Here is a 57,671-nt window from a genome sequence, read left to right as displayed (position 1 = left end):
TCATCTTTTTGATGGTTTCAAAGGTTTTGGTAATTTCACGTGCAAAACCGACGGGACGATCTTCACCAAAAACTTGCGCCATATTTTTGATACTGTCCAAAATACGATGAGGAGCTTCGTAGAAAATCAAGGTCTGAGTTTCATCCTTGAGCTTTTCAAGCTGGCTAATTCGCTGTGATGATTTTGAAGGTAAAAATCCCTCAAAACTAAAACGATCACTTGGCAAGCCAACCGCACTTAATGCTGCAATTGCTGCACAAGCACCAGGTACTGGAATTACACGAATACCATGTTCTTGCGCGGCACGAACCAGCTTAAAACCCGGGTCACTAATCAAGGGGGTACCAGCATCACTGATTAATGCAACATTTTCTCCTTTTAACATTCTTTGGAGAAGTTGATCAATTTTGTTACTTTCATTGTGATCATGACACGCTGTGAGTGGAGTTGAGATATTATAATGTTTGAATAATTGAGCAGATTGACGAGTGTCTTCTGCGGCAACTACCGATACAGATTTTAAAATATCAATTGCACGAAAGGTCATGTCATCTAAGTGCCCAATCGGGGTTGCTACAACAAATAATTGAGCACTCATAAAAGGTAACTCCCTAATGTATTACAAAAAATATTGGCTGCTACTATGTTTGGCGGCATGTGTGAGTCCAGTTTATGCGGACGTACTGGTGATTCTACCTGAATCTGGTACGATGGCGCGAGCCGGTCAGAGCATCAAACGTGGTTTCTTGAGCGCTTATACAGCATCTGGCAGTAAAGAAAAAATCATTTTTGTAGATTCAGCAAAAAACAACATCGATACGATTTTTAAGAAACGGGTCAATAATAAGACGCGATTGATTGTTGGACCATTGGCTCGACCTGATATTGAAAATGTAATGCAACGTAATCCTGCAATCCCTGTGCTGGCACTCAATGATGTAAATACTCAAACTACCAATGTATGGCAATTTAGTTTAGCGAAGCAACATGATGCAATTGCACTTAATCAATTGCTCAAAAAAGACAAAATTAAAAATTTATTGGTGTTGCGTCAGGCAGGGACTGAATCTGCTACAGAGTTGCTTATGATGGCACTCATGTCCGAATTTGGTTCAGATGTCCATGTGGTGAGTGAGCGACCGAAGAAACTTGCGCGTAAAGAAGGATTACTGTTACTGGGCGATCAGCAGTGGTTGGAACAGCTGGGACCACTACCTGAAAAAAACATTTATGCCACGGCGCTGAGTATTGAGCAGGAAAAACCGATTCCTATGGGGTTGAGTTTCTGTGATACACCTGCTTTATATAATGGGCAATGGGCCGATGTAATCAGTGCATATAAAGAACAACCTGAAAATATGGCATTCCAGCGTTTATTGGCTTTTGGTGGCGATGCATGGAGTATTAGCCAACAATTTTTAACCAGCTCAGATCGACACTTTTCATTTGAAGGTCGAACTGGGACGATTGATGTGAAAGATGGCAAGGTGTACAGACAGCCTTATTGCTATCAACAACAAAAAAAGGGCATCCAAGTATTAAAGTAAGATAGATTAAATATGTCACAGCAACAGCATGACTTAGGGCAATGGGCTGAACAAACAGCTCTTGCGCTATTGCAGTCTCAGCACTATTTATATGTAGATCGAAACTATCACTCACGTTATGGTGAAATTGATTTAATTGTTCAAAAGGACAATGAACTGGTGTTTGTAGAAGTCAAAGCCAGATCAGCAGGGAGTTATGCTGAAGCTTGTGAAGTTATTTCCTTGACTCAGCAACGTAAAATAATTAAGACAGCTCAATTGTTTTTACAAAAATATCCACATTATTATGACTTTGATTGTCGTTTTGATGTGATTTGTTTTGATTTTCCACAGAAAATTGCAAAAACAGTACAACCAGATTTTTCAAAATTGCAGTATGATCAGCAATGGATTAAGCATGCATTTACTTTAGATTGATTGATGAGTCTAGAGGGAAGCTAAATATTGAAAATTGAACAAATTTGTTTGTGGATAGGGAGTCTTGCCAAGTGTTAAAACGGTTATCGATTACGTTGCTTTGCGCTGCAAGTTTATCAGGGTGTGCGAGTTTTATTTCTGGCGGCACAGGAAGTTCACCTGTTGGTACGAATAGTGGTGAGCGTAGTCTCGGGCAGATTTTTATTGATTCTTCAATCAAGCGTACTGCAAATATCAATTTGTATAAATTAGATCATCGTTTTAAACAGTCGCGTATTAACATTGAAAGCTTCCACAGCAATATTTTATTGACAGGGCAAGTACCTGATCCTTATTTAAAACAACTGGCTGAAGATAACTTGCGTTCAATGTCTGATGTTAAAGCCGTACATAACTACATTACGGTTGGCGATAAGGTGGGTTATAACACCATTATGCAAGATGCAACGGTAACTGCGAATACTCGTGGTTTGCTGATGAAAGCACCCGTTGTTTCGGATAGTAAAGTTCTGGTACATACTGAAAATGGTGTGTTGTATGTGATGGGGCGTTTAAATACCGCTGAATCAAGAGATTTAGATGACGTCTTACAAAAAGTTGGAAATGTGACTAAAATTGTGACACTCATTGACAATACGGATCAAGCTTCAGGCACTGTCGCTAGTTCAACAGCAGCAACACCAATGGTGGGTACTGCGACGACACAGCCTTTAGTTGAGACACCTGTTGCAATTGATCCTGATCAGGCGGAACCTGCGACCATTACTCCAACTAATCCTTAATTTATGAAGCAACTTATTCAACAAGTACAAGAAAATGTAATAAAGGCGAAAACTCTTTATCAGGAGTTTCGCCTTTATGATTTTGCCAGTTATTCGATCAATTACCTTACGCCAAAAGATACCTTTGAAAAAGAAGAGCATCTTGCCTATGGATTGAAAGCAAGACAGCGTTTGGATCTTTATCGAACTAAAAGCCCTAAAAAGCAAAGACCGCTTATCATATTTGTACATGGCGGTTCTTGGCAGCATGGCAACAAACGTGAGTATCTGTTTATCGGGGAAACCTTTGCCCGTGAAGGTTATGATGTTGCAGTGATTAACTACCATCTTGCGCCTGAGCATATTTTTCCAACTTTTATTGATGACATTGCTCAAGCCATTCATTATTTAAACCAGAATCAAGCCAAGCTCAATATTTCGACCGACAATATCATTTTAATGGGTCACTCTGCGGGGGCATTTAATGTGATGTCTGTGGTGTATTCTGCTTATTCACAAAATTTTAAATACAAAGAAAATATCAGAGCAATTGTGGGTATGGCCGGGCCTTATCACTTTAATTACAAAGGTGATCCACTAGCTGAACATGCTTTTGATCAGAAAGTGTCGTACCAACAAGTGATGCCGTACTATTTTATTGAGCCGAATCAGATTAAGCATTATTTATTGATGGCTGAACAAGATCAGTTGGTTGGCAAAGAGAATAGTTTTGATCTGGATAAGGCGCTTAGAGAAAAAGGCAATCACAGTCATATCGCTGTAATTCCAAAGACAGGGCATATTACCATTGTCGCAACACTAGCGAGCTTGATGAGTCATTATTTCAAAACTAAGCGGACCATCTTACATTTCTTGGATGAAGCCTTAGATCCTTAGACGATCAGTCATAGATGATGAATAAAAAAACCGACTTCTAACAAATAGACGTCGGTTTTTTTCTTTTAGTTTTGTATTAGTAAAGTTCTACTGTTCCTTTTCCTAAGATTCTTTTTTAACAGCAGATTGTATATTTTCAAGAATAAGATGGATTCCAGTTTGTGGATCAACGTTTAACGCATTGCAATACCAAATATATTCGATCACATCTAATCGTCGTTCACCTTGCTCTACCTTTTGTACATATGAATGGGGTTTGTCCATGCGTGTCGCTAATTCACGCATGGTTAATTTCTGTATTTTGCGCTGACTTTTAAGCCAATGGCACAAAATGTTCATTTCTTTGGTATGAATGCTACTTGTCATTGTACCTATTTATGGTAAATTGACTGAATTACCCAAAATAGGTACAAAAATATGTGGAGTAATACATGAAGCTTGTGCGATCTGAGTTAAAGGTCAATAAAAAATCCAATGGTTTAAACGTGTTCCAGAATCAGAAAATGGAAATGAAGAATCATGACCGCAAACATTTTTATCTTCCAAATAGAGGTTGAGGGGACATGGTGGGGAACACGGATAACAATAACGATGTAAAAAATTGGGCAGAGGGTTTAATGCACGAGAAGGAGAGCATTCACTTTTTATCATTACAGCCGCAACCACTCGAATCTGGGACATTTCCTCAGGAAGTGGTACCTGCAACATTGGCAAATCTATTTCATTTTTTAGCTCGTAATGAAGAAGGGCAATGTGAAGAAGTACTTTATCCTGTCATACAACAATTGTTTAGCGCTTATCCACTTGCACAGCAAAAATTAGCTGAACAGACCCTCAAAATGGTTTCTATCAGAGGGCTGGATTCAATTTCTTCACAACTATTGAATATTTCAGATTTTCTAGATAAACAAGCACGTGATTGGGTTATTCAGCAAGCATTAAGGATTATGTTTTACCGACAATGGTCTGATGAAAAAGTTAGATGTACCTTAAAATATTTATCAGACGCTTTGTCAGTTGATTCACAGCAAATGAAAACGATTATTGAAGATATACATGCAGATTGATGGGACGCATTTTAAAGGTAAAACAGTTCGACTGATTAAGATGCTTTGGACCAAGCTTAGTTTATGCATTGTCAATAATTTGCATGATCATGCTATGGGCAATACTGCCTTTAAACGGAATTTCGGGGAGTTGATCAAACTTAAAAAATGCCGCTTCGCTGATTTCTTCGAGCTGTAACTGAATATCACCTGAATCATATTCAGCATGGAAGGCAATCATTAAATTACTTGGAAAAGGCCATGGTTGGCTCGACATATAACGAATATTTTTAAGTTTGAGCCCGACTTCTTCAAACGCTTCTCGTTGCACGGCTTCTTCCAATGTTTCACCCACTTCGACAAAACCAGCAATCAAGCCATGCATATTACTTTTGTTATGTGCTGATTTGGCAAGCAGAATCTCATCATTACCTTTGGTGATAATGGTAATGATACAAGGCTGCACACGTGGGTATTGATGGTAAGCACAACTTGGGCAAACCATTGCATATTCTTTCGGGTGAATTTCAGTTGCATGACCACAGTGGCTACAGAATTTGTGGTTACGTCGCCATTCGAGCAACTGCACTGCACGACTGGCTTGTAAAAAGTCACTGCTTGACCAAGTTTGAATGAGTTCCCGAATTGGAATGAGTTGATAACCTTCGGGAATCACTTCATCTTCAAGTAAATCACGTGCGATGACCTGATCATTGTGATGAATGGGCAGGTCACTTGCTAATTTTTCAACCTGTGGCAGTTGTAAGTTTTGGTCGACTAACAGTTTTTGGTGCTGAAAAATATAAGCAAGTGATAGTTGGGTCATTATGCGGCTAGAGTTTGTAATTGCTGACTGTTCGATAATGCCACATCAAACATAGATTGCAATACTGGTTGCTTGTTCTTCAAGTTTTCAACCAGTAAATCTAAACCTGCAACTACATTCAAGATACAGTTGACCTGCTCTGCATCAAACGCTTGGTTTTGTGCCAAGCGCGATTCAGCAAAGTGAGCTGCGCCGAGTAAAGCGGTTTGTTGTGCCGAACTCCCCAAGAACAGGGCAGCACCAGCCAGCTCTTTCAGATACACTGGCAATGCTTCTAAGCTATGTGCTGTAGGATCTTGCACATAGAGACTCAAAGTTTGCGTTAAAGTATCAATCAGGGTTTTCGTTTCAGTCAATAGGGCTTTATGCGCTTCATCTAAACGATCAAGCGAGATTTGCATGTTATTGACACGTAGCTGTAAACGACTAGATGTGTAATTGCGTTCCAAAATCCCGATCGAATTCATTGAAGCCAAAATACTGTTCATTAACTGTTGTACCGAAGTCGCATCCGTTAAAGTATTTGGTTGGCTTAATTTTTCCGCTTGTTGGGTGAGTTCTCGCGCTGCTTCATTTAAATTCAGTACTTTGAAGACATTAGAGAGTTGATGTAATTTTTGTTGCAGTTCCTGCGTCTTTTCTGCTGACATGTTTTGATGGTTGTACTCAATTTCATTACGGATTTGAGCCATCTCATCTGTCATTAACTGGCTAATGGTATGCACAGTTTCATAGTCTGGGCCATATAAATGACGACTCAAGACTTGCAGTTGCGTATCACTGAGTAACTCATCACCAATATTGAGTTGATCACGTATATGTTGTGACACATCATCTTCTTGGCTAATACAGATACACAATATGTCTGCAAGATCGGCAATGGTGTTTTTAAAGCTGGTGGATTGAGCCAAAAATTTACCGATATTGGTTTCAATTTGAATCAGCGTACGTAGGCGTGCTTCAGTAATTGAGAGCTCATCAATATGGCTTAAACCGACATTGACCAACTGCCAATATTGCTGGCTTGGTTGACCCGTTGCTAAGCCTGCAAGATAAACTCCCACCAATTTGATCCCTTGTAGATCAAGTGGGGTTTCTGATTGCTTAATGAGCTTGTTTAAACACAATTTGTAAAGCTGATGAATATATTGTGATTGTTCCAAGCTTGGTGCTTGCGGCAAATTAAAACTCGGTGTGATGAACTCAAGCAAAGGCTGGACCGTTTGACCTTCTTTGGTCAGGGGTTTGCCGAGCGCTTTTTCTAAACGGTTCAGTGTATCGAGCAGGAATTGAGGAACTTTCACTTCACGTAAACAGATGAATTCGATATAACGCTTCAGCATGGTGGTGCCTTCACTGAGCGCAATCACATCATTGGTTTGAATTTGCTGCGGTTGCGCCATGATTTTGCGCATCAGCTCAGCAGAGTATTGCGTAATTTGTGATAAATGCGGCATATCAATTAACGCGAGAACTTGCGTACATTGTTCAAACTGGTTGAGTGCATCATCAATCCCGAAAGGTAATGCTTGTTCTTCGGCAAGGGTATTGACTGCTGTTTCTACCAATTTAATCGAATTGTCGATTTCATTTTTTATTATTAATAATGCCGTTGGGTCGAAATGAATCGAGGTTTGGTAAGACATATGACCTACACCTTTCCTAAGTTGTTATATCCATGGACCTCCTTTTTTAGGAGGCCTAAATCTTTAAAGGTTAATATAACTTAACTTTAGAGGCTTGAAATACAAAAAATTACATTGACTGGAAAATTTATTTTGCGAAAAGGCAAGGCTCTCCATGTTTTTGTTCGAATTGTTTGACCCACGTCTCATGTTCATTTAATTCATGTTCGGAAGGCTGAATCACAGCTAAGTCAACTTGGACACGAGATCGGGTCGATTTATTCTGATTTTGTTCTGCTTGCGAAAGGGCATCCATATCAAAGGAGACTTGCCCACCCGTCATCGCAAGGTAAACATCGGCTAAGATTTCAGCATCGAGTAAGGCGCCATGGAAGGTACGATCTCGCGCTGGAATTTCATAACGGCGTACCAGAGCATCCAATGAGTTCTTTTGCCCAGGGTGTTTATTTTTAGCCAGTGCCAAGGTATCAGTGACTTCGCAGACCTCTGAAAGCGGAAGCAATCCAGTGCGTTTGAACTCCATATCCAAGAAGTTCATATCGAAGGTCGCGTTATGCGCGATAATTTCAGCACCCTTTAAGTAGTCAAACAGAACATCAGAAATTTCTGCGTATTTCGGTTTGTCCTTTAAAAAGTCATCGCTAATACCATGCACATTTTCAGAATCCCCGACGGGTTTTTCTGGATTGATATAGATATGAATTGAACTGCCCGTGAGCTTGCGGTTGATCATTTCGATCGCACCGACTTCAATAATACGGTCGCCGTCTTGGTAATAAAAACCTGTAGTTTCCGTATCGAGAATGAGCTGGCGAGGGCCTTGAAGATGTACTTTGGCTTCAGTAATGACAATGTTCGGGTGCTGATTTGTTGGCGAAGCTGCTGTTACTACTTCAGCCGATACTGCATTTTCGTCCATATTATCCATGATTTCTTCAGGTTCTGATTCTTCAATCATTTCGTCTGTATCAACATCAAGATCTAATCCGAAAGGGTCATTTAAGAGCCAATCGGATTCAGGCTTTTTTGTATCAGCGTTAGCCTGTGTCGAAGATTTGAGTTGTTGAGCCGTTTGTTCTGCACCCAAATTCGCCAATTGGTCTGCCATTTCGTTACCTGCATGTCCAGCGTGGCCTTTAATCCAGTGCCATTCAATCTCACGGTTGGCACAGACAGCATCGAGTTTTTGCCATAAATCAGGGTTTTTAACATCTTTCCAGTTTTTCTTTTTCCAACCGTGAATCCACTCAGTAATGCCTTGTTTTACATAATTGGAGTCTGTCCAAATAATTAAACGGGCATCGATAGGGCAAAAAGAGACACCTTCGATTGCGGCTTGGAGTTCCATGCGGTTATTGGTTGTTTCAGGTTCACCACCAAACAGCTTATGTTCACCTTGTTCGGTAATGACATACGCACCCCAACCCCCAAGACCTGGGTTACCTTTGCATGCGCCATCAATGTAAAGTGTGATTGTTTGTGACATATTTGAACCTGAACAATAAGCAGAATAAGAAATTGAATATTTTTAATCGCAGCAAAGGATGGTCAATATTCAAGTGTTACTTAAGCATATAACAAAAGAACAAGACTTTTACTTGAGCTAAAGTGAGTTAGGAATTTTAGCATCCCCATGGCAATAACAGCTATTGTAAAGCTAAATTTGGCTTCTGAACGTTACAAAACTCATCTTTTTTAATTTCTTGTAACATTTCCATGCAAATCACGTTAAATTATTGCCTTGTCTAAGTGACATGCTTTACTACAATGGCTAAGGTCTGTTGACGTTGCGCAAATGACAGAAGAATTTTGTGTCGCGCTCAAAGCAGTGCTTTGCTGTTCGCTCTGATTGTGGCTAAAACTTCCCCAAACTTGGTTGTGAAATTTGACAAGGGGAGGCCATTGTCTTTGCCCTATGCCTTGTTTGAGTCGTATGCGTCTATAACGCAATGCATGTTTAAATATCAATAGACCCTACTTAAGAAATAAACTAGCGTGAGTTGACTGGAAGTTTTTATGTATAAATCGAGCACATTGGTGTCGCAAACATCTGCAACATCATTATTCAAAATTACTGTACTCACTTCTGCTCTCGTTGCGTTGGGAATCACCACAGGTTGTTCTTCAACACCTCAATCAAGTAAAACTTCATCTTCAAAGCAAGTTGGTTCAGGTTATCTGGATGCAAGTAGTTTAGACTCACTTGAAGACTTACTCTCCGCAACAGATATGCGTGCGGTGGAAGGTGATCGTTTATTGGTTCTGAAACACGGTGATGTGTGGAAACGAATGACGGTTGGATTCAAGATGGATTTGAACCATTGGGATTCTCGTATTGAAGCACAACGTAGCTGGTTTATTTCTCGCCAACCTTATTTAGATCGTTTAAGTGCACGTGCCAGCCGTTATTTATACCACACTGTAAAAGAAGCTGAACGCCGTGGTATGCCGACAGAATTGGCATTACTGCCGATTATCGAAAGCTCTTATGACCCAGCAGCGACCAGTAGTGCAGCAGCAGCAGGTTTATGGCAGTTCATTCCAAGTACAGGACGTATTTATGGTTTGCAGCAGACCAGTCTCTATGATGGTCGTCGTGATGTCGTCGAGTCGACTCGTGCTGCGTATGAGTTTTTTGGTAGCTTATATAACCAGTTTGGTTCATGGGAACTTGCCTTAGCTGCGTATAATGCGGGACCGGGTCGTATTCAACAGGCGATTAACCGTAACCGTGCAGCAGGGTTACCCACAGATTACTGGTCATTGAAACTTCCACAAGAAACCATGAACTATGTTCCACGTTTCTTGGCCGTCGCGCAAATTATTAAAAACCCAGGCAATTATGGCGTGAGTTTACCGCCAATTGCCAACCGACCTCACTTTCGTGAAGTCAGTTTATCTGGACCTATGGAACTCAACCAGATTTCATCTATTACAGGTTTAAGTCGCGCTGAACTGTATGCATTGAACCCTGCATACCGTGGTGAAAGTGTTGATCCAATGAGTCCAATGCGGATTTTGATTCCAGCAGATTTAAGTCCTTCGATTGATGCAAAATTACGTTCTGGTAAAGCCAGTTCTGGTGGATTCTGGGCGAGCAATAAAACCCCACCTGCGATGAATAATAATCCCTTGAGTAGTTCAACGACGATTCGTACTACCACCAACAGTGGGCAAAGTATTACAACATCGACTGCAACACCACCCAATTTAACGGCAAGTAATACAACACGCCCAACCTCATCAATCAGTACCAGCAAAGTCAATACGCCTAGAGGTTCAGATGCATTGGCTTCATTTGCTGCGGGAGCAGATGTACCAAGTGCACCACGTATCCCTGTTGCGATTACGCCTGCTGCAAATGTTAAACCAGTAAAAATTGAGCCACCGATTTCATCTAAAGAACGTGAGCAAATTACCGCTGCAATCAAAGTAGAAGGTAAAAAAGAAACGGTTGCACAAGTTTTAGAGCCACAAGCGACTCAAGCTGAGAAAGATCAGGTTGTTGCAGAAATTAAGGCGATTGCACCAAAAGGCACAGAAATTGTTGATCCATTCGATGGCAAAATTAAATTGACGGCAATTCAAACCAGTCAATCGGTTGCTGATGAAAAAGGTCAAGAGGTCAGCCGCGGTTTCTCTTATCCAAAAAACTTGGTTGAAGATACTGCTACTGCAAACAGTGAAGATGCCAAACGCAACCAAGGTAAGCCATATATTAAAACGGATACCGATGTTGTGGTTGTTGCACCAAAAGGAAAGCGCAGTACCTATGTGGTACAGCCTGGCGATACTTTAGCGGTGATTGCGCAAAAAAATGGCGTGAACTGGCGTGATGTTGCCAAGTGGAACCAGATTGATCCAAATGGCACATTGTTCGTGGGCGCTAGCTTATATCTATATGATGCTAAACCAGAAGCACCGAAAGCTGCTGAAAAGCCAGAGAGCTATGTGGTACAGTCTGGCGATAGTTTGACTAACTTGGCTTCACGCTTTGATTTAAGTCTAAAACAGCTAGCGGATTATAATAATTTGTCTGTTACTGACGGTTTATTTGTTGGGCAAAAACTGACATTGATTGAACCGAAGAATAATAGCCGTACCACTCAGCAGACAGCACGTGTGACTGACAGTAAGGCAACTTCAACTCAAAAGGTTGCCACTAAATCTTATACGGTAAAGCGTGGCGAATATTTAAAGCTGATTGCTGATCGTTATGCATTGTCCAATCAGGAATTGGCGGATTTAACTTCTGGTTTAACGGCTAGCAGTAGCTTATTCGTAGGACAAAAAATCAATGTGCCATTACATGAGGTTTCTCAGACTCAGGAAACACCCGAGCCGACTAAAAGCAGTACAAAATACGAAAATGTAAGTGCATCGACCAGCTATAAAACTGAAAGTTATAGCGTACAGCGTGGTGATACCTTATCGAGTATTGCAACCAAGTCAAAGATTAGCTTGAGTGAATTGGCTGAACTGAATAACTTGAAGTCAAACAGCGGTGTGCGTTTAGGTCAGAGCTTAAAGATTCCAGCAGGTTCGACTGTACCTGACAGTTATGTAGTGCAGTCGGGGGATAGCTTGAATGCGATTGCAGCCAAGTACAATCTTCAACTCAGCTATATTGCCGATCTAAATGGTTTGGAACGTACATCGGGAGTCCGTGTTGGGCAGCGTTTGAAATTGACGGGTGATGCACCTGCAAAAACCACTGCAAGCAATACGAGTAAATCGAGAGAAGAAACTACGCCAGATATTTATACCGTTAAGTCTGGAGATACCTTAGGCAATATCGCCAGCCGTCATAATTTACAGCTCGATTATGTTGCAGGTTTAAATGGTTTAACACGTGGCAGTAGTGTCCGTATTGGTCAAAAGCTCAAATTGACAGGTGACTTACCTAAGGCTGAAACAGCAAAAGTAGAGAACAGTAGATCAACACCAAAAGCATCAGCTCCGAGTCGCAATACCGAGAAGTATGCGGTCAAAGCGGGCGAGTCTTTGAACAGTATTGCCAATCGTTTTGGAATGTCTGGACGTGAATTGGCTGAGTTAAATGATCTAAAAGCCAATGCAAGTCTGCAACGCGGTCAAAGCATTTCTGTTCCTAAAACAGTGAGTGAATACAAAGTAAAACGTGGTGATACGCTGATTGGTTTGGCAAGTCGCTATGGCTTAGATACTGGTGCGCTCGCGGAAATGAATGATTTAACGCCAAGCACCCAGTTACGTATCGGTGATGTGATTAAAGTACCTAACCTGTAATTGTAAATGATTCATTTAAATTCAATCCAAAGGCTTAGTCTATATGCTGGACTAAGCCTTTTTGCTCAGCTTTCATTTGCTGCCATGCAAACCACGCCGTATTTGGCGATGCATGTGCAGCCGAAATATACTCAGCTCAAAGCAATGCCTTATGCCAATGCAAATGCACCGAAGGGCGGTACACTGAGCCAATCCAGTTTGGGTACATTTGATAATTTAAACAGCATGAATGGCAAGGGCAGTTCAACGGAAGGTGTGAACTATCTGTTTGATAGTTTGATGGATCGTTCACTGGATGAACCGCGTGTCATGTATCCTCTGCTTGCTGAAAAAGTCAGTTATGATCCAGATCATCTGCAATCCGTTATTTTTCATTTAAACCCACAGGCGAAATTTAATAACGGTCAGCCTTTGACGGCAGAAGATGTCAAGTTTACCTTCGACACTTATCAGACCAAAGCCAATTTAGGCTTTCAAATGTATTTGTCAGATCTGGCTAAAACCGAAGTGTTATCGAAGCATCAAATTAAATTTATTTTTAAATCCAACAATAATGTGGAAATGCCATTGATTGTGGCAAGCCTGCCGATCTATTCGAAATTGGATTGGAAAAATAAAGATTTCAGCCGTGTGACCCTTCAACCGATAGTAGGTTCAGGCCCTTATGTGGTCGATCGCATCGATGCAGGGCGTAGTATTACTTATAAACGTAGTCCAAGCTATTGGGCCAAAGATTTGCCTGTGAATAAAGGTCGCTATAATTTTGATCGACTGAAGTATGTGTATTATCGAAATTTGGATGTGAGTTTTGAAGGGTTTAAATCGCGGCAATTCAATTTATATGAAGAAAAAAATATTCGTAATTGGGTCACAGCTTATAACTTTCCAGCAGCACAAGCTGGTTTAGTCAAAAAGTATAAAGCGCGGTTGGGAACTCCGCTTGATATTCAAAGTCTGGTGTTTAATATTCGCCGTTCGCCACTCAATGATATTCATCTACGTCAGGCATTGACCTATGCTTATGATTTTGAATGGCAGAATAAAGCCTTATTTTTTAATAAAAATCGACGTTTACAAAGTTATTTTGATAATACTGATTTAGCTGCAACTGGTCGACCCAGTGCCGCAGAACTCAAGGTGTTAAAGCCATATTTGCGGCAACTGCATCCGATTATGCAACAAGGCATTTTAGCCGATTGGCATTACCCCGTTTCTGATGCCAGTGGTTTTAATCGACAGAATTTATTGACGGCACAAAAAATCTTGAAAGATGCTGGCTATGTGGTTCGTAACGGTAAATTGTATAATCATGCAGGCAAAGTTATTCAAATTGAACTGTTGATGCAACAAGAGAATCCACAACGTGAACTGATGCCGTTTGTTCGCAATTTGAATCGTTTGGGGATTCAAGTTCAGCTCAGACAGGTCGATGTACCACAGTATATGGAACGGATTCGCCATCAAGATTTTGATATGATGGTACTGAAATTGCCGCAGACCTTAACACCTGGCAAGGAACAAGCTCAGTTTTGGGGCAGCGCAGCAGCAGATGAGGCGGGGAATTATAACTATTCGGGGATCAAGAGTCCTGCAATTGATCAGATGATAGAGAAAATTGTGGCGGCCAAAAGCCGTGAAGAGGTGGTGTTATATACCCGTGCACTCGATCGGTTATTGCGTGCGGGTTATTATCAAATCTTGACTTATGGCAAGCCAGAGCGCTGGTTTGCCTATTGGGATATTTATCAACAGCCTCAAATCAAGCCCAAGCTTTCTGTGGGCTGGGAATATTGGTGGGTGGATGCAGATAAGTCTAAGAAACAGGAGCAGTCTATACAAAAGCATTAATTAGAATGGTTTTGACTAGCGTTTGATGAAGTCGTTAGATTAATATAACGGGGTCTTACCGAGTTCTCATCTTAATTTCAAGATAAGCTTTCAGCTGGAGTTACTTTGGTTTTGCCCAAAGTAACCAAAGGCATTGTCATCCACAAAACCTGTTTACTTATTGGACCTCTTTTATTATTTCGCAAAAACATTATCTTGTTTAAAACACGCAGGTTGTGGATGACGTTTCCGCGTATTTTATCTCATGTTAGATTTTATAAAAACTTAGTAAATAAATTAATAAGGGTTCGACTTCAATGGTTCACTATATTCTAAAAAGAATGTTATTGATGATCCCGACATTATTTTTCATTTTATTGATTAATTTTTGCATTGTGCAAATTGCACCAGGTGGGCCTGTGGAACAGGCCATGCAACAGATCCAAAATGCCCAAGGTTTGGGGGCAGGAAATAGTACACAGTCTAGTCTGAGTACATTGGCGCAGTATGAAGGCGCACGTGGTATAAGTCCTGAGATGATTGAAAAGATCAAAGTACAGTATGGTTTTGATCGCCCTGCACACCAACGTTTTTGGTTGATGTTGAAAGGCTATTTGAGCCTTGATTTTGGCACCAGTTTTTTCAAAGATAAACCTGTTACTCAACTCTTGTACGAAAAGCTCCCTGTGACCTTGTCTTTGGGGCTGTGGAGTACTTTTCTCATTTATTTGATTGCAATACCGCTTGGGATTAAAAAAGCCAAAAATAAAGGCTTGCTGTTTGATCAGTCCACATCCTTATTGCTGGCGGTGAGCTATGCCATTCCATCTTTTGTTTTTGCAATTGTATTGATTGTTTTCTTTGCTGGTGGCAGTTATTTACAATGGTTTCCTTTACAGGGGCTGGTGTCTGAGAACTTTGCACAGCTCAGTTTGCTTGGCAAAGTCAAAGATTATCTTTGGCACATGTGTTTGCCAATCATAAGCATGGTGCTCGGTAGCTTTGCAGCGTTGACTTATCTGACGAAGTATTCATTTGTTGAAGAACTACAAAAGCCCTATGTGCTGACTGCTCGCAGTAAAGGATTAAATGACAATCAGATACTCTATGGACATGTTTTTCGTAATGCGATTTTAGTGGTTGTTGCGGCTTTACCAGAAGCACTGGTTGGCATTTTCTTTGTTGGCAATTTATTTATCGAGATCATTTTTAATTTAGATGGCATTGGCTTATTAGGTTTTGAGGCCATTAGCCAGCGTGATTATCCTGTTATTTTTGGCACCTTATTTTTATTTACCTTATTTGGCATGATGCTACGCTTAATCGGTGATCTGCTGTATCAAGTGATTGACCCTCGTATTGATTTTGAATCCAGAGGTGGAAAATGATGTCACCTTTGATGCGCGCACGCTTTGAACGTTTTAAGCAAAATAAACTGGGTTTCAGTTGCCTGATTGTTTTTTTTGCTATTTTTGTTTTGTCGTTGTTTGCAGAATTGATTGCCAATGATAAGCCGTTGCTGGTTCGTTATCAGCATGCATTGTATTTCCCCGTTTTAAAAGATTATCCAGAAACGACTTTTGGTGGCCAGTTTGAAACAGCGACAGATTATCAAGATCCAGCAGTAAAACAATTGATTCAGCATCACGGGTGGATGATTTCACCCCCCGTGGCTTTTTCTTATCAAACCCCAAATCTCACATTGGCTGTACCTGTTCCTTCAGCACCAAGCCCACAAAATTGGTTAGGCACTGATGATCAAGGTCGCGATGTCTTTGCCCGAATCCTGTATGGTCTGCGGATTTCCCTGTTATTTGGTTTTGCCTTAACACTGTGTTCTGCTGTGCTAGGCATCATTGTTGGGGCAATACAGGGCTATTATGGTGGCTGGGTTGATTTGATCGGACAACGTATTTTAGAGGTATGGGGCGGTTTACCGATGTTGCTCATCGTGATGATTTTAGTCAGCATGTTCAGTCCGAGTGTGTATTGGCTATTTTTAATCATGTTGCTGTTTGGTTGGACTGAGCTCGTGGGTTTGGTACGTGCCGAATTTTTACGTGCCCGAAACTTTGATTATGTTAGAGCTGCCCAAGCTTTGGGCGTGAGTGATCATAAAATTATCTTCAAGCATATTTTGCCAAATGCAACCAGCTCAAGCCTGTCGCAAATTCCATTTATGTTGACCGCAAATATTATTGCACTTACCGCACTGGACTTTTTAGGCTATGGTTTGCCGCCTGATGCTGCGTCATTGGGAGAATTATTATTACAGGGTAAAAATAATCTAGATGCGCCGTGGCTTGTGCTGTCTGGTTTTTTTACTTTGGCGATCGTTCTTTCTTTATTGATTTATATTGGGGAGGCCGCACGTGATGCATTTGACCCAAGACGATAACAAGATTCAGCAAACACCTTTATTGAAAGTTCAGCAACTCAGTATCGACAATGAAACAGGACAAAGCCTAGTTAAAGATTTGAGCTTTGACTTATATCCTGAACAGACTGTTGCGCTTGTAGGCGAAAGTGGTTCGGGTAAGTCGATGAGTGCTTTGGCTCTGCTAGGTTTATTACCTGACAATCTAAAAGTGCAGGGTAAGATTGAGCTAGAAGGCCTGAATCTTTTGGCTTTGGATCAGCCGAAATTGCAGCGCATTCGCGGCAAACGCATTGCCATGATTTTTCAGGAGCCTCTGACTGCATTAAACCCGCTACATTCAGTTGAAAAAATAATTGGGGAGAGTTTTTATCTGCAAGGTGATGCTAAAACTGAGATTCAGCAAAAAGTATTGGCCTTGTTGCAAGATGTAGGAATGGTAGAGGCTGAGCACGTTTTAAAATGCTATCCACATGAACTGTCTGGCGGGCAGCGACAACGTGTTCTGATTGCAATGGTATTGGCATTAGAACCCGATATTCTAATCGCGGATGAGCCGACCACTGCTTTAGATGTGCTATTGCAAGCACAGATTTTGGAGCGATTAAAAAGCATACAGCAGCAGCGTAAGATGGCGATGATTTTCATCAGTCACGATCTCAATCTTGTGAAACGTTATGCTGACCATGTATTGGTGCTTAATCAAGGTGAGCTTGAGGAACAAGGGCCGAGCGCTGAAATTTTTGCACGTCCCCAGTCGGTTTATACGCAAAGTTTGCTTAATCATGATTTTGGACAAGCCTTGGTTTTACCCCTGGCTGAAACATTACTTGAGTTGAACAAAGTCACCGTTAAATATCCCATCAAACATGGTGTGTTGAATCGGGTCACTGCGTATCAGATTGCGACTGAATCGGTGAGCTTGAGTTTGATGCAAGGTGAAGCCTTAGGGGTTGTGGGAGAAAGTGGTTCTGGTAAATCTTCATTGGCTTTGGCTATTGCACGTCTAATCGCCAGTGAAGGTGAAATCTATTTTCAAGCGCAAGATATAAATCAACTGGATCAAAAGCAGCTACGTCCATTACGTCGTGAGATTCAAATTGTATTCCAAGACCCATTTGGTAGTTTAAATCCACGCTTGTCAGTCGAACAGATTATTGCAGAAGGGCTGAGCCTTCATTCCATTTCAAAACAGCAATGCGAAGTAGAAATTGCCGAAGTTCTCGCAAAAGTTGAATTACCTGTGGATATTAGACACACATATCCACATCAACTTTCTGGTGGACAGCGACAAAGGGTTGCATTGGCAAGAGCATTGATTTTGAAACCGAAGTTGATCATTTTGGACGAACCGACTTCTGCCTTAGACCGTACAACACAATTGGCGATTATTCAGTTATTGCGTCGATTGCAGCAACAAGAGCAGATGAGTTATGTGTTTATCAGTCATGACTTACAAGTCATAAAAGCACTGTGTCAAAAAGTGCTGGTGATGCATCAGGGCAAAGCCTTGGAATATCAAGCAACAGCGCTTTTATTTAGCCAGCCTCAGACGGAATATACCTGTCAGTTGATTTCTGCGAGTGAATATTAGCATTGTAATTAAATTGACATATGCTATTGTCAGTTCATCGGAAGAACGCTTGACAGTAACAATAATCAGATTAAATTAGAGCAAATACTCTAATTGTAGCAGAGGATGACCATGAGTCAGATTGCAGACAATATCCAGATTCGGAACACCACATTTAAAAATCGTATTATCAAAGGGGCGATGAGTGAAGCGCTTGCGAATGATGCAGGTCAACCGAATGATTTACTGATTGGTTTATATGAAGCTTGGGCTAAAGGTGGTTTAGGTTGTGCTATTACTGGAAATGTGATGGTCAACATTGGGGCCAAGAATGAGCCAGGTGTGGTTGCGATTGAAACTGAACGTGATTTGGAAAAATTAAAGCAATGGGCCGCTGTGGGTAAAAAACACGGTATGGTGCAATTGATTCAATTATCACATCCTGGTCGCCAATGTCCAAAAGGTCTAAATAAAGAAACAGTTGCGCCTTCGGCTGTGCCTTTTAGCCCAATGCTGGCTGCAATGTTTGGAACGCCACGTGAACTTCAGCATGAAGAAATCCTAGATATTATTCAACGTTTTGCAACAGCTGCGGCAGTTTGTGAAAAAGCAGGTTTTGAAGGTGTACAATTCCATGGTGCACATGGTTATTTGATCAGCCAATTTTTATCACCACTGACCAATAAGCGTGCAGACCAATGGGGCGGTTTAATCGAGAATCGTATGCGCTTCTTGCTTGAAATCTATAAAGCTGTGCGTGCAGTAACATCTGAAAATTTCATTATTTCGGTAAAACTGAATTCTGCAGACTTCCAACGCGGCGGGATTACTGAAGAAGATGTGATTACTGTTTTTAAAGCGATTGATGCTGCTGGTGTTGATATTATTGAAATTTCTGGCGGAACTTATGAAGCACCAGCAATGGCAGGGGCGAAGGCAGAAAAACGTAAGGCCAGTACCATTGCACGTGAGGCTTATTTCCTGGAATTTGCAGAGAAAATTCGCCAACATGTTTCATGTAAGTTGATGGTTACAGGTGGTTTCAGGACTGTGGAGGGCATGAATGCAGCCTTGGCCAGTGGCGCATGTGATTTTATTGGGATTGCCCGTCCTTTAGCGGTTGAGGTTGATTTACCTGAACGCCTAATTGCAGGTCATGATGTTCGTTATGCTGTGAATCAAATCAAAACAGGTATTCCATTTGTAGATAAAATGGCGATTATGGAAATTATTTGGTATGCAGCACAGTTCAAAGCGATTGGGCAAGGCAAAAAACCAAATCCAAAATTATCACCTTTGTTGGTATTCCTAAACTATGCGAAAGGGAATATCAAAGCGGTGGTGAAAGGTCGAGTCAATTCACGTAAATCTGCATAATATTTTAAGGACTCTTCGGAGTCCTTTTTATTTTTAATCAATAACGTCGTAGTAGAATTCTTTTAATAATTACATTTAAAATGTTCTTTTTATTGAGGGGAATATTTATGACGTGGATAATTATTTTAATTGTTATATTTTTCATTGCGGTTTTAGTTTTAGGAAATGCGAAGAAAGGAAAGAATGGTGCTGCGCGTAATCCGATTAAGGGTAAACGTATTTTAACCATGAATGAACAACCCACTTTCTTGAGATTAAGAGAAGCATTACCGGAGCATATTGTTTTGGCACAAGTTTCGTTTAGTGCATTTATGACAGCCCAAGGTTATTCCACTAGGAATTTATTTAACCGTAAAGTTGCTGATTTTGTTGTATTAGATAAACAGTTCAATATTGTGGCTATTGTTGAACTTGATGACTCATCTCATAAAGGGAAAGAAGATAAAGATGCTGATAGAGATGGTTTAATCATTGAAGCAGGACATCGAATCATTCGCTATCAAAGAACACCAGATATCGATCAAGTTAAAAAAGATTTTGGAATAATTTGTATAGAAACCACAACAATTGAATCTGAAACACCAGATAAAACTAGTCTGGTCTCAGAGGCCTTTATTTTTGAAACTGAATCAAATGAACAAAAAACACTTTGATTGTTATAGGAAATATTTTAATTAAATAAAAAAGCCACTGTCTAAACGATGCAGTGGCTTTTTAGAATTTGGCGTCCCTACGGGGATTCGAACCCCGGTTACCGCCGTGAAAGGGCGATGTCCTAGGCCTCTAGACGATAGGGACTTCTTGAGGTGGGTGTATATTAGGGTTCTGTCACCAAACTGTCAAGAAGGTGAGGAGACAGTTTGTTCAAAATATAGCAAAACAGTTCAGCCGTCTTCTGTGTATCGTACAATGCAGAGTGTGCTTCTTTACCATCAAACTCGATTCCAGCCTGAATACATGCACGAGCCAAGACTGTTTGACCAAACATGACCGCACTGAGTGTCACGGTATCAAACACCGAAAAGCTGTGAAATGGATTTTGATTTTTTGTTCCTGTACGTGCAATCGCTGCTTGCAAGAATCCCAAATCAAAGTGTGCATTGTGACCCACCAACACGGCATGGGTACAATGCTGAGCTTTACGGACTTCAGTCAATGATTTGAAAATACGACGTAAAGCACTGCGTTCATCTTCAGCCATTGCTACACGCATTGGATTAAATGGATCGATACCAATAAAATCCAAGGAACGACGGTCTAAATTCGCACCTTCGAAAGGATTGATATGTGCCTGAAATGATGGGCCTGGTACAAATTGTCCATCTTCATCATAAACGATTGGAATACACGCAATTTCGAGTAGGGCATCGGTTTGCGAATTAAAACCTGCTGTTTCTACGTCGACAACAACAGGTAAGAATCCACGAAAACGTTGTCCGATCACAGGGGCTTTATTTTCTTCTTGGGTCACACTTTTCTCCAATGCAAGGTTTTACCTGCATGAAGTGGGATGATTTTTTGGCCATCAAGATAGTCAAGAGATTCAGCGACAGTAATGTCTTCTTTGACCAAGGTAATGGTTGAGGTATTACGTGGCAAGCCATAGAAGTCTGCGCCAAATAAACTTGCGAAGCCTTCTAAACGTTCTAATTTACCTACTTGATCAAAGGCTTGTGCATAAAGCTCAATGGCATTTGGCGCACTGTAACAACCCGCACATCCACAAGCATTTTCTTTGGCATCTTGCGAGTGAGGTGCACTGTCTGTACCCAAGAAGAATTTTGGATTACCACTGGTTGCAACTTCTAATAAGGTGGTTTGGTGCGTTTGACGCTTTAAAATTGGCAAGCAATAGAAATGCGGTTTGACACCACCCACCAACATATCATTACGGTTGAATAATAAATGTTGTGGGGTAATGGTTGCTGCAACATTACGATCTTGTTCGAGCACAAAATTAGCCGCATCGCTTGTTGTAATGTGTTCTAACACGACTTTTAACTGTGGGAACTGTTTCAGTAGCGGCGACAGCACTTCATCCAAGAAGCGTTTTTCACGGTCAAAAATATCGACGTGATTATGCGTGACTTCACCATGAAGCAGTAAAGGAACTTGATGTTCTTCAAGTTGTTCAATGACTGCATACACCTTGCGAATATCGCTTACACCATTATCCGAGTTGGTGGTTGCACCAGCTGGATAAAGCTTAATTGCATTGACGAACTCAGATGCCTTAATTTTACGAACTTCATCTGGAGAAGTGTGATCGGTAAAATACAGCACCATGCGCGGGTCAAAATTCAACCCTTCTGGAACATGAGCAAGAATACGCTCGCGATAGGCTAAAGCTTCTTCTACAGTTTTGACGGGCGGAACAAGATTGGGCATACAAATTGCGCGGGCAAATTGTTTGGCTAAATCAGGGACAGTACGTTTTAAAGCTAAACCGTCACGCAGGTGTGCGTGCCAATCATCGGGTTGTAAAAGTGTAAGAGTATTCAAGGTCTACTTCAAACTTAAAAATAATACAAATAATAATGCATAAAGTGTGAAAATGGTAACTACAATTACGGATAAGTGGTTAAGCAAAGCGCATGACAAAACGAGAAATTATGTTATTTTTTATGCGGCACAAAAATAGTGCAGTATAAAAAGAGTATATGGGATGGACAACGGCTATGATCTTGATCAATTGCGGAGGTCAAAAGAAGACCTAGAGCAGCTTGTTGCCCAACATTCTAAGTCCAAAAGCGCACATCAAACTTTACCGCAAAAATTAGAAAATGAATTTTGGAAATTCAATGTTGACCGAACGCGTCTCAACGCGATTCAGTTCTTTGGTCAAGGTGTCATTACCTATACCATTTTTGTTCTCCTGATTTTGCCTTCTAATTTTGTCGTGATTCACGGAAGTGAACATTTTGTCTCTGATTTTATCTATAGCATTCTCAGTTTGATTGTTGTCGGGATTGCACTGTTCTTATTTTGGGCATTCTCTCGGTTTAAAAAACTCAATCCTTTATTTTATCCTGCTGCCTGTATCATTGTTTTCTTGACCATTGTTTTGACGTCAATTTTGATGATCAGTGTTTCTAATCTGGTTCTGCAAAATCAAGCGATGGTCTTGATTGCTTTTCTTTATATGTTGGGCTTTATCCTCAGTGGAATTCGTCCATTGCATATGCTGTGGATTGGTTCGTTTGCTGCAATTGCCATTCTGTTTCTTTTGTATTGGTTCGATAATCCTAGTGATTTTCTCATGATCGGACGCACATTGATTGGAAGCTTGCTGCTGGGTTTCTCGATCAGTGTCATGTTGACTTCTAAAGAGCGGAAAATCTTTATAAAGTCAAAAATTTCAGAAATTGATGAGCAGATTCTACGGATCCAAGCCTCTGAGCTGCTGCATTTAAGTCAGCATGATGAACTGACCAATGTCTCGAATCGACGTACTTTTGAAGAGATGTGCACCTATTATTATGAGGTCGCTTGCAAAGAGCGAAAGTCGCTCTCAGTTCTGTTTATCGATATTGATTATTTCAAAAACTACAATGATTTTTATGGGCATCAAATGGGAGATCAGGTGATCTCAGCCATTGCCAAGACCATCAAAAGTTCAATCCGACACATGGACTTTATTGCACGTTATGGTGGGGAGGAGTTTGTGGTGCTCTTACCAGAGACCTCAGCTCAGGGGGCCTATGCAGTTGCAACCAATATTTACCGAGCAATTGACCGATTAATGATTCCACACGACAAATCATTGGTGTCTAATCATGTCACGATTAGCTTGGGAATTACGGTTTTTAATGGGAATTCGAGAATTAGCCAAGACCTTTTGATCCATACAGCAGATAAGGCGTTATATCGGGCAAAGCAGTTAGGGCGTAATCAAATTTACTATCAGCCTTTGCCGAATATAGAAGAAAATATTTAGCATTAAAAAAACCGAATATCTGTGAAGACATTCGGTTTTTTGACTTGAATAATCTAAATTATTCTAAGAATTTTACAGTTACACCTGAACGTACTTTAGCACCTAAGTCATTCGCATCCCAGTTGGTCAAACGGATACAACCGTGTGATGCTGTCTTAGAAATTAAAGATGGGTTTGGCGTACCATGAATACCGAAAGATTTTTTGCTTAAACCAATCCAGATGTTACCAACGGGTGCATTCGGGCCAGGTGGTAGAGAAAGTGGTTTAAGATTTTTACCTTGCACAAAGTTAGATGGTGAATAACTATACCAAGGGTTTTTTGCAACGCCGACTACTTTATAAGTACCTTGTGGAGAAGGCGTGTCAGTACTGCCAATTGTTGCAGGAAATGACGCAATCATTTGATTACGACTGTTGAATAAATAAAGTTGTCTTGCACCTTTATGTGCAACAATTAAATGAATATCTTCTGGTAGGTCATTGCGAACATTGGCAACAATGATCTTTTCACCCGCTTTTTTGAAACTTGCATTTGGGTTGAGTTGCTTAAGGAAGCGCTCATCCATATGGAATTTCTCACCTAACATCTCTGTTACGCGGGTGTAATACAAACCTTTCATTTTTGCTTGTAGTGCATAGTCTGAAGGAATTGAATCAGCATATGGACCTTTTAGGTCAGCATCGGTAATGGTGTACTCAACATAGGCAGGCTTGGTTTGCTTTGCAATCAAGGCATCCCATGTTTCTTTGGTTAACTGACCAGTTGGGGTTAAACCATTCATTTGCTGGAATGATGCAATCGCTTTTAGCGTATTTTTACCATTTGAACCATCAATTGCACCTGGTGATGCATGTGCATTGTTTAACATCACATGAGCACGTGCATAGGCAGGTTGTTGTCCTTTTGGTAAGGCTTCTGGCCACTCCGCAGCATTGATTGCATCCATTGTCCAAGAGGCAGGAACGGCAGGAGCAGTCGTTGTGGTTTTCGCTTCAGGTGCATTTTCTAATTGTTGCGATACAACAGATGCGGCACCTGTATTTACTTGTGGCTCAGATGCTGCTGTTGCGGCAACGCTCGAAGCTGGTTGTGCAGCAACGGTTGACGCAGCACGGTCAACCGCTAAAGGATCAATTGGATCTTGTACTGCAGCTGAGATTTTTTTGGGGTTTAATGGTTGCTCAGTTGTCGGAGCGGCAAAAGCAACATTAGCAAGAATACAACTTAAACTCATAGCGAGTAATGAGCGAACAAACATGTAATTCAACCTTAAGAATTATTCATATTGGGATATAAGATGTTGCAAGTATTACAGAAAATAATGCAGCTTGCAGTAGCAGTTTTGTGTAAAAGCGAAATTTATTTTTGAAGACTGGCGTATGCTGTGTAATTGGAATTATAAATTCTGAGTCAACTTTGCTATTATGCGGCCTACGCGAGAAAATTTAGAGATTGGTCATGACAACGTTGAAAAATGATCGTTTTTTACGAGCTTTATTACGTGAACCTGTAGACACCACACCTGTCTGGATGATGCGTCAAGCAGGGCGTTATTTACCAGAATATCGTGAAACTCGTGCGCAGGCAGGTGATTTCTTATCGCTATGCAAAAATACTGAATTTGCCTGTGAAGTGACTTTACAGCCTTTACGCCGTTATGAACTCGATGCTGCGATTTTATTTTCTGACATTTTAACAGTGCCTGATGCTTTAGGCTTGGGTTTGTACTTTGAAACGGGCGAAGGCCCAAAGTTTCATAAAACAGTACGTACCGAACATGATGTTGCGAACTTGCCAAAACTCAATGCCAAGTCTGATCTTGCTTATGTGATGAATGCAGTATCGACCATTCGTTCAGCTTTAAATGGCCAAGTTCCTTTGATTGGTTTCTCTGGAAGTCCGTGGACTTTAGCGACCTACATGGTGGAAGGTGGCTCAAGCAAAGAGTTTCGTTTCCTCAAAAATATGATGTACTCACAGCCAGAAGTGTTGCATGCATTACTGGATCATTTGGCTGACTCAGTGATCGATTACCTGAATGCGCAAATCGATGCAGGTGCTCAAGCGATTCAGATTTTTGATAGTTGGGGCGGTGCATTGGCACATCGAGAATATGTTGAATTCTCATTGAATTATATGACCAAAATTATTGCGGGTCTTCAACGTGAAAAAGATGGTCGACGTATTCCAATTATTGTGTTTACCAAAGGTGGCGGTCAGTGGTTGGAAGCCATGTTGACGACTGGTGCTGATGCGTTTGGATTGGATTGGACTACACCGCTTTATACCGCACGGGATGTGGTGGCAGGTCGCGCTGCCTTACAAGGCAATTTAGATCCAGCCGTACTTTATGGTTCAGCAGCTTCGATTGAAAAATCAGTCAAAGCAATGCTGGATGACGCCTACGCCAACGGTGAGAAGACGGGCTATATCGCCAACTTAGGTCATGGTATTACCCAATGGGTTGATCCAGCGCAACCTAAGATCTTTGTTGATACTGTTCATGAGTACAGTGCGAAATATTTAGGCTGATATCATTCGCTTATCCCCAATAAATAGGTTAGGACCAATTTCGTGCAGTTGATTGTATTACCACTCAATTTTCTCACTAAGGCAGCTTCGGCTGCCTTATTTGGATTACTTCTTTTAATTGCATTTGCAGTTACTGCACCGATGGGGAGCCATGAATATTGGGGCTTCTTCCGTTATGATTATTTGTTGTTTTATGCCTTACTGATTCAGCTTTGTCTGCTTTATTTAAAACTTGAGTCATGGGCTGAAGCAAAGGTCATTGCTTTATTTCATCTCATGGCAATGGGAATGGAAGTTTTCCTTACCCATCCAGCCATTGCTTCGTGGCAATACCCACAACCAGCTGTTTTTAAGTTATATACAGTCCCGTTATTTGCAGGATTTATGTATTCGGCAGTGGGAAGTTTCTTTGCTCGATCTTTGCGACTGTATAAGGTTTCTTTCGAAAATTTACCAAAATTTAGCAATATGCTGTGTTTGGCGGTTTTATCTTATTTAAATTTTATGACCAAATTTTTTATTCCTGATATTCGCGTTGCCTTATTTATCTGGAGTGCGCTCATTTTCTGGAAGACTAAACTTCATTTTCAACTGCAACAACATCATTTTAAAGTTCCTATGCTGCCGATTTTATTGCTCTTGGCATTCTTGATCTGGATTGCAGAAAATATTAGTACTTTTTATCAAATCTGGTTGTACCCAAGCCAAGTCGATGCATGGCATATGGTCGGTTGGGGCAAGTTAGGTTCTTGGTATCTCTTATTACTACTTAGCTTGGTCTTGGTATTAAAAATTTTGGGCACACGTGATAAAAACGGATATTGGCAATTAAATTAAGCTGTTTATCGTTCTTTTAACAGACCTTATCTTTCATTCAATTAGGTTATGAATATTTCAGATATATTTCAAAATTTATTTGCTAAAACAGCCTAAGGTCGTTATTTTAACTCCTGTGTAAGAAGAATTACACAACACAATAGTGATAACAAATAGTTAAGTATAATTTTATGCTGGAGATCGTTCCTATGTTAAAGAAAATTGCCTTAGCCGCTTTATTAGCTGCTGGTTCAACTGTTGCAATGGCTGACAACGATGTTGGTTGTGGTGTTGGTACTCAAGTTTGGGCAGGTAAAAAAGGTGTTGCGCCAAAAATTCTAGCTGCAACAACCAATGGTATCTTTACGAACCAATTACTCGGTATTACTTTTGGTACTTTAGGATGCCGTCAAGGTGGTACAGTAACAGCGCAAGTAGTGACATTCACCAATGAAAATGCTGAATCTTTAGCACGTGATATGTCAGTTGGCCAAGGCGAAAGCTTAAATGTGCTTGCAGAGTTAATGCAAATTAAAGCCAATGATAAAGCACGTTTCTTTGCTGTATCTAAAGCAAACTTTGCTGAAATTTATTCAAGCAAAAATGCAAACTCACTTCAAGTTTTAGATGCGTTACAAAGCGTGATGGCAAAAGACGCCGTGCTTAAAGCATACGTTTAATTTATTGCCTGATAAAACCCTGTCTTGATGGCAGGGTTTTCTTATACCTATTCTGATTATTTTAAAAAATTGCGATTGAATGAAATTAGCTACTTTTGTATTTGCGTCTTTGATGTGTCATTTTGCACATGCCTCGGTTGAATCTGATTTACAGAAGTATTTAGATCTTGCTCAACAAAAACAATTAGATCAGCAAACCACATGGCAACGCTTGATGTATGCCGATCAAAAACAAAACAGTGAAGTCACTTATGCTGGCTATTTTTATGCCAAAGATGGCAAAACAAATTTAAAGAGTGAATTACAAGCAGATATTAAAGCCTTATTTGTTGAAGCTGCCGATAATCAATCAATTCGTTGTAAATTTCCCGCACGTAGCCGTTGGTTGATGCAGCAACTCAGCATTGATGTACAACAACTTCCAAAAGTGAATTGCGTCGAATTTGACGATTGGATAAATCAAATCAAGCCACATAAAGCCACGTTGATTTACGCAACAGACTTTATGGGCAATCCGAGTTCGATGTTTGGGCATACTTTGCTGCGTCTAGACCCTAAAGATCAGAAGCAACTCAATTTGGTTTCCTATGCGGTAAATTACGCCGCAACTGTTAAAGGTGATGATAACTGGTCCTATGCTTGGAAGGGCTTAACAGGGCAGTATCCTGGTGAATATTCACTAATGCCGTATTATCGTAAGGTGAAAGAATATGGTGATTTTGAAAGCCGTGACTTGTGGGAATACGAGCTTAATCTAACACCCGAAGAAACCCGCTTTTTGGTTGAACATATTTGGGAAATGCAGCATGTGAGTTTTCCTTATTATTTCGTTAGTGATAATTGTGCTTATCGTCTATTGGGCCTGATTGATTTGGTGCGTCCAAATTTAAACTTAAAACAGCAGTTTAATTATGCTGCGATTCCAATTGAAACCTTGAAAGCGGTCGATCAGCAGGATCTGGTTAAAGAAGTGGTCTACCGTCCTGCCTTGGAAACACAACTGCTTTCGCAGGCCAAACAGCATGGTACACAACTGGCTAAAGTTGCCCACCAAGTTGCTTTTACCGAGACTGACCAAGTTCAACCCATTTTAAAAACCTATACTCAGCAAGATCAGGCCAAGATTTTAGAAATGGCTTATGATGATTTATATCTACAATATATCAGTCATAAAGTAGATGCAGATTTTGCCCAACCGCAATTACGTCAGCTACTCGCTCAGCGTAGTCAGATCGATGTTGATAAACAGCGTCAAGAACCCATACGCCCGAAAAGGCAGCCTGTAGAAGGGCATCATGCACGTAATTTGTCAGTGAATGTAGGTGAGGTGCAAGGACAAAAGTTTGTGGAGCTGGGTCATCGCCAGGCCTATCATGATTTGATTGATCCACAAGGGGGGTATCGCACAGGCACACAATTACTGTTTTTAGATGGTAGTCTGCAGTATCGTGATGACAAGCTCAAGCTCGAACATTTAGATCTATTATCGGTGAATTCTTATAATCCAGTTCAACCTTTTAAATCGCCGTTAACTTGGGGTTTTAATCTCGGTTGGAAACAGGAAGCGATTGAAAATGGGCAGTTTAGTGAAGATGCGCAACATGGCGTGATGAGTCTGAATATGCAAGTTGGTTATAGCGTGGCAGATTATGATCGTCGGCATTTGTGTTATGCCCAACTACAAAGTCATATTCAAGGTGGAAAAAATTTAGATCAAAGCTGGCGCGTTGGTGCAGGTCCCACAGTTGGTTGTATGAATCTGTGGACGGACAATATTAATAGTGTGGTGCAGGTGGAATTGCCGTATTGGCAAGATCAGAGTCAGTGGAATTTAAGAGTCGGTACACAGCTTCAATATAGTCTGAATACAAATCATGCTGTGCGTCTGAATTGGGATTTTGAACAACAAGATCATAAAGACTGGAATAAAGTAGGTTTAGGCTATGTTCTGTTTTTTTAGATAAGATGTCGTTCGGATCAGGCCAATTCCCAGTATTTAGACTTCAACGATGACGTAGTATTTTTTAACCGCTTCAATCACCTCGAATGTCCCGAAAAATGCGGGAGGGATAATCCCTGCATGGCCAGCAGTGACTTCAATAAAAGTATTGGTCTTTGCATCATGGATACGTACAATCCCTTCAATGACTTGAAAGAACTCTTGTTTATTCTCAGCGAATTGAATATTCCAAGCACCAATCTCACATTGCCAAATGCCGCAGTCCATATGTGGATGTTCATATAAACTATAGGTTAAACGTTCAGGATTACCTCGCACCAGACGATCGGGACGAGGATAATCAATACTGGCTTCACCTTGAACTAAATCACCAAAACCTGCTAACTGAACAGATGACATCTATGCTGCTCAGCTTAATAATTTTCAGGAACGGCGCTTAAGAACTCACGACGTACATCTTTGTCAGTTTTAAAATCACCAACAAAAGAAACAGTACGTGTGGTTGACTCTTGCTTACCCACACCGCGCATCATCATGCACATATGAGCAGAATCAATCACAACCGCAACACCACGTGCTTGAGTCACTTCAGCAACTGCTTCAGCAATTTGCTGCGTCAGGTTCTCTTGAACTTGGAGACGACGCGCAAACATTTCTGTAATGCGTGCAAATTTCGATAAACCTAAAACTTGACCTTCAGGTAAATATGCAATGTGGACACGACCATAGAATGGCAGCAGGTGGTGTTCACACAGCGAATAAAATTCAATATTTTTGACCAATACCATTTCATGGTTATCGGAAGGGAAGAGCGCGCTATTTGTAACTTCTTCAAGCGTTTTGCTATAGCCAGAAGTTAAAAAAGAAAAAGCTTTAGCCGCACGCATTGGCGTATCTTTTAAGCCCGGGCGATTTAGGTCTTCGCCAACGGCAGTTAAGATATTTGCGTACGATTGCTGCATAGACATAACAATGTTCACTTAGGTGGGTTGAACAAAAACGGCAATTGTATCAGAAAACGATTGGAAATCTTAGTTTTGATAAAAATGCCGATTACTGTTTGTACTTAGGGTTCTTTTCGGCACGTTTGAGCAGGACTAAAACCGCTCCTGTACCTCCTTGATTTTCAGGTGCGCTGACGAAAGCAAGCACATCACGATGCTGTCTGAGCCAACCGTTGACATAGGTTTTTAAAATTGCTTCAGGACCTTTGCCATGCACAATTTTAACCACATTCTGATTTTCGTCTTTTGCCATTTGGAGCACTTGTAAAACAGCAGCTCGTGCTTGTTCAACAGTACAACCATGCAGATCGACTGCTTCGAACCAGCGGATTTTACCTGCTTTCAAGTCTTCAAATACTTTGTGCTGTAAGGTTGCAATGCGGTAGCTTAAAGTCGCTTGGCTTGCAACAGGATTTAAGATCGCTTGAGTATCTGAAATCTCTGTGAGCTCTTGTTCAGTTCCACCTTCCGCAGCAGCACGTTTTGCTAAGGTTTGGGCATCGACTTTTTTACGACGCGCAACTCGAGTATCGGCAATATTTTGATTGTCGATTGGCTTTACCCCTAAAAGGGCTTTTTTAAAAAGCTCTGTATCTTCCAACTCTTCAGCAACAGCTTGAGTCTTTTTTGACTCGGCTTGTTTCGCAACAGCGCTAGACTGTGGGTTGGAGATTTGCTTTTTAAAGGCTTTCAGTAAATTAAACTGATCTTTAGAAAGCGATGAATCATGTTTACTCATAATTTTAGAAAACAGGCAAGATAGCAGAGAGGCGTAAAATTATAGTCTGAAACCGTGATGATTTGAACTGAATTGCATTCATCAGAGGGTGTGGATTTTAAAATCGTGAGAAATTACTCAAAATAGAGGAGAGCAAATTCATTTAGCTTGTTTATGGAAACGCTTATCTATAATAACTGAGTTTCAGAGGCTGTTAGAATCTTTGTAATTCTTGATTGATTTAAATCTTTATTTTTAAAACGATCATAGCGTTCAAAGCAGATATGCTGATTCGCTTGAACGCGAGGCAAAGTGTTATCAAAGTCAAAATAACGAATATAACCCGATTGATCCATAACAATCGCCAGTCGCTCGAAATGACCTCCTCCTCGTTTTGGAAATTTTTTGTATTGTTCTACAACACCACATTCTTCAGTTTTGATGTAGGTCTTTGCGGGAGATAAATACATTGCGATACCAATCAGAATGCATCCAGGAATGATCGTAAAGTAGTAAAAAACTCTTGGATCTTTCAATCTCTGAATTTTTTCGTAGAAAAATAGATGGCTATAAATTGGAAAGCCGACTAGAAAGATTAGTCCTAGGATGAATAAAAAATTACGCATATTGTTCCATCAGTTTTAATCTTTTAGTATTTTGGAATTCTGATTTTTATTACTTATTAAGCGCTTATGTTTGGTTCTAGCGTCATTTTAAAGGTCCAAGGTAAAATCTCACCTTGAACCTTATTTACTTAAATTTGTTCAGGCTGCCCAAACAATGCATTAAATGCTTGATCGGGGCGAGGTTGCTTCATAAAACTTTCACCGACAAGGAAAGTATGAATATCATTGGTTTGCATCATTTCTACATCAGCAGGTGTGGCAATTCCACTTTCTGTGACTAAAACACGAGAAGCAGGCAATAATTTCTTTAAACGCAATGAGGTATTTAAATCAACATCAAAGGTTTTAAGATTACGGTTATTCACACCCAAAATGCATTGTTCAGAAAGTTTTAAAGCACGCTCTAACTCATATTCATCATGCACTTCAACCAACACATCAAGCTGATGTTCAAAAGCGGTTTTTGACATTTCTTCCAGCTGTTGATCTGATAAACATGCCACGATTAGTAAAATACAATCCGCATGCAGCGCACGTGCTTCAACTACATTATAAGGATCAATCAAAAAATCTTTACGTAAAGCTGGTAGGGCACAGTGGTTACGTGCGATTGCAATATTTTCATCCGCGCCTTGGAAGAAATCCACATCCGTTAATACGGACAAGCAGGCAGCCCCTGCCTGCTCATACTGTTGGGCAATTTCAGCAGGATTAAAATCTGCACGAATGATGCCTTTAGACGGTGATGCTTTTTTAATTTCAGCAATCACGGCTGGGCGCTTGTGCTGTAGGGCATTGGCAAAGCCACGGACGGGAGTCGCTTCATTTGCCCACTGTTCAACATCATGCAAGCTACGTTGTTTTAAACGTGCTGCAAGCTCCTCATGTTTGCGGTCAACAATTTTACCTAAAATGGTATTTTGAATATCGATCATGAGAAGTCCTTAGTCTGCCTGATATTGTTTCAATGTCTTGGTAAATTCAGCCAAGATACTCATTTTTTCTAGCGCTTGTCCGCCATAAAGAATATCTTGAGCCAACTCAACGGCTTGTTTATAGGTTTTGGTAATGCCTGCGACGTAAATGCCTGCACCTGCATTCAGTGCAATCATATTTGCTGCTTTTTCACCAACGTCTGATTTGTCCCGACTTAAAGCATCTTTAATCAGTTTTAAGCTTTCTTCTGAACTATTCACCACTAAGCCGGTGAGGGTTTGAGAAGCGATACCGACGTCTTCTGGGGTCAAGGTCCATTCGGTAATTTCGCCATCTTTAAGCTCAGCCACAGCGGTTGGTGCAGCTAGGCTAATTTCATCTAGGCCATCTTTGGAATGTACAACCAATACATGAATTGCACCGAGCTGTTTGAGTACTTCGGCAATTGGACGGCATAATTCATCTGAGAATACGCCAATCACAAAACGATTCACGCCAGCCGGATTGGTCAAAGGGCCAAGTAAGTTGAAAATGCTGCGGATGCCTAATTCACGACGGGGTGCCACTGCATATTTCATGGCTTTATGATGATTTGGTGCAAACAGGAAACCAACGCCCATTTCGCGGATACAGCGTTCAGTTTGCTGCATGTCTAAATCAAGTTGAATGCCAATCTGTTCAAGTACATCAGAAGAACCTGATTTACTGGATACGCCACGGTTACCATGTTTAGCAATGGTTGCTCCCGCAGCTGCAATCACAAAACTTGAAGCGGTTGAAACATTAAATAAGTTTTGACCATCGCCACCCGTACCCACGATATCGACGAGATGAGGAATATCACTGACATCAATTTTAATTGCGAATTCACGCATGATACGTGCGGCAGCTGTAATTTCATCAATACTTTCACCCTTCATGCGCAAGCCCATCATCAGCGCACCAATTTGTGCATCAGTGGCTTCACCTTGCATGATACTGCGCATGACATCTTCCATTTGTGGCTGGGTCAGATGGATGTTCTTGGTAATATTATTGAGTGCCTGTTGGATATTCATAGTCATGAGTTACAGCATTTAATGATTAAAAAATTTGGATGAAAGTGGTTGATGATGAAGGATAGCTCAGCTTATTGGTGAGGTGTATGCCACCCGCTAAAGGGCTATGTTAGCAGAAAATAACGCAAGATTTAGGTTGTGGCTAGAGAGTTTTTAAAATTTAACCCGTTTAAGTCGGTTGATAAATTTATGGTTGGGAGTGATTGAATGAAAAAGGTATTATTTTATGAGGGGTTTATTTGAGTTTTTATGATAAATAATCAACCATTTGGTATATCTGATTCGCACATATCTCTATAAAAAATGTGTATAAATCAACTAAATAAAAGTAGATATATTAGGTCGGTCTTAATTTTATTCATTTATAAATATGTACCTAAATTACTTGAAATATCTTGGGGCCGTTAAAAACAAAGGTCGTTTTGTTTTTGTATTTATTGCATGCCTTCATCCATTAGAAACTTATGCTGAGACAAATGTAGAAAAGCCACAAAGCAATGTGACATCGGATAAAGTGGTGCGTGTTGCAGTCACAGGCTCACGTATTTCCAAAGCTCAAAAAGATGGTCCGACCAGTGTAACCGTGATTACCGCAGCAGATATCGAAAAACAGGGCTTTAGCAATGCCTTTGATGCACTCAACAATCTGACCCAAAATACAGGATTTGTACAAGGGGCTGACTATGGCAATACTTTTACGCCTGCCGCCAATGCGATTAGTTTACGAGGTTTGGGGCCGAATCACACCCTGACTTTAATCAATGGACATCGGGTGGCCGACTATCCTGTGCCATATGATGGCGCTGTGAATTTTGTCAATTTAGCCAATATCCCAACCGCAATTATTGATCGTATCGAAATCTTAAACGGGGGGGCTTCTGCCATCTATGGTTCTGATGCCATTGCGGGTGTGGTAAATATTATTCTGAAAAAGAAAACCGATGGAACCCAATTTAATATCAAGGCAGGTGGAACCAAAGAGGGTGGAGAAAACTTACGTTTACAACTGAGTGGCAGTAAAACACTGGATCAACTCAATCTAGTGTATGGACTTGAACTGAGTGGACGAGAACCGATTTGGGCGGCTGATCGTGATTTTATGTCGAGCCGAACGCGTCGAGGGGAAAAACCAGACAATATCGTTGGACGTAAAAATGCCAAGACAGGGCAATATCTTTCAATTGGCGGTTGCCAAGCATTTGATGGTTTATTTAAGGGTTCCGTCCAGAATGCAGGAAAGGTCGGTGCAGATAACTGTGCCAGCGGTTTAGCTCGGCCGACTTACTGGACCGTTCAAACCAAGAATCGTAGCCAAAATGGCTATCTCGGTTTGGATTATGAACTGAATGAAAAAACACAATTATTTGCTGATGTGTTGATCGGTGCCAATCAAATTGAAAATAATACCCGTGGTCCGACATGGACATCTTTAGGTGCAAGTAGTGGCTATTTCCTAAACCAAGAAACGGGAAATTATGAAATTTGGAGTCGTCGTTTTGCACCAGAAGAGTTGGGTGGTGTGGAACAAGCCAATAAAAAATGGAAAGAGCTCTCCACAAATTTAAATTTTGGTATTCGCGGTGATATCGGGGACAGCAGCTGGCGTTATGAAGCTGCCTATAATGGCTCGATTTATACCAGTCAATTACGCAAACAAGGTCTGGTACGTTCGAATGTTGATGAATATTTCTTAGGTCAGCGATTGGGTACTGATCAAGATGGTATTCCAATTTATTCACCGAATCTGGATCGTTTAAGTCGACCACTAACAGCCAGTGAATTTAGAGCTATTTCGGGTACGACAGAAGAAAAAGATAAGTCTTGGGCACAGAGCTTAACTTTAAGTGCCAATGGTGATGTGTTTGAACTCCCAGCAGGAACGGCCAAGCTTGCTGCTGTGGCAGAAATTGGACGCCAAGGTTTTTCAATCAAACCTGATAAGGCGGTGGAAAATGGTGAATTCTATAATGCGACTTCCAGTGGCGAATATGGTGGGGCGCGGACACGGCAAGCCTTGGGTACGGAATTATTCTTACCGCTAGCAAAGCCATTAAATTTAACGCTGTCTGGACGTTATGACCGCTATGCTTTGTCAGATAACAGTATTGATAAATTCACGTTTGGTTCAGGACTTGAGTTTAGGCCACATCCAACCTTATTGGTTCGAGGTAACTACGCGACCAGTTTCCGCGCGCCAGATATGAATTATCTGTTTTTAAATAAACAAAAGGGCTATTTCCCAAGTACCACCGATTATTTACGTTGCAGTCAGACGGGACAAGCTTTAGATAAATGTAGCTTTAAAGATTATTCACCAGGGGCAAACTACACCTTAACGGGCAACAAGGATTTAAAGCCAGAAGAGGGTAAATCTTATGGTGCAGGTTTCGTTTGGTCACCAAGTAATAAGTTTGATATTTCCGTCGATTATTGGGATATCAAAATTGATAATCTAGTGACCAATTTAAGTGAAGATAAAATTTTACATTTAGAAGCAGATTGCCGTTTGGGCGCACAAGATATCAACTCAGCACAATGTGTCGATGCTTTAGCGCGTGTAGAACGGAACCCTGCGAATGCAGTAGTTGATCCAAATGTGATCAAGAATATTAATATCGTTCCGATCAATGCGGCTTCAGATCATACTCGTGGTATTGATTTCACCAGCAGATGGCGTTGGAAAACAGAAAATCTGGGTAATTTCTTGTGGACGGTGAATTATAGCCGCGTGCTTGAACGTGAATATCAACAATCAAAAGACGGTGAGAAAGATAACTACTTAAAAGATTTAACCATTCCAGATTGGAGAGACCGTTTCAATACTAGCCTGAGTTGGAGTTTAGGTGATTGGGCATCGACCGTGCTGGTGAATCGCTATGGCAAAATTCCAAACGGTGATCAAACGACTTATCTAAGCCCAACCTATTTGGTGAACTGGAGTGGAACCTACCAAATTTCGCCAAAAGCTTCTGCTTCAATCATTGTGAATAACCTGTTTGACAAAGTGAAACACGATGACACAGGCGGCTGGCCTTATTATCCAGTAGGATCGTATTCACCATTCGGCCGTCAGGGTTGGCTGGAGTTTAATTATAAATTCTAACAATGATGTGTGGATGCAGCGAAGTGGTACACCATTTGCTGCGTCTTTTTATTTTAAAAACTACAGAGGACAGATCTCCTATGTTGGTCAAACCTTCATTTAAAAAACGATTGCTGCTTACAACATTACTCTCTTTATCAGCAACACAGATTTTTGCATCGAATATCAATGAACAAATTCCAATTGGCAAATTACCTGAATGGGCTGTGCCCGAATCTTATGATTTAGACTTTAAAATTGATCCTGCTCAAAAAGGTTATACGGGCAAAACCACCATTCATTTAAAACTTACTCAAGCAACCGACCATCTCTGGATTCATGGTAAATCGCTGTCGGTGAAAGAGGCGAGTATCGTCTCCGCAGCTGGGCAGAAAACCACAGCCAAATATGAGCAGGCCTCAGAAGTCGATGGCGTGAGTGTGATTAAATTTGCCAAGACATTAGCTGCTGGGCAATATCGTTTAGTACTGGATTTTAATGCAAATTATGATCAGCAACTCGATGGGATCTATAAAATTGAGTTTGAAGGTAAGCCTTATGTCATGACTCAAATGGAAGCCATTAGTGCCCGTCAATCCTTCCCATCTTTTGATGAACCACGTTTTAAAACGCCGTTTAATATTCGCTTGACCATCCCAGACAAATATTCAGGTTTTGCCAATACTAATCAAACAGCGGAGCAGGCGGAAAAGTCGGGCTGGAAAACTTTAAGTTTTGCACAGACCAAACCATTACCGACTTATTTACTTGCGCTGGCAGTCGGGCCTTGGCAATTACAAAAAGGTCCAGATATTGCTGCAACACAATGGCGCAAAGATGCTATTCAACTGCGCGGGATTGCACCAGATGGCAAGGCCGTAAAAATGCAGCAGGCTTTGTCGGAAACACCTGCAATTTTAAAAACCCTAGAAGATTATTTTGCTTTTGGCTATCCCTTTGACAAATTAGACTTGCTTGCCGCACCTGATTTTGCTGCGGGTGCAATGGAAAATCCAGGGTTGATTACCTTTAGAGATTATTTGATGCTATTGGACAAAGACTCTCCTGTGTCATTTGTACAGAGCTCTTTTAATGTCAATGCACACGAGTTGGCACATCAATGGTTTGGAGATGTAGTGACGATGCCGTGGTGGGATGACTTGTGGTTGAATGAATCTTTTGCCACTTGGATGCAAAGTAAAATAACGCAACAATTACATCCAGAGTTTAATGCTGATCTTGAACGTGTAGTCGATACTGCAGGTGCAATGAAAAGCGATAGCTTGGTCAGTGTACGCCGTATCCGTCAGCCCATTTTAAGTAACGCCGATATTCAAACTGCTTTTGATGGTATTACCTATCAAAAAGGCGCGGCCGTTTTAAATATGTTTGAAAGTTATTTAGGTGAGGAAAAGTTCAAACAAGGGGTGCGGAATTATATCAACAAGCACCAATATGGTAGTGCTACCGCCAATGATTTAATCAGTTCCCTTGCAGAGCAGTCTGGACAGGCTGAACGTTTTAGTAAAGCAGTGAAAAGTTTTATTGATCAACCTGGTGTACCTTTGCTGAGTACTTCATTGCAGCAACAAGGCAATAAAGTCTTTTTAAATGTGAAACAAACGCGTTATTTACCCGTCGGTTCAACTGGGGATGCGAATAGTCTTTGGGGTGTACCATTATGTGTACGCTACGAAGTTCCAAATGCTGCAAGCAAAGTTCAATGTGAACTGGTTGACCGAGCTGAAGCCAAAATTGAACTCAAAGGCGCAAGTATTAACAGTTGGTATATTCCAAATGCAGATGCTGCGGGATATTACCAATTTAGTTTGCCTGAACCAGAGCTTGCTCGTCTAACAGCGGCGACAGAGAAACTTTCTAACACTGAACAATTGGCTTATGCCTATGCGGTTTCAGCAGCATTTAACCATGGGGATATTAACTTGCTGGCGGTGGTGGATGTGGCGAAGAAATTTGCCGACTCGAATAGCCGCCAAATTAGTACAGCATTGTTTCAGCAGCTTAGCGTCATACAACGTCATGTGTTGAAGACCGAGGCAGAACGTGAACACTTGAGAAAGGTTTTGGCGAATTTGTATTTACCAAAATTGAATCAGTTGGGCTATACCAGTAAAGCAGGTGAATCTGCCGAAGATAGCTTATGGCGAAGCGAATTAGCACAGTTCCTTGCATTGGAAATTCAGGTGCCAGAAGTCCGCCAAAAACTCTTAAAGCAATCTGATGCTTTATTTGAACAGACGCAACTGAACTTTGCTCAGCTTACGCCAGAATTATTACCGACGATTTTAGCTGTACGTGTCCAAGAAAAAGGACAGCCTACATTTGATCGTTTAGTGGGCGAGTTACAACGCATCACGCAACCGACACAACGTCTGGCGATTCTGTCTGCTTTAGGTTCAGCCAATCAGGCAGATACACGTCAGCAGGCACGTCAGCTCGTTCTTGATCCACGTGTGAAAGTTGGTGAAGTACGTACTGTGATTAACGCAATCAATAACTATAGCGGTGAACAAGGTGGACTGTGGTCTTGGTTTAAAACCAATCATGATGCTGTGTTTGATCGTTTAGGTAAGTCTTCAGCAGGACGTTTCCCTGCATTATTTAGCGGAGCAGCATGTTCACAGCAAGAAGCAACGCAGCTAAATACATTCTTTGCAGCACGAACCAAAGAGTTGGTCGGAGTTGAGCGGGGTTTAAATCAAACCAAAGAACGTATCCAACTCTGTGAATCTCTGGTCGCGAAACAAGATGGATCTATTGTGCAACAGCTAAAATTGTAATTTATTCAGCTATAAAAAAAGCCAACTGATCATCGTTGGCTTTTTTTATTTGTAGCTCGTTTAAGCATCATTATCGGGCTGTGGATTTCGAACACCCAACAATTGACTGGTCGCAGTACCTGCCGTCATAGAACCATTCACATTTAACGCGGTGCGTCCCATATCAATGAGTGGTTCAATTGAAATGAGTAAGGCCACTAAAGTAATCGGTAAGCCCATCGCAGGAAGCACGATTAAAGCAGCAAAAGTCGCACCACCACCCACACCTGCAACCCCAATTGAGCTGAGAGTGACCACAACAACCAATTGGGCAATCCATAACGGATCAAGTGGATTAATACCGACTGTTGGTGCAACCATCACCGCAAGCATTGCAGGGTATAAACCAGCACAACCATTTTGACCAATGGTCGCACCAAATGAAGCCGAGAAGCTGGCAATGCCTTCGGGTACACCCAGTTGCTTGGTTTGCGCTTCAATATTCAATGGAATACTGGCTGCACTTGAGCGACTGGTAAATGCAAAGGTTAAAACAGGGAAAACCTTCTTGAAAAAGTCGATTGGGTTGACACGTACAAACAGCAGAATCAGTGCATGTACGATGAACATAATCGCTAGGCCAAGATAAGAGGCAACTAAGAATTCACCAAGTTTTACGATATCAGCTACGTTTGCTGTTGCCACCATTTTAGTCATCAATGCCAATACACCATAAGGTGTAAATTGCATGACTAAACGTACCAGACTGATGACCAAAGCTTGTAGTGCTTCAATTCCATGTCTGATTCTTTCGCCGTTAATGGTGTCTTTATCCATCAGTTTTAAGGCTGCTACACCTAAAAAAGCAGAGAAAATCACAACACTGATAATCGCTGTAGGGCGGGCGCCAGTTAAATCGGCAAATGGGTTTTGTGGAAATAAAGAAAGCAATAGTTTTGGAACATCTAAATCTGTAACTTGACCAATGTATTGACTTTGAATAGTCGCTAGCCGAGCCGCTTCTTTGGTACCTTGTACCAGTCCTTCAGCGGTTAAGCCAAATAAGTTGGTAATCCCAGCACCGACAAGTGCCGCAATAGCCGTTGTGACGAGCAAGATACCAATCACGAGTACACTGATTTTTCCAAGTGATGTGGTTTGGTGTAGTTTCACCACCGCACTTAAAATTGAAATAAAAATCAGTGGCATGATCACCATTTGTAATAGTTGTACATAACCATTACCAACGAGGTTAATCCATGCAATTGAATGTTCAATAATAGGGTTGTCGCCGTAGATCGCTTTCAGTGCTAAACCAAAAAAGATACCGACGATCATACCGATCAGAACTTTTTTGGAGAGACTCCAATCTTTACGGTAGCTAAAAAACAATCCTGCCATGAGCAGGACGAAAACAATAATATTCAATAAAACCAAGGTATTCACAATAGGTTATCCTGATAAATCATTCAGGGGGAATGCTAAGAACAATGACTTAGATTCTATCATCCAGCCGCCCTGAAACTTAATCATTCCTATGACTATAGTTAATCTAAAAAAGTAAAAAGCAATTCACGCTGCTAGAAAACACATATTGAACTTACTTTTTATAACGTGTGAAAAGTGGATTAATTATTGAAAAAGAATGACTTGTTTTAAATGTATTTTTTCACTTGTATTTTAATGCTGTAAATTTATGCAGTATGTATGAGTTGTATATTGTTTTTATATGTTCAAAATAAAAACAGCCTATTCATAAAAAATAGGCTGTTTAAAGATGAAGTATGCTCAAGTCTTGAGACTAAGCATAAATATCCAAGAAGTTTTTGAAAATTTGATGGCCATGTTCACTTAAAATAGACTCGGGGTGGAACTGGACACCTTCAACAGGGAGTGTCTTATGTTTTACACCCATGATTTCTTCTATCGTACCATCTGCTTGATTGGTCCAGCAGGTGACTTCTAGGCATTCAGGCAAAGTTTCCTGTTCAATCACCAATGAATGATACCGTGTCGCTGCAAACGGAGAGGGCAAATTGCTAAAAATTCCTTTGTCGCTATGGTGCATGTCGGATAGGCGACCATGCATCACGGTTTTAGCACGAATGATGTTGCCACCAAAGGCTTGTCCAATCGCTTGATGACCTAAACAGACACCCAGTAACGGAATTTTGCCAGCAAAGTGATTGATGGATGGAATTGAGATACCTGCTTCACTTGGTGAACAAGGGCCAGGGCCAATCACCAGATATTTCGGCTGCCATCGTTCAATATCCTCTAATGTCACTTGATCATTACGAACAACTTTTACTTCTTGGTTCAACTCGCCAAAGTATTGAACGATGTTGTAAGTAAATGAGTCATAATTGTCAATCATTAGAAGCATGATTATAACCTTTTGAAAAATATGCACTTAATTGTGCTATTGAATTCGATAAACCGATCTGAACGCTATTTGATTTCATCTATTGTTAATAGAAGAAGGATTATTCTAGCGTTAGCGGGAAATCATCATATCAAAACCGATGATTAATGTGGAAAATTTTGAAACAAGGCATTGGTTGAAATCTGGTAGATTTTATTGCTTTGCAACACCTGCTTAATCGAGAATAAATTTTGTAATTGAAAGACTTGGTAAAAAAATAAGAAAGTGAATTGAAAGTCTAAATGAATTGATTGGAATGATCTTGAAAAGAATGATATAAAAAGCCAATTTATGCTAAGAATAATAGCGTAATTGGCACTACATTGGTTCTTTGTTATATGTATTGCACTATTTTGGTTCATTTTGTCTTTTTTAGGGACGCGCCAAAATAGGAATGTGTAAATATGGTGCGTTTTTGGATATAAGCATTATAGTAGACATAGGACATGGAGCTTAAAGCATTTTTTCTGCGAAGAATTTCAATGTTTTAGGTATGCTTTAAAATTGTTGGTATGATAATTGCTAATTAGATATCAACAACTAACACGCACTTAACAGGTGCATAGAAATTTCATTGGAGCAAATGAGCATGGCGAACAAGGTCCTTCAACTCATCAAAGAAAGTGGCGCAAAATGGGTCGATTTTCGCTTTACTGATACTAAGGGTAAAGAGCAGCACGTAACTTACCCAGCTGACACGATTGATGAAGATACATTTGAAGACGGTAAAATGTTTGATGGTTCTTCAATCGCTGGTTGGAAAGGCATTGAAGCGTCTGACATGATCTTACGTCCAGATGCTGAAACAGGTTTTCTTGACCCGTTCTTTGCTGAGCCTACAGTTGTTGTGACTTGTGACGTTATTGAGCCATCTACTGGTCAAGGTTACGAGCGTGACCCACGTTCGATTGCTCGTCGTGCGGAAGAATATTTAAAATCTACAGGTATCGGTGATACTGCATTCTTTGGTCCAGAACCAGAATTCTTTGTTTTTGACGAAGTAAAATGGGACATCGACATGTCTGGCGCGCGTCATACATTGATCGCTGAAGAAGCTGCATGGTCAACTGGTAAAGATTACGAAGCGGGTAACTCTGGTCACCGTCCACGTGTTAAAGGCGGTTACTTCCCAGTTCCTCCTGTTGATTCTTCACAAGATATGCGTGCTGAAATGTGTGCAAAAATCGAAGACATCATGGGTCCTGGTCGTGTAGAAGTACATCACCACGAAGTTGCATCTTGCCAATTAGAAATTGGTGTGAGCTTCAATACTTTAGTTCGTAAAGCGGACGAAGTTCAACAGTTCAAATATGCAGTTTGGAACGTTGCGCATCAATATGCTAAAACAGCAACATTTATGCCTAAACCAATGGTAGGTGACAACGGTTCTGGTATGCACGTTCACATGTCAATCTCTAAAGATGGCAAGAACTTGTTTGCTGGTGATGAATATGCTGGCTTATCAGAAATGGCATTATTCTTTATCGGTGGTGTGATCAAGCATGCTCGTGCATTAAATGCGATCACAAACCCTTCTACGAACTCGTACAAGCGTTTGGTTCCTCACTTCGAAGCACCAATTATGCTTGCTTACTCAGCGCGTAACCGTTCTGCATCTATCCGTATTCCTTACGTTTCTAGCCCTAAAGGCAAGCGTATCGAAGCACGTTTCCCAGATCCAATGATGAACCCGTACTTAGGTTTTGCGGCATTATTGATGGCGGGTATCGACGGTATCCAAAACAAGATTCACCCAGGTGAAGCTGCTGATAAGAACTTGTATGATCTTCCTCCTGAAGAAGAAGCGAAAATCCCAACAGTTGCTCACAGCTTGGATATGGCACTTGAAGCTCTTCAAAATGACCATGAGTTCCTGTTGAAAGGTGGTGTATTCACTAAAGAAATGCTTGATGCATATATCGAACTTAAAACTGAAGATGTACGTCGTCTTAACACGACAACTCACCCAGTTGAATTTGATATGTACTACAGCCTGTAATACATCCAATTCAAAAAAGCTCGCTTCGGCGAGCTTTTTTTATGTTTTTGATTCAATTGAAAGTCATACGTTTTTACCAAGAAATTGATGTACACTAATCGCGATGTTTTTAGTGAGCCAAGCATGCGAAATTTACGACCAAACAGAATAAAGGGCAAAGAAATCTCGATTGATTTAAAAAAATGGTTGTATGCATCTGGTTCGCTAACTCAACAATTAACCGATTTAGGTCACGGTCAGTTCCATGTTGAGCGGTTGAGGGAACATTATCAGCGTTTAACCTTTGCGGATAGCCAATGGATGCAGATGCCATCTCATCATATAGGTTGGGTGCGCGAAACTCATCTTTATGGCAGTGAAGAACAGGCATGGGTTAAAGCAAAAAGTATTTTTCCGATTCTGAGTATGCAAAAAAAAGCACGCTTGTTTCGGCATATCCGTAATAAGCCGATTGGCTGGTTTTTATTTCAAAGAACAAATCCTGCTTGCGAACGACGAGTGATTCATCTTGAAGAAGGGTGGACGCGGCAGAGTTGCTATACATGGCATGGATGTAAATTTATTGTGCAAGAAACATTTTTACCTGCATTTGAACAATTTATTCGACAGCATTGACTCTAAGGATTCATCATGGAAACGGTGCAACACACAACCTGGCGACAACGTTTAGAAGCCTATTACTATTTATGTCGCTTCGATAAACCGATTGGCACAGAACTGGTTTTTTGGCCAACTATGTGGGCTTTATGGATTGCTGCGGGGGGGCTACCTCCATTGCAGATTCTGATTGCGATGGTTTTGGGTACGATTTTTATGCGTGCAGCGGGTTGTGCGATCAATGATTTTGCAGATCGTAAAGTTGATGCGCATGTAGAGCGGACTAAAACACGTCCATTGGCGACAGGTGTTATTCGTCCACGTGAAGCAGTTTATGTTTTTCTTGCATTAGTCGCAGCAAGTGCCTGCACTTTATTTTTCCTGCCGATTGCCACGTTTTATTGCGCGCTTGCGGGTTTAGTGCTGGCATTTATTTATCCTTTTATGAAGCGTTATACCCACTTACCACAAGTTGTTTTGGGTATGGCATTTTCATGGGGAATTCCCATGTCTTTTACGGCGATGGGTAAACCACTCGATTTAACCTGTTGGCTTTTGTATTTTGGTAATTTGGCGTGGACGGTTGCCTACGATACTCAATATGCGATTACAGATCGTGAATATGATTTGAAAATTGGGGTGAAATCAACAGCAATTCTATTTGGTCGTTATGATATCCAGATCATTGGTTTACTTCAGATTCTCAGCTTGCTCCTTATCGGTGGTGCTTTATATTTAGAAAATCTGCTATTGCCATTTGGATTGATTGCTTTATTGATCGTTGCTGCTGATTTTGTCTATCAGGCATTTAAAACCAAAGATCGTGATCCACAAATTTGTTTTTGGGCATTCCGTCACAATCGCTGGGTCGGGCTGATTATTTTTATTGGAATTTTTTTAGAATTAATATCTTAAACTGACTGAATAGTTGAAAAGTGTTCTATGCAGAGCACTTTTTTTATGCCTTAATAATGTGGCATGTAGTTTCATGCTTAAAATAAAACAAGGACTAAAAGGACATTTTATGAAACGGTCTAAAATTGCGTTGGCAATGACATTCTCTATTTCTGCATTATTTTTAACCGCATGTAATGACAATGATGATGACTATACTGGGGTGGATTCGGAAAAAACCTATCTGTCTGAAACTACTTATTCGAAAGATAAAGTAGATAATGCATCGTCAATTAAAGTAATGACTTATAACATGGTCAATGTCCAAGGGCGTACAGCAAAAGCGACGGCACTGGTGATGTTTCCAAAAGCTGCTCAACCTACTGATGGTTACCGAGTTGTGGTTTGGGAACATGGCACAGTTGGTGTTGCGGATAGTTGTGCACCAAGTAACAATGCAATCGGCGCTCGCTTTAGAATTTTAGCTGAAAGCTTATTAGAGGCAGGTTATGTTGTTGTTGCGCCTGATTATGAAGGTTTAGGTACGCCAGGTATTCATCCATATCTTAACTTGGGTAGTGAGGCGAAATCTGCGATTGCAGCTGTAAAAGCAGCTAAAGATCATTATGGTGCCAAGCTAAATGGGGAGTGGATGTCTGCTGGTCAATCTCAAGGTGGTCAGGCATCTTTAGGGACTGCGGAGTATGCAAATGCGGATGCAACCTATAAGGGAGCTGTGGCTGGAGCACCTGCATCGAGTTTAGGAAAGATTATCTTAGAGGTTGCACCTACTGCTTTGGCAGGGATTGAGTTAAAAGAAATAGCAGCAGGAGTACCGTTAGCAAAACGAGTATCTGTTGATTCCTATGCAACTTTACTTGCTTATGCTGCATTGACAGGTGTTGGGATTAAAGCATATGAGCCAAGATTCAATTATCGAGACATTTTCCAAGAACGTGCAAAATCTCTTGCAGAATTTGCTGAAGGTACCACAGGTGAAAATGGTCTTTGTTTAGATAATGAAGCTGATCCAAGCTTAAGTCTTATTGAGAAGTTTAAAGCTGATATCATTAAGTTTATGACGGATAATCCTGATAAAAAAGTTATGGACTATCCAGGGTTAGATACTAATAACTTTAAAAATAATGAAACAGTGCAGAAGTTTCTAGTTGCAAACCAACCTGGAACGAAACGTATTGATAAGCCAGTTTATATTGTTCAGGGAACTGCGGATACAAATGTTCCATTCCCTGTTACACAGGTATTGGTTGCTAATTTGCAAGCATTAGGGTCACCAAGTGTTAAACTGGACCCTGTTGTAAATGCAACGCATACTCAGGCAATTGTGTGTAGAAACCTTGATGTATATAACTTTATTCAATCTAAGATGCCTGCTAAAACAAATATAGTGGTTGATCCAGCTAAGATTGATGCAAGTAAAAATGAGCAATGTACAGGTGTGAAGCCATAATATTTGTGGTTTCAAGCTAATAAAAAAGAGTCTCTTTATCGGGGCTCTTTTTTGTTATATTGTTGCACTGTTTAAAGCCATGCAATTTGAGTTTAAATCACTTATGAGCCAGCCACCTGTTGAGAAAAAGTCAGTCCCTTGGTTATTAATGAGTTTGGGATTGTTGATTCCAATTTTTATTGTAGGTATGGCATTTGTTGCTGCCAAAAGTGATGCGCAAACCAAGAAAAAATATGATCAACAACGTGCTGAGATTGCAAAAAAGTTTGAGCAGCAGAAAAATGCTGAACAGGCAAAGACTGAATAATTTTTCTTAGAAAGACGGACTATCGAAGATCCATCTGTAACTGCCTTATAGATGGAATTTCAGTGTAACGCTGTACCTGATAGCCTGCTTCTCGTAGCATCTGATCGCGCTTTTTATCTTCTAGCTCTTTGCCTAAATGGCTTGGATCATCTAACTCAATAATCGCCAAAACATTCATGTCCTGATCCAGAACCACAAAGTCTGTGACCTTGCGATTGAACTTGCTGCGAATTTTATAATGGTCGCTGGTAATCAATGCACTAAATGCAACCTGAGCCAGAACATGATGCTGAGGAAATGCTTGCTGTAAACGCATAAACATACGCGATTCAAACGAAGTGATGACAGGTCGGGCAAAGAACTTTTGCTTGGGGAAGAAAGGACGTGTGCAGCTGAATAGCAATATAGCTGTACTTATAAACCCAATGGTTAGAAATAGGAGGTGATTTGATTCAAACATGTATTTATCAAAGAGCAAATAAAAAACCCACTCAATTAAGAGTGGGTTTTTAGAATCTTGGCTCTCCCACCTGGGCTCGAACCAGGGACCTGCGGATTAACAGTCCGTCGCTCTACCGACTGAGCTATGGGAGAATAGTAGATTGGCTCTCCAACCTGGGCTCGAACCAGGGACCTGCGGATTAACAGTCCGTCGCTCTACCGACTGAGCTATGGGAGAATCTGGATATGCATTCTATGCATGAAGGAGGCAGTGGTCAAGTGATTCACAAGAAAAAATTTAAATATTGATTTAACTGTACTTTTTATCAGCATTTCAGCTGTTTTGTTCATCTGAATCGCTTTGGTAATAATAAATATTGCGTAGATTTTAGCGATACAATAAAAAAGCCCAGATCATTGATCTGGGCTTTTTTAGAATCTTGGCTCTCCCACCTGGGCTCGAACCAGGGACCTGCGGATTAACAGTCCGTCGCTCTACCGACTGAGCTATGGGAGAATCTGAGTGCCATTATAGGCAGCTTTTAAAATTGGTCAAGATAAAAGTGTCATGTTTCTTTCATTTTTATATCGTATGCTTTTTATTTGCACAATTACGATAAAGTTGGAAAAATAACTTGAACTTTGAACAGGCTATTGCTAGATTCGAATTAGAAAGAGCGTTTAGATATTCATCTAAACAGTGTGGATTTAACCCTACTTGCCAGCACTAAAATGGCTAAACTGGAGATCGTGATGACGATTCTTAGCATTCAATCTATTTTTTCAAACCTTTCATTTTATCAAGAGCATTATCTCGAAATTATTCAAGATTCTGCGCAATATTATACGCCCGTCGAAAATTCATTTTTAAATACTTTTCCGTTTAAACAACAAGCCTTGTATCTCGGTGATTTGTTACAACTATGGTTTGGTAATAAATGGAAAATCGAAAATGCAAAAAATCTGTTAGTACAAAAAAATGCAGCAACACTTGATGAGCATGCACCGCTGTATTTATTTCAGTTAGGCGGTGAACTTTTTTTAGGTGCCAATACAGCACTGGCTTGGTCTATTGCGGAACAGAAGGTTGTTACTGTACAGGTCAAAAGTATTTGGCAATATGCGGTATTTAGTCATTTGTGTATTCGACCAAAAAAGTTTCAAGCAACTCAAGCGATTGCATAGGGCTATAAGGAAATAGCCCATTTGCCTTAAATATTTTTATGGGCGAATAACCATGCAAGTGGCGGTAGCATGTGCATAAAGCTTTCCATCCGCATCGACAATCTTGCCTTCGGAAATGCCAAGGTTCTTACTCATATTGATGATGCTACCGGTTGCAATGAGCTTTTGGTTTTTAGGAATAGGGCGGCACATTTTAATATTCAGATCGATCGTGCCATAACCTACACCTGCGTCTAGAAGTGTATGAACAGCACACCCAGTGACCGAATCGAGTACGGTCGCAGCAAAACCACCATGTACTCCACCTAAGGGATTGAGGTGGCGTTGATCTGCTTGAACTTCAAATTTGATAAATCCTTCTGCAACTTCGACTGGTTGCATCGGGATAGTTTCACTAATACTGGCAGGTGGAATTTTTCCTTCACACATCGCTGTTAAAAACTCAAGTCCGTTCATTTCTTTCGGGTGTTTCATCTTATTTATCCTTTATAGTTCCAAAATAGAACTCGTATATAAAATAGACTTTGTGGTCGCAAGTGTCAAGTATCACAGCCGCTAAGCATCTGTTTTACAAATTGTTCGTTGCTAAAGATTTGGATTGTTTTATGCTATTTGAAAAATCATGCATAACAATTCTGAATAAAAGGTAAATGATAATGAATGGACAATGCGTTTGTGGTGAAACCACATTTGAAGTTGAATTAAGCAATCACGATGTGCATGCCTGTCACTGCTCAATCTGCCGTAGACAAACCAGTGGTGTGATTATGACCATTGATGTTAAGCGAGACAGTCTAAAATTTTTAAAACAAGATCATTTGTCGGTGTATAACTCATCCGCTTGGGGCGAACGTGGTTTTTGTAATGTCTGTGGCACCAATTTATTTTGGCGAACCAAAGACCAGAGTTACTGCAATATCAATGCTTTTGCATTGAATGAGCCACCACAAGATTTGAATCTTGATCTAGAAATTTATATTGATTGTAAACCTGAGTTTTATGCTTTTGAAAATTCGACCAAGAAAATGACCGAAGCAGAGGTGGTCGCGTTATTTAGCGGAGAATCCTCAGAATAGGGCTGATCATTTTTGATTTAAAAGTAAATAGATATAAAAGAAGCTTCCCAAAGGAAGCTTCTTTTATTGCATCTTAAATTATTGAGCCGCTTTTTCTGCTTGGATAGATGCAATTGCAGCATCGACACCATCAATTGAATCAGCCGCTTTTTTGATACGCGCTAAAGCATCTACTAAAACTTCGTCAGCAGTTGCGTAAGAGATACGCATAAATCCGCCTAAGCCAAACGCATCACCAGGAACAACAGCAACGCCAGTTTCTTCAAGCAACCATTCAGAGAATTCTGTGCAAGATTTTAAGCCTTTGGCACGGATCAATGGGCGAATGTTTGCATAAGCATAGAAAGCACCATCAGCAGGTAGGCATGAAATGCCTTTGATGTCATTTAAGCCATTCACAACTAAATCATGACGGCGTTTGAATGCTTCAATCATCGGTTGTAAAACGTCTTGTGGACCATTCAACGCTGCTTCAGCCGCAACTTGCGAAATTGAAGTCGGGTTAGAGGTTGACTGTGACTGGATTTTTTTCATTGCGCCAATGATTTTTGCAGGACCAGCTGCATAACCAATACGCCAGCCTGTCATTGCATAGGCTTTAGATACACCATTTAGAACGATCGTGCGGTCATATAAGTCTGGTGCAACAGTTGCGATGTTGTAGAACTCATCTTCCCAACGGATTGGTTCGTACATGTCATCAGATGCAACAAAAACCTGTGGGTGACGACGCAATACTTTAGCCAACGCTTCGAGCTCAGCTTTGGTATAGATCATCCCTGTTGGATTAGACGGGCTGTTTAAAACAACTAAACGAGTATTTGCTGTGATTGCTGTTTCTAATTGTTCTGGTGTGATTTTGAAACGCTGCTCTTCACCACATTTTACGATAACTGGCGTACCTTCAGCGATAATTACCATATCTGGGTAGCTTACCCAGAACGGAGCAGGGATGATCACTTCATCGCCTTTGTTTAACAAAGCAAGTGCCAAGTTAAAGAAACTTTGTTTACCACCACAAGAAACCAAAATCTGGTTGGCTTGATAATCTAAATTATTATCACGTTTGAGTTTCGCAATAATTGCTTTTTTTAAGCTTGGAGTACCGTCTACCGCTGTATATTTGGTAAAGCCTTTATTAATCGCTTCAATTGCAGCATCTTTGATATGTTGAGGGGTATCAAAGTCTGGTTCGCCTGCACCTAAACCAATCACGTTTTTACCGGCAGCTTTAAGCTCAGCAGCTTTGTTGGTTACTGCAAGTGTAGGGGACGGTTTGATGGCATTGACACGATCAGAGAGACGTACGTCCACGGCATTATTCCTTCTTATGGGATTAAAAGATAAAAAGCAGGTTATCTTAGCCTAAATAGACTTGATTGTGGCTGAAACTTGCCTTAATCGCATAAAAAGTTACCAAATTTTAGCTCGCGAGCGCATTCTATTTTTTTACATATTTTATTTTTATCAAAACAGCAAAAATCCATTACAATAGCGGCTAGAAATCTAGATTTCGAGAGAATTTCAATGAGTGCTCAACAACCTAAAGCAAAAAAAGCTTTGGTGAAATTACCATTCCCTATGCCGTCTGCTCAGGATGATTCTGAGGATGCAACGCATAATCAGGTTCGCCCAAAACCTGAACAATATGCCGATCGTACTTGGATGCCACCACGTGGTACTCGTCGTTCGATGGGGAAGCGTTAATAAAAAAAGCCAATCATATCGATTGGCTTTTTTTATTGTTTAATGGCGGTTTAATGGATGCTGTATTTCTAACTCACCACGCCAAAGTTTAATAAAATCATATTCATCAATATCGTAAAGTTCCATTAAGGCAATAATCACACTGACAAAAATCATTGCACCTTCAGTATTATCATGGAAATTAAAAATCTTGCCGTTGAGCTTGCCGAGAATATCGCTGATTTCATGTTCACGCCCGCGACCATAGCGATCACGTGGATAAAGCTCTTCATTTAAAACCACCAGTGCAATGGCTTTTTCGGCAGCAGTTAAATTGGTTTTATCCAGTGCCTCTTCAAAAGACTCATAGCCATGGTTGAAGTAGAAAATCACTTCATCGGTAATAAAGGCATGTACCGCTGCGGCGGTTAAGTTGGGAAATTGTGAAACCGCATCTTCTTCAATATAAGGGCGAAATGATTCGGGGAAAATCACATTCGAATGGATACCTTTGAATAATGGCGCGATTTCTGACACTTTATAACCCGCAATACCACAACCTAGAGCCGTCAAAAAGTATTTCATTTTTGCATGGTTTTTGGCGTAGATTTTAAAGTCATCGACATAATGCTCGATTTGAGACAGTGGCATTTGTTGTAAGTGTTCATTCAGTGTCGGAATCGCAAAAGTTTGGCCCGCCCAACCACGACCCACGCCTGTCACGGCAGCAAAGTGCTGGGCAGCGACGCGTGCAGCACCGCTATCATGGATACCCGCTAAGTTACTGCCAAAAACAAAGACTGTATCTTCTGGGAGTTCCGTTACGATTGTTTCGTCATGGTATTGGTAAGCCATATTTTTATCATTGAAATAAAGTATAAGTTCATGTTGCAGTTGATTGTTTGGATGGTCAAGTATAAATATACAAATTACCATAGGAAAAATAGCTAAGTACACCGCCAATTAGCCAAAATAATATACCTACAACTGCTAAACGTAACTGCTGTTTTATGATTGTCCAGTTATCATTTTTCTGCATTTGAATGACTCTTAAAAGTATTTTTGATAAATTCCGAACAAAACAATGACTAAATAGAGTGTACCTACAACCAATATTACTGTCCCCAAATAACTGAGTTGATTATTGAAAGCCGTTTGTTCAAAGCATTTTCTTGATAGTTTTTGTTCTTTTTTTATTGGAGTTGTATTCTCCGTTGCTTCATTTTATTGTAAGACACAGTTTTTAATCTAAGTTGTAGATTTTTTATTATAGCTTATGTGCTTAACATAGGGAGGTTTAAAGAAACCAAAAATAGGATTGAGTATTTATAGATCATCCCCATAAAATGAAGATACTTGAACATAAGCAGAAAGCATTTCTATGAGCGAAAACCAGCCATTTGAGTTAGTCACCAACTATCAACCTGCGGGCGATCAACCTCAGGCGATTGAAAAATTGGTCAGCGGTATCGATCAAGGTTTTCGCAATCAATTGCTGCTCGGGGTTACTGGGTCAGGTAAAACCTATACCATGGCCAATGTGATTGCCCAAACGCAACGTCCAACCATTGTCATGGCACATAATAAAACGCTTGCTGCACAGCTCTATGGTGAGTTCAAAGCTTTTTTTCCGAATAATGCGGTTGAGTATTTCGTTAGTTATTACGATTACTATCAGCCTGAAGCCTATGTGCCATCTTCAGATACATTTATTGAAAAAGACTCAGCTATCAATGACCATATTGATCAAATGCGTTTGTCTGCAACACGCGCTTTATTAGAACGTCGTGATGCCATTATTGTGGCCTCAGTTTCTGCGATTTATGGTTTGGGCGATCCAAATGCCTATATGCAAATGTTATTGCATATCGTACAAGGCGATCGTGTCAGCCGTGATGAAATCATTCGCCGTTTGGTCGAAATGCAATATACCCGTAATGAACTAGAGTTTTTACGTGGTACCTATCGTATCCGTGGTGAAATCATTGATATTTTCCCAGCGGAATCGGATAAAGATGCGATTCGCGTTGAGTTATTTGATGATGAAGTGGATTCGATTCGTTGGTTTGATCCATTAACAGGAAAATTGGTACGTAAGGTGCCGCGTGTAACGATTTATCCAAAAAGTCACTATGTTACGCCGAAAGATCATTTAACTCGTGCCATTGATACCATCAAAGATGAGTTAAAAGATCAACTGAAATTTTTCAAAGAGCATGACAAATTATTAGAGTCTCAGCGGATTGAACAACGTACACGTTATGATTTGGAAATGATGCAACAGCTAGGCTATACCAATGGTATTGAAAACTATTCACGCCATCTTTCAGGTCGTAGCGCTGGAGCAGCACCACCAACCTTATTTGATTATATCCCCGAAGATGCCTTGTTGATTATTGATGAATCACATGTGACCGTTCCACAGATTGGTGCGATGTATAAAGGTGACCGTTCGCGTAAAGAAAACTTGGTCAATTATGGTTTCCGTTTGCCAAGTGCTTTAGATAATCGTCCGATGAAATTTGAAGAGTGGGAGCGAATTGTTCCAACAACAGTTTTTGTCAGTGCAACACCTGCTCATTATGAGTTGGAAAAATCTGAACAAATTGTTGAGCAGGTGGTGCGTCCAACGGGTTTAATTGACCCAGAAATTGAAGTGCGTCCAGTGTTAACACAGGTGGATGATGTGTTATCTGAAATCAATATTCGTAAGCAACTGAATGAACGTGTATTGGTGACGACTTTGACCAAACGTATGGCTGAGGATTTAACCTCATATTTAAAAGAATATGGTGTGAAAGTCGCTTATCTACATTCGGATATTGATACCGTTGAACGAGTCAAGATCATTCATGAGTTACGTACCGGTGTGCATGATGTATTAGTCGGGATTAACTTATTGCGTGAAGGCTTGGACATGCCAGAGGTTTCTTTGGTTGCGATTTTGGATGCAGATAAGGAAGGTTTCTTACGTTCCGAGCGTTCATTAATTCAGACCATTGGTCGTGCTGCACGTAATGTGAAAGGTAAAGCGATTTTATATGCGGATCGTATTACTGACTCGATGCGTAAAGCAATCGATGAAACGGATCGTCGTCGTAACAAGCAAATTGAATTTAATGAATTGCACGGGATTACGCCACGTAGTGCTGTGCGCCAAGCGATTAAAGAAATCGATACTGGTGAAGTGCTGACTGATGATGAGATTGATGAAAATGTGCTTGAGCAGGCACGGGCGATTAGCGCGGATGAACAGCATCTTTTATCCGATCCAAAATTGTTTGCTAAGCACATCAGCAAGCTTGAGAAAGAGATGTTGAAAGCATCTAAAGAGCTTCAGTTTGAACAGGCAGCAAGATTGCGTGACGAGATCGTGCGCTTAAAAGCACATATGCTGCAATCTTAATTAGACAGAGAAATCCTCAAAAGGGATACATATCGCAACAGTTTTTGTTTATAAAGTAGGCTATTTTTAATAGCTAACTATATGACTATTTATAACAAATTACTGTTTTGAGGATTTCTCATGCCTTTTATTCAAAATTTCCCGAAAGCGAGTTGGCGCCTTGCAAAAATTGCGATTGGTGGGGCTGTCTTAACTGGGTTGGCTGTTGGAACCATTGCTTATGCACAGGCAAAGCCTTTACCGACAGTAGATAAAGTCGAACTCGATAAGTACTTGGGTGTTTGGTATGAGGTTGCTCGAAAACCGATGTTTTTTGAGCGCAAGTGTGCCTATAACGTTACTGCAACTTATACCCTAAATGAAAATGGCAATATTGTTGTTGATAACAAATGCTATGACAGTGAAGGCAATTTACAGCAAAGTGTCGGTGAAGCCTTTGTTGCCAATGCACCATTTAACAGTAAATTACGTGTTAGCTTTCTACCAGAAGTAGTGCGCTGGGTGCCTGTGATTCGTGGTGATTATTGGATTTTAAAGCTGGATAATGAGTACCAAACCGTATTGGTGGGAGAGCCACGCCGAAAATACTTGTGGGTCCTTTCACGGATACCAAATCCAAAAAAAGAAATTATTAATGAATATCTAAATTACGCTAAATCATTGGGCTATGATATTGCTGATGTGATTTATCCTGAACATCACTAAATAAGATATACTTGTTTTAAAACCATGCTTGCATGGTTTTTTTATTTTTATATAGTGGATAAGTCACATATTTTACTAATTCTCTCAAATTCAGAGGTTCAAAGTGTTTAAAGGAATTGCTTATTCAGTTTTGGCTTCTGTGACCTTTGGGGTTTTATATTTTTATACCCAACTGCTTGGTGCATTTAATAGTGAACAAACTTTTGGCTGGCGTATTGTTGCAACATTGCCATTTCTGACATTATTTATGTGGTTTAGCGGTGATTTAATTCATATCAAAACCATATTTAAACGGATTCTAGCTCGACCTCGTCTCTTGTTACTTTTAATGATGACCTCTGTTTTAACCTCAGCACAGCTGTGGCTGTTTTTGTGGGCACCTATGCATGGTCGAGGTTTGCAGGTTTCGTTGGGTTATTTCTTATTGCCTTTGGTCTTAGTGTTGGCTGGAAGTATTTTGTATGGTGAAAAGCTTTCAAAATTCCAGTACCTCGCTGTATTGCTCGCTGCTTTAGGGGTTGGACATGAAATATGGCGTTTAGGCAGTATTGCTTGGGAAACAGTCTTTGTTGCAATCGGTTATGCAGCTTATTTTATTCTTCGTAAAAAGATCCAAACGGATAATTTAGGTGGGTTTTGGTGGGATTTATTATTGATTCTACCCATTGCAATTTTCTTTGCCCAAACAGGCGATACGCCGTATCTCAAATTCTTAGCACATCCAAGCTTGGTATTTGTAGTGATCGGACTTGGTTTGCTCAGTGCAATTGGCTTAGGCAGTTATATTCTTGCCAGCCGCTACCTTCCACTAATTATCTTTGGCTTGTTGGGGTATTTGGAACCTGTATTGCTGGCCTTGGTGTCTTTGTTACTTGGGGAAAAAATTGGAGCAGGTGAATGGTTTACTTATATTCCTATCTGGTTGGCGGTGCTTGTTTTAGTGATTGAAGGTGCTGTGCATTTAGTACAGCAAAAGCAACGTAAACAGCATTTGCAACTTAATGTGAAACAATATTCAAAACGGGTGGGGATGGATGAAAAATAGGACAAATTTGCGATTTACTTTTTCATGAAGCAAAAATTATCAATAAAACTGTTATAAGCGTTGATTAAATTGAACATATTGTGATGAAGGTGAGTTCGTTTTACCAAAATTCACAAAAATAATTATAGGTATTTTATGAATTTATAGTCAATTAGGACAAAATCTTAGCGCGTTTAGCAGCTTTTGATTCAATCTTGATGATAATTCTATTACAATAATGGCGTTTTAAAAATTCACGCCCAGTATATATAAATTAGAGGACGTAACTGTGAGCAAAGAAACAATCGTTGCCCTACACGCAGAACACCAAGGTCGTTGGAAAAACCGTGAAGAAATCGCGGAACGTATGATTACCTTAATCGGTCAATTGTATCGTGAGAAAAATATTGTTGTTTCTGTTTACGGTCGTTCTTTAATCAACCGTTCAGTAATCCAAATTTTAAAAACACATCGCCGTACGCGTATGCTTGATGTTGAACTTTCAGTTGTAAATACCTTCCCAATTTTGGAAGCGTTAATGAAAGTTGAGAACATTGGTTCTGCTGAAGTTGATATCGGTAAACTTGCAGTTGAATTCAAAAATGCAGGCGGTGATGCTGACGCTTTTGTTGCAAATGCTGTTGCTTCAATTCAAGGTAAAGAGACTGCTGCTGCGCCTAAAGATGTTGTTCTTTACGGTTTTGGTCGTATCGGTCGTATCTTAGCGCGTTTAATCATCAGCCAATCTGGTTTAGGTCGTG

At 40.6% G+C, this 57,671-nt stretch carries 50 protein-coding genes, 4 tRNA genes and 1 pseudogene (2 of these 55 only partly in view); 31 read left to right on the top strand and 24 right to left on the bottom strand.

What is annotated here, in order from left to right; translation table 11 throughout:
• Positions 1–598, bottom strand: the 5' portion of a protein-coding gene (gene rsmI, locus F887_RS05080; RefSeq protein ID WP_005295863.1) for a 16S rRNA (cytidine(1402)-2'-O)-methyltransferase. Its footprint begins 245 nt before the window's first position; only the first 598 of its 843 coding nucleotides appear in the window; the start codon lies at positions 596–598; its stop codon lies off the left edge, out of view.
• A 16-nt stretch (positions 599–614) separates the two neighbouring features.
• Here rsmI and F887_RS05085 point away from each other — a divergent pair, with 16 nt between their 5' ends.
• The 4 genes from F887_RS05085 to F887_RS05100 all read left to right on the top strand — a co-directional run bounded on the left by F887_RS05085 (position 615) and on the right by F887_RS05100 (position 3,622).
• Positions 615–1,547, top strand: a complete 933-nt coding sequence (locus F887_RS05085; RefSeq protein WP_005295861.1) for a penicillin-binding protein activator — start codon at positions 615–617, stop codon at positions 1,545–1,547.
• 12 nt (positions 1,548–1,559) lie between these two features.
• A complete protein-coding gene (locus F887_RS05090; protein WP_005295858.1) occupies positions 1,560–1,964 on the top strand; it encodes a YraN family protein in 405 nt (134 codons plus the stop codon).
• A gap of 71 nt (positions 1,965–2,035) precedes the next feature.
• The gene (locus F887_RS05095) at positions 2,036–2,746 is read left to right on the top strand and encodes a BON domain-containing protein (protein WP_005295856.1); all 711 of its coding nucleotides are present in this window, start codon (positions 2,036–2,038) and stop codon (positions 2,744–2,746) included.
• Between the two features lie 3 nt (positions 2,747–2,749).
• Positions 2,750–3,622 (top strand): alpha/beta hydrolase, encoded by an 873-nt coding sequence (locus tag F887_RS05100; protein WP_005295854.1) that lies wholly within the window; start codon positions 2,750–2,752, stop codon positions 3,620–3,622.
• 102 nt (positions 3,623–3,724) lie between these two features.
• Here the strand turns inward: F887_RS05100 and F887_RS05105 are convergent, their stop codons facing one another.
• Complete coding sequence (locus F887_RS05105) at positions 3,725–3,988, bottom strand: helix-turn-helix domain-containing protein (protein WP_005295851.1); 264 nt, start codon at positions 3,986–3,988, stop codon at positions 3,725–3,727.
• Positions 3,989–4,185: 197 nt separating this feature from the next.
• Between F887_RS05105 and F887_RS05110 the strand changes: the two genes are divergently transcribed.
• Positions 4,186–4,689 carry a hypothetical protein gene (locus F887_RS05110; RefSeq protein ID WP_005295848.1) on the top strand — a complete coding sequence of 168 codons (504 nt, stop codon included), beginning with the start codon at positions 4,186–4,188 and terminating at the stop codon, positions 4,687–4,689.
• 61 nt (positions 4,690–4,750) lie between these two features.
• On the opposite strand, the gene nudC is transcribed toward F887_RS05110, so the two are convergent.
• The 3 genes from nudC to dnaQ all read right to left on the bottom strand — a co-directional run bounded on the left by nudC (position 4,751) and on the right by dnaQ (position 8,626).
• Complete coding sequence (gene nudC, locus F887_RS05115; protein WP_005295847.1) at positions 4,751–5,494, bottom strand: NAD(+) diphosphatase; 744 nt, start codon at positions 5,492–5,494, stop codon at positions 4,751–4,753.
• Complete coding sequence (locus F887_RS05120; protein WP_005295845.1) at positions 5,494–7,140, bottom strand: hypothetical protein; 1,647 nt, start codon at positions 7,138–7,140, stop codon at positions 5,494–5,496. Before F887_RS05120 ends, nudC begins: the two co-directional genes overlap by 1 nt.
• Before the next feature lie 127 nt (positions 7,141–7,267).
• The gene (gene dnaQ, locus F887_RS05125) at positions 7,268–8,626 is read right to left on the bottom strand and encodes a DNA polymerase III subunit epsilon (RefSeq protein WP_005295843.1); all 1,359 of its coding nucleotides are present in this window, start codon (positions 8,624–8,626) and stop codon (positions 7,268–7,270) included.
• A 530-nt stretch (positions 8,627–9,156) separates the two neighbouring features.
• On the opposite strand from dnaQ, the gene F887_RS05130 reads away from it, so the two are divergent.
• The 7 genes from F887_RS05130 to F887_RS05160 all read left to right on the top strand — a co-directional run bounded on the left by F887_RS05130 (position 9,157) and on the right by F887_RS05160 (position 20,215).
• The gene (locus F887_RS05130) at positions 9,157–12,408 is read left to right on the top strand and encodes a LysM peptidoglycan-binding domain-containing protein (protein WP_005295841.1); all 3,252 of its coding nucleotides are present in this window, start codon (positions 9,157–9,159) and stop codon (positions 12,406–12,408) included.
• Between the two features lie 6 nt (positions 12,409–12,414).
• The gene (locus tag F887_RS05135; RefSeq protein WP_005295839.1) at positions 12,415–14,256 is read left to right on the top strand and encodes an extracellular solute-binding protein; all 1,842 of its coding nucleotides are present in this window, start codon (positions 12,415–12,417) and stop codon (positions 14,254–14,256) included.
• Between the two features lie 296 nt (positions 14,257–14,552).
• Positions 14,553–15,623 carry a microcin C ABC transporter permease YejB gene (locus F887_RS05140; protein ID WP_005295837.1) on the top strand — a complete coding sequence of 357 codons (1,071 nt, stop codon included), beginning with the start codon at positions 14,553–14,555 and terminating at the stop codon, positions 15,621–15,623.
• On the top strand, positions 15,623–16,633 hold the full coding sequence (locus tag F887_RS05145) for an ABC transporter permease (RefSeq protein WP_032862952.1): 1,011 nt from the start codon (positions 15,623–15,625) through the stop codon (positions 16,631–16,633). The genes F887_RS05140 and F887_RS05145 overlap by 1 nt, the downstream gene beginning before the upstream one ends.
• On the top strand, positions 16,611–18,206 hold the full coding sequence (locus F887_RS05150) for an ABC transporter ATP-binding protein (protein ID WP_005295833.1): 1,596 nt from the start codon (positions 16,611–16,613) through the stop codon (positions 18,204–18,206). The genes F887_RS05145 and F887_RS05150 overlap by 23 nt, the downstream gene beginning before the upstream one ends.
• Positions 18,207–18,317: 111 nt before the next feature.
• Positions 18,318–19,562 carry an NADH:flavin oxidoreductase/NADH oxidase family protein gene (locus F887_RS05155; protein ID WP_005295831.1) on the top strand — a complete coding sequence of 415 codons (1,245 nt, stop codon included), beginning with the start codon at positions 18,318–18,320 and terminating at the stop codon, positions 19,560–19,562.
• 107 nt (positions 19,563–19,669) lie between these two features.
• Positions 19,670–20,215: a DUF2726 domain-containing protein gene (locus F887_RS05160; protein WP_005295829.1), complete on the top strand. Its 546-nt coding sequence runs from the start codon at positions 19,670–19,672 to the stop codon at positions 20,213–20,215.
• Positions 20,216–20,284: 69 nt separating this feature from the next.
• Here the strand turns inward: F887_RS05160 and F887_RS05165 are convergent.
• The 3 genes from F887_RS05165 to pyrC all read right to left on the bottom strand — a co-directional run bounded on the left by F887_RS05165 (position 20,285) and on the right by pyrC (position 22,064).
• Positions 20,285–20,360, bottom strand: a tRNA-Glu gene (locus F887_RS05165).
• A 19-nt stretch (positions 20,361–20,379) separates the two neighbouring features.
• The gene (rnt, locus tag F887_RS05170) at positions 20,380–21,045 is read right to left on the bottom strand and encodes a ribonuclease T (RefSeq protein ID WP_032862950.1); all 666 of its coding nucleotides are present in this window, start codon (positions 21,043–21,045) and stop codon (positions 20,380–20,382) included.
• Positions 21,030–22,064: a dihydroorotase gene (gene pyrC, locus F887_RS05175; protein WP_005295825.1), complete on the bottom strand. Its 1,035-nt coding sequence runs from the start codon at positions 22,062–22,064 to the stop codon at positions 21,030–21,032. Before pyrC ends, rnt begins: the two co-directional genes overlap by 16 nt.
• Positions 22,065–22,227: 163 nt before the next feature.
• Here pyrC and F887_RS05180 point away from each other — a divergent pair, with 163 nt between their 5' ends.
• A complete protein-coding gene (locus F887_RS05180; protein ID WP_005295822.1) occupies positions 22,228–23,499 on the top strand; it encodes a diguanylate cyclase in 1,272 nt (423 codons plus the stop codon).
• 58 nt (positions 23,500–23,557) lie between these two features.
• On the opposite strand, the gene F887_RS05185 is transcribed toward F887_RS05180, so the two are convergent.
• On the bottom strand, positions 23,558–24,760 hold the full coding sequence (locus F887_RS05185) for a L,D-transpeptidase family protein (protein ID WP_005295820.1): 1,203 nt from the start codon (positions 24,758–24,760) through the stop codon (positions 23,558–23,560).
• A 200-nt stretch (positions 24,761–24,960) separates the two neighbouring features.
• Between F887_RS05185 and hemE the strand changes: the two genes are divergently transcribed.
• From hemE to F887_RS05205, 4 genes are all read left to right on the top strand, one after another.
• Entirely contained in the window at positions 24,961–26,034 is a 1,074-nt protein-coding gene (gene hemE, locus F887_RS05190) for a uroporphyrinogen decarboxylase (RefSeq protein ID WP_005295818.1), read from the top strand.
• A gap of 42 nt (positions 26,035–26,076) precedes the next feature.
• Positions 26,077–26,871 (top strand): DUF817 family protein, encoded by a 795-nt coding sequence (locus tag F887_RS05195; protein ID WP_005295816.1) that lies wholly within the window; start codon positions 26,077–26,079, stop codon positions 26,869–26,871.
• 188 nt (positions 26,872–27,059) lie between these two features.
• Positions 27,060–27,530, top strand: a complete 471-nt coding sequence (locus tag F887_RS05200) for a DUF3015 family protein (RefSeq protein WP_005295813.1) — start codon at positions 27,060–27,062, stop codon at positions 27,528–27,530.
• A 79-nt stretch (positions 27,531–27,609) separates the two neighbouring features.
• Positions 27,610–29,490, top strand: a complete 1,881-nt coding sequence (locus F887_RS05205) for an Lnb N-terminal periplasmic domain-containing protein (RefSeq protein ID WP_005295811.1) — start codon at positions 27,610–27,612, stop codon at positions 29,488–29,490.
• A gap of 36 nt (positions 29,491–29,526) precedes the next feature.
• On the opposite strand, the gene F887_RS05210 is transcribed toward F887_RS05205, so the two are convergent.
• The 6 genes from F887_RS05210 to trpD all read right to left on the bottom strand — a co-directional run bounded on the left by F887_RS05210 (position 29,527) and on the right by trpD (position 33,832).
• A complete protein-coding gene (locus F887_RS05210) occupies positions 29,527–29,889 on the bottom strand; it encodes a cupin domain-containing protein (RefSeq protein WP_005295809.1) in 363 nt (120 codons plus the stop codon).
• Positions 29,890–29,903: 14 nt separating this feature from the next.
• Positions 29,904–30,452: a GTP cyclohydrolase I FolE gene (gene folE / locus F887_RS05215; RefSeq protein ID WP_005202404.1), complete on the bottom strand. Its 549-nt coding sequence runs from the start codon at positions 30,450–30,452 to the stop codon at positions 29,904–29,906.
• Positions 30,453–30,543: 91 nt separating this feature from the next.
• Positions 30,544–31,233 carry a Smr/MutS family protein gene (locus F887_RS05220; RefSeq protein WP_005295806.1) on the bottom strand — a complete coding sequence of 230 codons (690 nt, stop codon included), beginning with the start codon at positions 31,231–31,233 and terminating at the stop codon, positions 30,544–30,546.
• Positions 31,234–31,400: 167 nt separating this feature from the next.
• Entirely contained in the window at positions 31,401–31,838 is a 438-nt protein-coding gene (locus F887_RS05225; protein ID WP_005295804.1) for a hypothetical protein, read from the bottom strand.
• Between the two features lie 128 nt (positions 31,839–31,966).
• Positions 31,967–32,773, bottom strand: coding sequence for an indole-3-glycerol phosphate synthase TrpC (gene trpC / locus F887_RS05230; protein ID WP_005295801.1), 807 nt, complete (start codon positions 32,771–32,773; stop codon positions 31,967–31,969).
• 9 nt (positions 32,774–32,782) lie between these two features.
• A complete protein-coding gene (gene trpD, locus F887_RS05235; protein ID WP_032863163.1) occupies positions 32,783–33,832 on the bottom strand; it encodes an anthranilate phosphoribosyltransferase in 1,050 nt (349 codons plus the stop codon).
• 370 nt (positions 33,833–34,202) lie between these two features.
• On the opposite strand from trpD, the gene F887_RS05240 reads away from it, so the two are divergent.
• Complete coding sequence (locus F887_RS05240; RefSeq protein WP_005295797.1) at positions 34,203–36,935, top strand: TonB-dependent receptor plug domain-containing protein; 2,733 nt, start codon at positions 34,203–34,205, stop codon at positions 36,933–36,935.
• Between the two features lie 7 nt (positions 36,936–36,942).
• A pseudogene (locus tag F887_RS05245) lies at positions 36,943–39,715 on the top strand (M1 family metallopeptidase).
• 60 nt (positions 39,716–39,775) lie between these two features.
• Here F887_RS05245 and F887_RS05250 read toward each other — a convergent pair.
• The gene (locus F887_RS05250; protein WP_005295791.1) at positions 39,776–41,140 is read right to left on the bottom strand and encodes an L-cystine transporter; all 1,365 of its coding nucleotides are present in this window, start codon (positions 41,138–41,140) and stop codon (positions 39,776–39,778) included.
• Positions 41,141–41,495: 355 nt separating this feature from the next.
• Positions 41,496–42,080: an anthranilate synthase component II gene (locus F887_RS05255; RefSeq protein WP_005295789.1), complete on the bottom strand. Its 585-nt coding sequence runs from the start codon at positions 42,078–42,080 to the stop codon at positions 41,496–41,498.
• 622 nt (positions 42,081–42,702) lie between these two features.
• Here F887_RS05255 and glnA point away from each other — a divergent pair.
• The 5 genes from glnA to F887_RS05280 all read left to right on the top strand — a co-directional run bounded on the left by glnA (position 42,703) and on the right by F887_RS05280 (position 47,387).
• On the top strand, positions 42,703–44,118 hold the full coding sequence (gene glnA / locus F887_RS05260; protein ID WP_171067252.1) for a type I glutamate--ammonia ligase: 1,416 nt from the start codon (positions 42,703–42,705) through the stop codon (positions 44,116–44,118).
• Positions 44,119–44,241: 123 nt separating this feature from the next.
• A complete protein-coding gene (locus tag F887_RS05265) occupies positions 44,242–44,733 on the top strand; it encodes a chorismate--pyruvate lyase family protein (protein ID WP_005295786.1) in 492 nt (163 codons plus the stop codon).
• Between the two features lie 15 nt (positions 44,734–44,748).
• Positions 44,749–45,630, top strand: coding sequence for a 4-hydroxybenzoate octaprenyltransferase (ubiA, locus tag F887_RS05270; protein ID WP_005295782.1), 882 nt, complete (start codon positions 44,749–44,751; stop codon positions 45,628–45,630).
• A 109-nt stretch (positions 45,631–45,739) separates the two neighbouring features.
• Complete coding sequence (locus F887_RS05275) at positions 45,740–47,080, top strand: alpha/beta hydrolase (RefSeq protein WP_005295779.1); 1,341 nt, start codon at positions 45,740–45,742, stop codon at positions 47,078–47,080.
• A gap of 103 nt (positions 47,081–47,183) precedes the next feature.
• Entirely contained in the window at positions 47,184–47,387 is a 204-nt protein-coding gene (locus tag F887_RS05280; RefSeq protein WP_005295775.1) for a hypothetical protein, read from the top strand.
• Positions 47,388–47,406: 19 nt separating this feature from the next.
• Here F887_RS05280 and F887_RS0118025 read toward each other — a convergent pair whose 3' ends face one another.
• The 4 genes from F887_RS0118025 to F887_RS05295 form a co-directional block, all read right to left on the bottom strand.
• Positions 47,407–47,847 carry a DUF2726 domain-containing protein gene (locus tag F887_RS0118025; RefSeq protein ID WP_032863161.1) on the bottom strand — a complete coding sequence of 147 codons (441 nt, stop codon included), beginning with the start codon at positions 47,845–47,847 and terminating at the stop codon, positions 47,407–47,409.
• A gap of 58 nt (positions 47,848–47,905) precedes the next feature.
• Positions 47,906–47,981: transfer RNA gene (locus tag F887_RS05285), tRNA-Asn, on the bottom strand.
• A 9-nt stretch (positions 47,982–47,990) separates the two neighbouring features.
• Positions 47,991–48,066 (bottom strand) — tRNA-Asn (locus F887_RS05290).
• 203 nt (positions 48,067–48,269) lie between these two features.
• Positions 48,270–48,345, bottom strand: a tRNA-Asn gene (locus F887_RS05295).
• 236 nt (positions 48,346–48,581) lie between these two features.
• Between F887_RS05295 and F887_RS05300 the strand changes: the two genes are divergently transcribed.
• Positions 48,582–49,013, top strand: coding sequence for a hypothetical protein (locus F887_RS05300; RefSeq protein WP_005295770.1), 432 nt, complete (start codon positions 48,582–48,584; stop codon positions 49,011–49,013).
• Between the two features lie 36 nt (positions 49,014–49,049).
• Here F887_RS05300 and F887_RS05305 read toward each other — a convergent pair whose 3' ends face one another.
• A complete protein-coding gene (locus tag F887_RS05305) occupies positions 49,050–49,487 on the bottom strand; it encodes a PaaI family thioesterase (protein WP_005295769.1) in 438 nt (145 codons plus the stop codon).
• 182 nt (positions 49,488–49,669) lie between these two features.
• Between F887_RS05305 and F887_RS05310 the strand changes: the two genes are divergently transcribed.
• Positions 49,670–50,089: a GFA family protein gene (locus F887_RS05310; RefSeq protein ID WP_005295767.1), complete on the top strand. Its 420-nt coding sequence runs from the start codon at positions 49,670–49,672 to the stop codon at positions 50,087–50,089.
• A gap of 78 nt (positions 50,090–50,167) precedes the next feature.
• Here the strand turns inward: F887_RS05310 and F887_RS05315 are convergent, their stop codons facing one another.
• Positions 50,168–51,403: a pyridoxal phosphate-dependent aminotransferase gene (locus F887_RS05315; protein WP_005295765.1), complete on the bottom strand. Its 1,236-nt coding sequence runs from the start codon at positions 51,401–51,403 to the stop codon at positions 50,168–50,170.
• A gap of 213 nt (positions 51,404–51,616) precedes the next feature.
• Here F887_RS05315 and F887_RS05320 point away from each other — a divergent pair, with 213 nt between their 5' ends.
• A complete protein-coding gene (locus F887_RS05320; protein WP_005295763.1) occupies positions 51,617–51,796 on the top strand; it encodes a hypothetical protein in 180 nt (59 codons plus the stop codon).
• Between the two features lie 39 nt (positions 51,797–51,835).
• Here the strand turns inward: F887_RS05320 and F887_RS05325 are convergent, their stop codons facing one another.
• Positions 51,836–52,630: an A1S_2505 family phage non-structural protein gene (locus tag F887_RS05325; protein ID WP_005295761.1), complete on the bottom strand. Its 795-nt coding sequence runs from the start codon at positions 52,628–52,630 to the stop codon at positions 51,836–51,838.
• A 526-nt stretch (positions 52,631–53,156) separates the two neighbouring features.
• Between F887_RS05325 and uvrB the strand changes: the two genes are divergently transcribed.
• The 4 genes from uvrB to F887_RS05345 form a co-directional block, all read left to right on the top strand.
• Positions 53,157–55,181: an excinuclease ABC subunit UvrB gene (uvrB, locus tag F887_RS05330; RefSeq protein ID WP_005295755.1), complete on the top strand. Its 2,025-nt coding sequence runs from the start codon at positions 53,157–53,159 to the stop codon at positions 55,179–55,181.
• A 120-nt stretch (positions 55,182–55,301) separates the two neighbouring features.
• Positions 55,302–55,886 (top strand): lipocalin family protein, encoded by a 585-nt coding sequence (locus tag F887_RS05335; RefSeq protein WP_005295754.1) that lies wholly within the window; start codon positions 55,302–55,304, stop codon positions 55,884–55,886.
• A 103-nt stretch (positions 55,887–55,989) separates the two neighbouring features.
• Entirely contained in the window at positions 55,990–56,931 is a 942-nt protein-coding gene (gene rarD / locus F887_RS05340) for an EamA family transporter RarD (RefSeq protein ID WP_005295752.1), read from the top strand.
• A 268-nt stretch (positions 56,932–57,199) separates the two neighbouring features.
• On the top strand, positions 57,200–57,671 hold the 5' end (the start) of the coding sequence (locus F887_RS05345; protein ID WP_005295749.1) for a glyceraldehyde-3-phosphate dehydrogenase. It continues 986 nt past the right edge of the window; 472 of the gene's 1,458 nt are visible here — the first part of the coding sequence; its start codon is at positions 57,200–57,202; the stop codon falls past the right edge of the window.

Source organism: Acinetobacter sp. NIPH 2100 (genome assembly GCF_000369805.1).
Taxonomy (GTDB): Bacteria; Pseudomonadota; Gammaproteobacteria; order Pseudomonadales; family Moraxellaceae; genus Acinetobacter.
This window is presented reverse-complemented; position numbering and strand designations above follow the sequence as displayed.

Bases quoted from the DNA above. Each gene is read 5' to 3' on its own strand.
- hemE (WP_005295818.1), top strand. From the start codon at position 24,961: ATGACAACGTTGAAAAATGATCGTTTTTTACGAGCTTTATTACGTGAA.
- F887_RS05320 (WP_005295763.1), top strand. From the start codon at position 51,617: ATGAGTGCTCAACAACCTAAAGCAAAAAAAGCTTTGGTGAAATTACCA.
- F887_RS05110 (WP_005295848.1), top strand. From the start codon at position 4,186: ATGGTGGGGAACACGGATAACAATAACGATGTAAAAAATTGGGCAGAG.
- F887_RS05200 (WP_005295813.1), top strand. From the start codon at position 27,060: ATGTTAAAGAAAATTGCCTTAGCCGCTTTATTAGCTGCTGGTTCAACT.
- F887_RS05145 (WP_032862952.1), top strand. From the start codon at position 15,623: ATGTCACCTTTGATGCGCGCACGCTTTGAACGTTTTAAGCAAAATAAA.
- F887_RS05220 (WP_005295806.1), bottom strand. From the start codon at position 31,233: ATGAGTAAACATGATTCATCGCTTTCTAAAGATCAGTTTAATTTACTG.
- uvrB (WP_005295755.1), top strand. From the start codon at position 53,157: ATGAGCGAAAACCAGCCATTTGAGTTAGTCACCAACTATCAACCTGCG.
- F887_RS05130 (WP_005295841.1), top strand. From the start codon at position 9,157: ATGTATAAATCGAGCACATTGGTGTCGCAAACATCTGCAACATCATTA.
- F887_RS05155 (WP_005295831.1), top strand. From the start codon at position 18,318: ATGAGTCAGATTGCAGACAATATCCAGATTCGGAACACCACATTTAAA.
- F887_RS05275 (WP_005295779.1), top strand. From the start codon at position 45,740: ATGAAACGGTCTAAAATTGCGTTGGCAATGACATTCTCTATTTCTGCA.
- glnA (WP_171067252.1), top strand. From the start codon at position 42,703: ATGAGCATGGCGAACAAGGTCCTTCAACTCATCAAAGAAAGTGGCGCA.
- F887_RS05120 (WP_005295845.1), bottom strand. From the start codon at position 7,140: ATGTCTTACCAAACCTCGATTCATTTCGACCCAACGGCATTATTAATA.
- dnaQ (WP_005295843.1), bottom strand. From the start codon at position 8,626: ATGTCACAAACAATCACACTTTACATTGATGGCGCATGCAAAGGTAAC.
- F887_RS05305 (WP_005295769.1), bottom strand. From the start codon at position 49,487: ATGAAACACCCGAAAGAAATGAACGGACTTGAGTTTTTAACAGCGATG.
- F887_RS05180 (WP_005295822.1), top strand. From the start codon at position 22,228: ATGGACAACGGCTATGATCTTGATCAATTGCGGAGGTCAAAAGAAGAC.
- F887_RS05150 (WP_005295833.1), top strand. From the start codon at position 16,611: ATGCATTTGACCCAAGACGATAACAAGATTCAGCAAACACCTTTATTG.
- F887_RS05325 (WP_005295761.1), bottom strand. From the start codon at position 52,630: ATGGCTTACCAATACCATGACGAAACAATCGTAACGGAACTCCCAGAA.
- F887_RS05105 (WP_005295851.1), bottom strand. From the start codon at position 3,988: ATGACAAGTAGCATTCATACCAAAGAAATGAACATTTTGTGCCATTGG.
- folE (WP_005202404.1), bottom strand. From the start codon at position 30,452: ATGCAGCAATCGTACGCAAATATCTTAACTGCCGTTGGCGAAGACCTA.
- trpD (WP_032863163.1), bottom strand. From the start codon at position 33,832: ATGAATATCCAACAGGCACTCAATAATATTACCAAGAACATCCATCTG.
- F887_RS05225 (WP_005295804.1), bottom strand. From the start codon at position 31,838: ATGCGTAATTTTTTATTCATCCTAGGACTAATCTTTCTAGTCGGCTTT.
- F887_RS05140 (WP_005295837.1), top strand. From the start codon at position 14,553: ATGGTTCACTATATTCTAAAAAGAATGTTATTGATGATCCCGACATTA.
- F887_RS05210 (WP_005295809.1), bottom strand. From the start codon at position 29,889: ATGTCATCTGTTCAGTTAGCAGGTTTTGGTGATTTAGTTCAAGGTGAA.
- trpC (WP_005295801.1), bottom strand. From the start codon at position 32,773: ATGATCGATATTCAAAATACCATTTTAGGTAAAATTGTTGACCGCAAA.
- F887_RS05280 (WP_005295775.1), top strand. From the start codon at position 47,184: ATGAGCCAGCCACCTGTTGAGAAAAAGTCAGTCCCTTGGTTATTAATG.
- F887_RS05335 (WP_005295754.1), top strand. From the start codon at position 55,302: ATGCCTTTTATTCAAAATTTCCCGAAAGCGAGTTGGCGCCTTGCAAAA.
- F887_RS05185 (WP_005295820.1), bottom strand. From the start codon at position 24,760: ATGTTTGTTCGCTCATTACTCGCTATGAGTTTAAGTTGTATTCTTGCT.
- F887_RS05310 (WP_005295767.1), top strand. From the start codon at position 49,670: ATGAATGGACAATGCGTTTGTGGTGAAACCACATTTGAAGTTGAATTA.
- F887_RS0118025 (WP_032863161.1), bottom strand. From the start codon at position 47,847: ATGTTTGAATCAAATCACCTCCTATTTCTAACCATTGGGTTTATAAGT.
- F887_RS05255 (WP_005295789.1), bottom strand. From the start codon at position 42,080: ATGCTTCTAATGATTGACAATTATGACTCATTTACTTACAACATCGTT.
- F887_RS05135 (WP_005295839.1), top strand. From the start codon at position 12,415: ATGATTCATTTAAATTCAATCCAAAGGCTTAGTCTATATGCTGGACTA.
- F887_RS05090 (WP_005295858.1), top strand. From the start codon at position 1,560: ATGTCACAGCAACAGCATGACTTAGGGCAATGGGCTGAACAAACAGCT.
- F887_RS05300 (WP_005295770.1), top strand. From the start codon at position 48,582: ATGACGATTCTTAGCATTCAATCTATTTTTTCAAACCTTTCATTTTAT.
- F887_RS05100 (WP_005295854.1), top strand. From the start codon at position 2,750: ATGAAGCAACTTATTCAACAAGTACAAGAAAATGTAATAAAGGCGAAA.
- F887_RS05205 (WP_005295811.1), top strand. From the start codon at position 27,610: ATGAAATTAGCTACTTTTGTATTTGCGTCTTTGATGTGTCATTTTGCA.
- F887_RS05160 (WP_005295829.1), top strand. From the start codon at position 19,670: ATGACGTGGATAATTATTTTAATTGTTATATTTTTCATTGCGGTTTTA.
- ubiA (WP_005295782.1), top strand. From the start codon at position 44,749: ATGGAAACGGTGCAACACACAACCTGGCGACAACGTTTAGAAGCCTAT.
- F887_RS05265 (WP_005295786.1), top strand. From the start codon at position 44,242: ATGCGAAATTTACGACCAAACAGAATAAAGGGCAAAGAAATCTCGATT.
- F887_RS05240 (WP_005295797.1), top strand. From the start codon at position 34,203: ATGTACCTAAATTACTTGAAATATCTTGGGGCCGTTAAAAACAAAGGT.
- nudC (WP_005295847.1), bottom strand. From the start codon at position 5,494: ATGACCCAACTATCACTTGCTTATATTTTTCAGCACCAAAAACTGTTA.
- F887_RS05085 (WP_005295861.1), top strand. From the start codon at position 615: ATGTATTACAAAAAATATTGGCTGCTACTATGTTTGGCGGCATGTGTG.